A 57,671-nucleotide genomic window follows, 5' to 3' on the forward strand; every position below is an offset into this window, starting at 1 on the left:
CCGAGTGTTGCAGCCTCAGGACTTATCAGCGGAATGGCCCTTGGCACCCCATATACGGTAACGGCAGGAAATACGGATTGTACTTCTGCATCTTCGGCATCGTTCAGCAATGCGGCGAAGTTGGCAACCCCTGCGGTTCCGACAATCGCTTCAACAGCGCCTACATGTTCGGCTGACGGTTTCTCAACAATATCGAACTATGTTTCAGGATTGACCTATACATTTGATCCGACAGGACCAAGCGTGGATACTTCAGGACTTATCAGCGGAATGGCCCTTGGCACCCCATATACGGTGACGGCAGGAAATACGGATTGTACTTCGGTTGCTTCAGCTTCATTCAGCAATGCAGCGAAGTTGGCAACTCCTGCGGTTCCGACAATCGCTGCAGTAAATCAATTAACATGTAGTGTCAATACGGGAAGTTTCACAATATCAAATTTTAATAATTCATATACTTACAATATTACGCCTGCGGGTGCTACTATTGATGCATTAACTGGAATTGTGACTGCGCCAGTCGGAACTTATAATGTAACAGCAACTTTAAATAATTGTACATCTGGCATTTTGACTGTTGTTATTGATTCTAAGATCTGTGCTAATGCAGATGATTTCGGAACCAAAATTTCGGGAGCAACGCCATTAAGCTTAGGAGATGTAACTTCAAATGACAAACTGAACGGACTGGCAGTTACAACCTCAAACACGAATGTAACGCCAAAAACAACAGGTCCATTGAGTGTTGATGGAGATGGAATTTTGACTTTGGCGGCTAATACTGCTTCTGGAACATATTCTATTATCTATCAAATTTGCGAAGAAGGTTCAGCTTCAGTAAACTGTGATACAGCTACCGCAACGGTTAAAGTTGCCAATGTTTTGGTTGCCAAAAATGATGATTTCGGCACACAGCCAACAGGCTCAACAGCGGTAGTAATCGGGGATGTAACTTCGAACGACGAGCTGAACGGATCGCCGGTAACGACAACCAATACTAATGTGACCCCAAAAACAACAGGACCATTGAGTGTTGATGCAGATGGAAAAATCACCCTTGCGGGCAATACGCCTGGCGGAACCTACAGCATCACATATGAAATCTGTGAAGACGCAGCAAATCCAGCGAACTGCCAAACAGCTAAAGCAACAGTAAAAGTTGCCAATGTTTTGGTTGCCAAAAATGATGATTTCGGCACACAGCCAACAGGATCAACAGCGGTTGTTATCGGAGATGTAACTTCGAACGACGAGCTGAACGGATCGCCGGTAACGACAGCCAACACCAATGTGACTCCAAAAACAACAGGACCATTGAGTGTTGATGCAGATGGAAAAATCACCCTTGCGGGGAATACACCTGGAGGAACTTACAGTATTACGTATGATATCTGTGAAGATGCAGCTAACCCAGCAAACTGCAAAACAGCTACCGCAACGGTTAAAGTTGCCAATGTTTTGGTTGCCAAAGCAGATGACTTCGGCACACAGCCAACAGGATCAACAGCGGTTGTAATCGGGGATGTAACTTCGAACGACGAGCTGAACGGATCGCCAGTAACGACAGCCAACACCAATGTGACCCCAAAAACAACAGGACCATTGAGTGTTGATGCAGACGGAAAAATCACCCTTGCAGGGAATACACCAAGTGGAACCTACAGCATCACATATGAAATCTGTGAGGATGCAGCAAATCCTGCAAACTGCCAAACAGCAACATCAACGGTTAAGGTTGCCAATGTTTTGGTTGCCAAAGCAGATGATTTCGGCACACAGCCAACAGGATCAACAGCGGTAGTAATCGGGGATGTAACTTCGAACGACGAACTGAACGGATTGCCGGTAACGACAACCAATACCAATGTGACCCCAAAAACAACAGGACCACTAAGTGTTGATGCAGATGGAAAAATCACCCTTGCGGGTAATACGCCTGGAGGAACGTACAGCATCACATATGAAATCTGTGAGGATGCAGCTAACCCAGCAAACTGCCAAACAGCAACATCAACGGTTAAGGTTGCCAATGTTTTGGTTGCCAACGCAGATGATTTCGGCACACAGCCAACAGGCTCAACAGCGGTTGTTATCGGAGATGTAACTTCGAACGACGAGCTGAACGGATCGCCGGTAACGACAACCAATACTAATGTGACCCCAAAAACAACAGGACCATTGAGTGTTGATGCAGATGGAAAAATCACCCTTGCGGGCAATACGCCTGGCGGAACCTACAGCATCACATACGAAATCTGTGAGGATGCAGCTAGTCCTGCAAACTGCCAAACAGCAACGGCTACAGTTAAAGTTGCCAATGTTTTGGTTGCCAACGCAGATGATTTCGGCACACAGCCAACAGGATCAACAGCGGTAGTAATCGGGGATGTTACTTCGAACGACGAGCTGAACGGATCGCCGGTAACGACAACAAACACCAATGTGACCCCAAAAACAACAGGACCAATAAGTGTTGATGCAGACGGAAAAATCACCCTTGCAGGGAATACACCTGGCGGAACCTACAGCATCACATATGAAATCTGTGAAGACGCAGCTAGTCCAGCGAACTGCCAAACAGCTACAGCAACGGTAAAAGTTGCCAATGTTTTAGTGGCTAAAGCAGATGATTTCGGCACACAGCCAACAGGCTCAACAGCGGTTGTAATCGGAGATGTTACTTCGAACGACGAGCTGAACGGATCGCCGGTAACGCCAGCAAACACCAATGTGACTCCAAAAACAACAGGACCACTAAGTGTTGACGCAGACGGAAAAATCACCCTTGCGGGCAATACGCCTGGCGGAACCTACAGCATCACATATGAAATCTGTGAGGATGCAGCTAGTCCTGCAAACTGCCAAACAGCAACATCAACGGTTAAGGTTGCCAATGTTTTGGTTGCCAACGCAGATGATTTCGGCACACAGCCAACAGGATCAACAGCAGTAGTAATCGGGGATGTTACTTCGAACGACGAGCTGAACGGATCTCAGGTAACGACAGCCAACACCAATGTGACTCCAAAAACAACAGGACCACTAAGTGTTGATGCAGATGGAAAAATCACCCTTGCGGGCAATACACCTGGCGGAACTTACAGCATCACATACGAAATCTGTGAGGATGCAGCTAGTCCTGCAAACTGCCAAACAGCAACGGCTACAGTTAAAGTTGCCAATGTTTTGGTTGCCAATGATGATACAACTTATAGTGTTCAGGTACCGGATTCTTCGGTTGCAATTACTGTAGGAAACGTTACAGCAAATGATACATTAAATAATGTTGCAGTTACAGGAACCAATACGGATGTAACACCAATTACAACGGGACCTTTGAGTATTGATGCAAATGGAGTTCTAACACTAGCACCAAACACAGTTTCTGGTATTTATAAAATCACATACCAGTTATGCGAAGCGGGAGTTACTCCAACAAACTGTGATACAGCAGAAGCAATTGTTGAAGTTAAGCGACCAATAGTTGCTTTAGTAGATACAATACTTCCGGTAAATGGTAATACTGGAGGAACAACGATATCATTGACAACAAATGATACATTAAATGGAAATCCAGTAAAAATTGGAACTAATCCTGGAGAAGTTTCTATAAATATTATAGGCACTTTACCAACAGGAATAACTCTGAATGCTGATGGAACAATAACAGTAAGCCCTGGAACACCAAAAGGAGATTATAATGTAGAATATACGATTTGCGAAATAGGAAGTAATCCATTGAATTGCGACTCGGTTATTACAGTAATAAAAGTGACTGAAGGTGACCTTGTGGCTAATGAAGATATTGTTACTTCTGCTGTTGGAATAAATATTCCACAGAATGTAATTAATGTTTTCACAAATGACACTAAAAATGGACTTCCGCTGAATCCATCAGATGTAAAACTCGATGTTTTGAAAGAAGATCCTACAGGACATTTAACATTGAATCCTGATGGAAGTGTAACTCTTGCACCTAATACACCGGCAGGAGATTACGAATTAACATACACTATTTGTGAGATATTAAATCAATCAAACTGTAAATCGAATATTGTAAAAGTTACTGTAACAGCGCCAAAAATGACTGTGACAGCAAATAGTTACTGCTCGAACAATGTTCCGTATGTATCTTACAACGTAACAGCTGATAACTTTACACCGAACAACTTGTTAACTGTAAGATGGATCGATAGTGCAAACAATGTTGTAGCAACTCAAACGGATTTACCATTAAGCGGAGATCTTTTATGGCCAGGGGCTATCGTAGATAGTAATGGAGTTGGAGTTGATTGGCCAGGTTGGTTACTTGTAAATAATCAGTGGATTGAAGGTGCTGATGGATTTGAAAATACAAGAACTGGTGTTACGGTAGAATTCTCATTAAACCCAACGGTAAATTATGCAGTAAGCTATCCACCAGCAACTCCGCAGTGTAACGCAAGACCAACATTTGTTATTGAAGCAAATGATGATAGCGCAGGACCAATCGATGCGAAAAAGAATACGAGTACTTCATTGAATATCTTTAATAATGATAAATACAATGGAACAGCTATAATTCCTGCAAACATTGTTTTAAGTACAATTGTTTCTAATCCTAATTTGATCTTAAATGCGGATGGATCTGTTGACGTGAAAACGGGAACTCCATCGGGAGAATATAAGTTAACGTATCAAATTTGTGATGGTCCTGGTTCTTCAAACTGCAGTCAGGCAGTTGTAACAATTACTGTGGTAAATTCAGTTGATCCTGAACCACCAGTACCTACACCACTAATAGCCAAGGACGATGAAGAGATTTCTGTTGATGGTATTAATGGAATGATTGAGTTTATCAATGTTTTAGATAATGATTCGCTAGGTGGACTTCCTATTAACCCGGATGATATTATAATTAAAAATATCCCGCAAAGTCCATATTTCGAATTTAATTCAAACGGAACAGTGAATGTAAAACCAAATACACCTGGCGCAAGTTATACTTTGGTTTATCAGATTTGTCAAAAATCAAATCCGGACAATTGTACAACTGCGATATTAAAAGTATTTGTTGAAGTTCCGGCTATTGCAATTGTCAAAACAGCTGTCTTCAATGATGAAAACAAGAATAGAGCTGCAAATGCAGGTGAAACAATTACATACAGTTTTACAGTTACAAATACCGGAAATGTACCTTTAAAAGGAGTAACAATTAGTGATCCTTTACCAGGAGTTGTAGTTTCTGGAGCACCTATCGATTTAGAAGTAAATGAATCGAACAGTAGTAATTTTGTTGCTCATTATACGATTAAGCAAAGCGATATAAATCTTGGTCTGGTAACAAATCAGGCAAGTGTAAAAGGTAGCAGTGCTAGAGGAGTAGACGTAGAAGATATGTCCGATGATTCAGGGGTAGATGGTGATAAACCAACTGTAATAGAATTAAAAGGTTGCGAGATTAAAGTGTTTAATGCTTTCTCTCCAAACGGAGATGCAAAAAATGCAAGATTCTATATTCAGGGAATTGAATGTTACCCAAATAATACGGTCGAAATTTATAATCGTTGGGGTGTTCTTGTTTTTGATACTGAAGGTTACAACAACGAAGACAGAGTTTTTGTTGGAAGATCTGAAGGACGTGTTACTGTAAAACAAACAGACGGACTTCCAGTGGGAACTTATTTCTATATCCTAAAATATAAAGACAGCGATTCAAATCAGCATGAATCTTCAGGTTACTTATATCTTAATAAATAAAATGACAACGGTTTAGCTTCGGCTAGACCGTTTTTAAAGCTTAATAAATGAAAAAATTAACTTTAGTTTTGATGTTTTTTTCAATTGTATGTTCAGCGCAGCAGGATGCTCAATATACACAATACATGTATAATACAATTGCGATAAACCCTGCATATGCTGGTTCTCGTGGAGTATTAAGTGTGTTTGGTTTGTATCGTACACAGTGGATAGGTCTTGACGGTGCGCCAAAAACGAGTACTTTTTCGGTAAATACACCTTTAAACGATAGTAATCTGGGATTAGGGGTTTCATTGGTAAATGATAAAATCGGACCAACAAATGAGAATACATTGTCTGCAGATTTGTCTTATAGCATACAAACTTCAGCTTCAGCTAAACTTTCTTTTGGTATCAAGGCTACAGGAAATCTTTTTAATGTTGATGTTTCAAAATTAAGTTTTGAAGATCAGGAAGATCCGCAGTTTCAGGATTTAAGTAACAAGTTTACACCCAATATTGGCGCGGGAGTTTATTGGCATTCAGACAAAGCCTATTTAGGTTTCTCTATTCCAAATTTTATCGAAACAAATCGTTATGATGATAATGATACTGCTATTTTTAAAGATAAGATAAACTACTATTTAATGGCGGGTTACGTCTTTAATCTTGATAAATTAGAATATATAAAATTCAAACCGGCCTTATTGACTAAAATGGTTCAGGGAGCACCATTGCAGGTAGATGTATCCGGAAACTTTATGTTTTATGATAAACTTACTCTTGGTCTGGCTTATCGCTGGAGCGCTTCTGTGAGTGCAATGGCAGGTTTTCAGATTTCAGAAGGATTATATGTAGGTTATGGATATGATCACGAAACAACTCAATTAAGAAGATATAATTCAGGATCTCATGAAGTTTTTCTTCGCTTCGAGTTTTTTAACAATTATAACAAAATGATATCCCCAAGATTCTTCTAATTAAATGCCATCATGACAATTAAAAAATTAAGTTTTACTGTTTTATTATTTTTCTTCATTTTTAAAATAACCGCCCAAACAAAACAGATAAATCAAGCCCATAAAAAGTACGAAGATTATGCTTACGCAGATGCTATTATAGCCTACAAAAGCGTAATTAAAAAAGACACCATAAATGAAGAGATCATCCAGCGACTTGGTAATTCCTATTATTTTACGGGTGATTTAAGAAACGCTCTAAAACAATACGATCATCTTTTTGCAATAAATAAAAACCAGGAATCTGAATATTTATACAGATATGCTCAATGTTTAAAATCCTTAGGAAATTATAACAAAGCCGATCAGGTTTTAGATATATTTAATAAAAAGGAAACTTCACAAAACAGAGCTGCTTTAATTAGAAAAGAGAAAAATTATTTATCGGATATAAAATATAATTCCGGACGATTTGAAATCGCAGATGCCGGAGTCAATTCTGCTTTTTCAGATTATGGCGGTACCGTTTACGACAATAAACTTGTTTTTACTTCAGCAAGAGATACGGGAGGGATTTATAAATCACATTTTAAGTGGACCAATAAATCATTTTCTAAATTGTATACTGCAGAATTAATGCCTGACGGAAGTATTGGAAAATTAAGACTTTTTCGTAAAAATGATAATGCAAAATTCAATGAGTCCAGTCCAATTTTTACGAAAGATGGACGTACGATGTACTTTACCAGAAACAATTTTACAGATGGAAAAAGAGGTGAAAATGATAAAAAAGTAACACTTCTTAAATTATACAAGGCAGAATTAATTAATGGAGAATGGGAAAACATAAAAGAATTACCATTTAATAGTAATCAATACAGTACAGCACATCCTGCATTGAGTGTTGATGAGAAAACATTATATTTCGCATCAGATATGCCAGGTTCTTACGGGCAATCGGATTTATATAAAGTCACTATAAATACAGACGGAAGTTTTGGAACTCCGGAAAATTTAGGCTTGGATATTAATACAGAAGGCAAGGAAACATTTCCATTTGTTTCAGGAGATAACGAAATGTACTTTTCATCTGACGGACGCCCGGGATTGGGAGGTCTGGACGTATATGTGGCAAAAATAAATGAAAAAGGAGGGTTTGATGAAATTCAAAACGTCGGATACCCAATCAATAGTAAACATGATGATTTTGCCTTTACAATTGATAGCAGAAACAGAAATGGTTTTTTCTCTTCAGATCGTGAAAATGCACATGGTTTAGATGATATTTATCGATTTACTGAAACCAAAAAATTAATATGTGAGCAGGATCTAAAAGGTACAGTCAATGATTCAGAATCAAATGAAATCATAGCAAACGCTTCTTTAATTTTACTTGATGAAGACTTCAATACAATCCAGGATATAGTTTCAGATGAAAAAGGAAGTTTTTTGTTTCCGAAAGTTATTTGCGGTAAAAAATATTCGATCAGAATTTCAAAAACCGATTACAATAAAAAAGACGTTGCTGTAGTCATAAAAAGAGAGTCTGGAGATACAGCTTTAACAATTTTGTTGCAAAAGATTTTTAAGCCAATGGAAACCAAATCGGTTGCCGTGACTAAAGCAGCAGTAGTAAAACCAGTAAAAGTAGGAGCGATAAAAGTTGGAACAGATTTAGCCAAACTATTAAATATTCCGATGAACTTTTTTGATTTGGGTAAAGCCACAATCAAAAAAACATCAGAGCCGGATTTACAAAAGTTGGTAGATGCCTTAAATCAGTATCCAACATTAAAGCTGGATATTCGATCACATACTGATAGTCGTTCATCAGCGGAAAGCAATCAGATTTTATCTGATAAAAGAGCACAGTCTACAAAAGAATGGCTTGTTAGCAAAGGTATTGCCGAAAGTAGATTGACAGCCAAAGGATACGGAGAAACTAAATTGGTCAATAAATGTGCAGATGGCGTAAAATGTACAGAGAAAGAACATCAGCAAAATAGACGAAGTGAGTTTATAATTGTAAGTATGTAAAAATAAACTCAAAAATAATAGAAACCCTTTTCAAGTAATTTGAAAAGGGTTTTGTTTTTTAGAAAGTTAAAAAATCTGTTTTTTCATAAAAAAGCGTTTCAAAAGTTTTCTTTCCTTAGAGGATAGTTTTAAAAATTTAAAATTTAGTGTATTTTGTTTAAAATGAGGTATTTGTGATTTTAAAAAAGAAGATTTACTGTAAATTGTGTCTATTTTTTTTTAACTTTATAAATCTAAAATTTTTCGGATATGACTGTAAATCAAATACTAAATGCAAAAGGAAAAAATGTTTATTCCGTACTTTCGACTACAACAGTATATGAAGCGTTGAAGGTAATGGGAGAAAAAAATATTGGGGCAATTCTAATTATTGATGGAACCGATTTAAAAGGAATATTATCTGAGAGAGATTATGCTCGAAAAATTGTTTTAAAAGATAAATCGTCAAAAGAAACTTTTGTACATGAAATTATGGAAAGCAATGTTTTTTCTATAAACCTTTCAAATAATATAGAAGATTGCATGGAGCTGATGAGCACGAAAAGAATTCGACATTTGCCTGTTTTAGAAGATGGCATTGTAGTCGGGATTATTTCAATCAGCGACGTGGTAAAAGCAATTATTGAAATACAAAAAGATACTATAAATCATTTGAATTCTTATATTTCACAATAGTAGAAATGTATTAAAGACAGCAACAAAATAGTCCCAATTATTGAGGACTATTTTTTTTTAGGTCTGTCAAACCGTTATTTTAACAAAAGAAAGCAGTAAAAACGTCCCATTTTAAAGTAAGACTTATATCTTTGTAAGCTAGAATAAAAGCTAAAAAAATGAACAAAGAGAGTAAAAAAAGAGAAGCATTGCTATACCACGCAGAGCCAACTCCAGGAAAAATTCAGGTAGTTCCAACAAAAAAATATGCAACCCAAAGAGACTTGTCACTGGCTTATTCGCCGGGCGTTGCTGAGCCTTGTTTAGCAATTGCAGAAAACGTTGAAGACGTTTATAAATATACAGCAAAAGGAAATTTAGTAGCCGTAATTTCAAACGGTACAGCTGTTTTAGGACTTGGAGATATTGGTCCCGAAGCAGGTAAACCTGTAATGGAAGGAAAAGGGTTATTATTTAAAATATTCTCTGACATTGACGTTTTTGATATTGAAGTTGATACAAAAAACGTAGAAGAGTTTATTCAAACGGTTAAAAACATTGCTCCAACTTTTGGAGGTATTAACCTTGAAGATATCAAAGCACCTGAATCTTTCGAAATAGAAAGAAGACTGGTTGAAGAGTTAGATATTCCGGTAATGCACGACGATCAGCACGGAACAGCAATTATTTCTTCGGCAGCTTTAATTAATGCACTTGAATTGGCAGGAAAAAAAGCTGAAGATGTAAAAATGGTCGTTTCGGGAGCAGGATCTGCTGCAATCGCTTGTACTGATTTATATGTTTCATTAGGTGTAAAAGTTGAAAACATTTTAATGTATAACAGTAAAGGACTTTTAACAAAAGACAATCCTTCACTTTCAGAATTACAGTTAAAATATGCTATCAACGGAGCTCAGATTCCTTTAGCAGATGCGGTAAAAGGTGCTGACGTTTTCATCGGACTATCTTCAGGAGATATTTTGACACCTGAAATGTTATTGACAATGAAAGACAGCCCGATTGTTTTTGCAATGGCAAATCCAAATCCGGAGATCGATTACAATTTAGCTGTAGAAACAAGAAAAGATGTTATAATGGCTACAGGACGTTCAGATTTTCCTAATCAGGTAAATAACGTTCTTGGTTTTCCATATATTTTTAGAGGAGCACTTGATGTAAGAGCTACAAAGATTAATGAGGCGATGAAAATGGCAGCTGTTAAGGCTTTAGCTATTTTAGCAAAAGAACCGGTTCCAGAGCAAGTAAACGTTGCTTACGGAGCAATGAAATTAGGATTTGGTCAGGAATATATCATTCCAAAACCATTTGACCCTCGTTTGATTACAGTGGTAGCACCGGCAGTTGCAAAAGCAGCTATGGATTCTGGAGTTGCAAAAAATCCTATTACAGACTGGGCAGCTTACGAAGAAAAGCTTCTTGACCGTATGGGCAACGATAATAAAATGGTACGTTTAATTACAAACCGTGCGAAACTGGATCCAAAACGCGTTGTTTTTGCTGAAGCAGATCATTTGAACGTTTTAAAAGCAGCACAAATCGTTCACGAAGACGGTATTGGAGTGCCAATTTTATTAGGAAATAGAGAGATCATTTTAGAATTGAAAGCAGAATTAGGCTTTGATGCTGAACTTGAAATCATCGATCCTAAAATGAAAGAGGAAGAAGAAAGAAGAAACCGATTTGCAAATTCTTATTGGGAATCAAGAGAGCGTAGAGGTGTTTCATTACTTGATGCTCAGAAATTTATGCGCGAAAGAAATTATTTCGCAGCTATGATGGTGAATGAAGGTGAAGCAGATGCTGTTGTTACAGGACATTCAAGAAGCTATCCAAGTGTGGTAAAACCAATGTTACAGATAGTGGAAAAAGCACCAGGAGCGTCACTTGTTGCAACTGCAAACATGATGCTTACTACACGTGGTCCAATGTTTTTGTCTGATACAGCAATTAATATTAATCCGTCTGCTCAAGATTTAGTTAATATTGCATTGATGACAGCTAAAACAGCTAAAATGTTTGGTATTGAGCCAGTTATTGCAATGGTTTCGTATTCAAACTTTGGATCATCGACACATCAAAATGCATCAAAAGTAAGAGAAGCAGTTGCTTATCTACATAAAAATCATCCTGAATTAATTGTGGATGGAGAAATTCAGGCAGATTTCGCATTAAATTCAGAAATGCTTAAAGAAAAATTCCCTTTCTCTAAATTAGCAGGTAAAAAGGTAAATACACTGGTTTTCCCTAACTTAGAGTCTGCAAACATAACTTATAAGTTATTGAAGGAATTGAATAAAGCTGGTTCAATTGGTCCAATTATGATGGGACTTAACAAACCTGTACATATTTTCCAGTTAGGAGCAAGTGTAGAAGAGATGGTCAACATGGCTGCAATTGCAGTTATTGATGCTCAGGAAAAAGAAATTAAGAAAAATAAATTAGTCCAATAGCCCTTATAGTAAACAGAAATCAAAATTTTCTTATTTTTACTTATATTTGGTACTATAAATTATATTTATGATAGCACATTTGCAAGGGAAATTGGTAGAAAAAAATCCCACAGAAGTTGTAATTGATTGTGGCGGAGTGGGTTATCATGTAAATATTTCTTTGCATACCTTTTCGTTGATTCCTAATGCTGATTTTATAAAATTGTATACGCATCTTCAAATTAAAGAAGATGCGCATACTTTATTTGGTTTTGCTGAAAAATCAGAACGCGAAATATTCAGAATGTTATTGTCTGTTTCTGGTATAGGCGCCAATATTGCAAGAACAATGTTGTCTTCAATTGAGCCAAAGCAAATTATAAACGCTATTGCGTCTGGAGATGTAGGAGTTATTCAGTCAATTAAAGGAATTGGAAGTAAAACAGCGCAACGAGTTATACTTGATTTGAAGGAAAAAGTGTTAAAGTTGTACGATTTGGATGAAGTTTCAGTTGTTCAAAACAATACAAATAGAGATGAAGCGTTATCTGCTTTGGAAGTTTTAGGATTTGTTCGTAAAGCTTCAGAAAAAGTAGTAGAAAAGATCGTAAAAGAAGATCCCGAAGCTACTGCAGAAACAATCATAAAAAAAGCATTAAAAAGCTTGTAAAACCAAACTAAAATAAACCAATTGTATGCGTAAAATTTGTATTTTTTTACTGGTTTTATTTTGCGGTAATGTTTTGCATTCGCAAGTAAATCCGGCAATTCAAGATACAACTAAAACTCAGTTTTCTACAGGAAAAGTGGAGTTGGAAGATCCTCCAAGCATACTATCGGCTTACAAATATGACCCTATTACAGATCGTTATATTTACACCAATTCTGTTGATGGGCTCTCCATTAATTATCCAATTATTTTAACGCCAAAAGAATATGAAGACTTGGTTCTGAAAGAATCAAGAAGAGATTATTTTAGAAAGAAAGCAGATGCCATAGACGGCAGAAAAGCAGGCAGTGAAGCTGCAAAAAAGAATTTACTTCCCCGATATTATATCAATTCCAGTTTTTTCGAAAGTATTTTTGGAAGTAATACAATCGACGTAAAACCAACAGGTTCTGTTGAAATGGACCTTGGTTTAAGGTATACTAAACAAGACAATCCTTCTTTTTCGCCCCGAAACAGATCAAGTCTGACTTTTGATTTTGATCAGCGAATCAGTATGAGTTTAATGGGGAAAGTCGGTACCCGATTAGAGGTGAATGCTAATTATGATACGCAGTCTACATTCGCTTTCCAGAACTTATTCAAATTAGCTTACACACCTTCAGAGGACGATATTATTCAGAAAGTTGAAGTAGGTAATGTTAGTATGCCTTTAAATAGTACTTTGATTCGTGGAGCACAAAGTTTGTTTGGGGTAAAAACGCAATTGCAATTTGGAAAGACTACTGTGACGGGTGTTTTTTCTGAACAAAAATCACAAACGAAGCAAGTTGTAGCCGAAGGAGGTGGTACAGTTCAGAACTTCGATTTGTATGCGTTAGATTACGATAATGACCGACACTTTTTCTTATCCCAATATTTTAGAGACAAATACGATGGTTCCCTTGAAGGTTATCCCGTAATTAAAAGTCGTGTACAAGTAACCAGAGTAGAGGTTTGGGTTACCAATAAGCAGAATAGAGTTAGTACAACCAGTAATAATCTCCGAAATGTAGTAGCACTTCAGGATTTAGGTGAAGGGCAACTTAGCGGTGTTCCCGATAATGAAGTTGTAGTTATTAGTTCGACGACAAATTTTTTTAAAAAAGCTATTGACTCACCGTCAGATAATGAGAACAATGCTTATGATCCGGTTGCAATTGGCAAGGCAGGATCGTTTTTAAATTCGAATATTAGAGAGATTGTAACAGCAAAATCTGGATTTAATAATACAAATGTTAGTGAAGGAACGGATTATTCGATTTTAGAAAATGCCAGAAAATTAACAGCAAACGAATTTACATTTAATCCGCAGTTAGGATATATCTCTTTGCAACAACGTTTAGCAAATGACGAAATTTTGGCTGTTGCATATGAATATACTGAAGGAGGTAAAATTTATCAGGTCGGTGAATTTGGAAGTGATGGACTAGATGCTACAATCGTTACAGGAAATAATAGCTCTAATCAGGCCATTATTTCTCAAAGTTTGATTTTGAAAATGTTGAAAAGCAATTTGACAAATGTCAAAAATCCGGTTTGGAACCTGATGATGAAGAACATTTATCAAATTCCTCAGGCTTATCAAATCAAACAGGACGATTTCAGAATGAATATTCTTTATACAGATCCTTCTCCTATAAATTATATTACACCGGTTTTGGGAAGTACTTTTCCAGCAAATCCTTTGCCGGAAAACAAAGTAGATCAGACTCCATTATTAAACGTGTTTAATCTGGATCGTTTGAACTATAATAATGATCCTCAAACAGGAGGAGATGGTTTCTTCGATTATCTTCCGGGAATTACTGTTGATGTGTCAAACGGACGTATCATCTTTACAACTAAAGAGCCTTTTGGAGAACTTATATTCAGAAAGTTGAAGAATACCAATTCTACTGAGAATTATAATGATCCAACCACTTACAACGCGAATCAGCAGAAGTATGTATTTAGAAATATGTATCGAAATACACAAGCTTTTGCTTTACAGGACAGTGATAAGAATAAATTTTTACTGAGAGGAAAATACAAATCATCAGGAAGCAGTGGTATCCCAATTGGAGCTTTCAATGTACCACAAGGATCTGTTGTTGTAATGGCGGCAGGAAGAAGATTAGTTGAGGGAATTGATTATAGCGTCGATTATCAATTAGGAAGGGTGCAAATTTTAGATCCTTCACTTCAGGCTTCAAATACACCTATTGAAGTTTCTTTAGAAAACAATTCAATTTTTGGACAACAAACCAGAAGATTTATTGGTTTTAATGTAGAGCATAAAATTTCGGATAAGTTTGTCGTTGGTGGTACTTATTTAAAAATGAGTGAAAAGCCTTTTACTCAAAAGTCCAGCTACGGGCAGGAATCTGTAAATAATACCATTTTCGGTTTTAATGGGAATTATGCGACGGAGGTGCCATTCTTCACTAGATTGGTAAACAAATTGCCAAACATAGATACTGATGTACCGTCTAATCTTTCTGTTCGTGGTGAAATTGCATTCCTGAAACCGGACGCACCAAAAGCAAGTGATTTTGAAGGAGAGGCAACTATTTATATAGATGATTTCGAAGGTACTCAAACAACAATTGATATGCGATCAGCATATGCATGGAGTTTATCTTCAACTCCATTTATAACGGCAGATGGAGATCCTACTTTTAATGCAAATTATGATGATTTACGATATGGTTATAAAAGAGCAAAATTGGCTTGGTATACTATTGATCCGATTTTTTACTCCTCAAAACCTTCGGGAATTTCAAATGATGATTTGTCATTAAATACAACAAGAAGGATTTATAGTAGAGAATTATATCCTAATACAGATATTGCGCAAGGACAAATTCAGGTGGTTAATACACTTGATTTAACTTATTTTCCATCAGACAGAGGGCCGTATAATAATAACCCAGGTTTTAATTCGTCAGCACCATCTGGTAATTTCGGTGGAATTATGCGTGCTTTAAATTCAACGAATTTCGAACAGGGAAATGTAGAATATATTCAATTTTGGGTACTTGATCCTTATGTAGGAAATGCTGAAGCGTCTGCGAGTAACGTGGGGAAAATCTATTTCAACTTAGGAGAAATCTCTGAAGATGTTTTAAAGGACGGAAGAAAACAATATGAAAACGGATTAGGGCCTGATCAGGTAATGGTTAACCCGAGGCCAATTTGGGGAGATGTACCGGCGTCACAATCTTTAATATATGCTTTTGATACCAATCCGGATAATCGTAAAAACCAAGATGTTGGTTTAGATGGTTTGCCAGATGCTAAAGAAGGCTCGGTTTATAACAATTATGCAGGTGAAGAAGATCCTGCAGCGGATAATTATAAATATTTTTTAAATGTTGAAGGAGGAGTTTTAGATCGTTATAAAAGATATAATGGCACAGAAAACAACTCGGCAGTAAGTGTTGATGATCCAAACAGGGGTTCTACTACTTTACCTGATGTTGAAGATATCAACCGTGATAATACCATGAGCACAATCAATGCTTATTATGAATATAGTATTGATATTAAGCCAAACATGAAGGTAGGTGAAAATTTTGTTACTGACATACGTGAGCCTGAAGATCTAGGTGATATTGAATTACCAAATGGCGGTACTACAAAAGCAAGATGGATTCAGTTTAAGATTCCGGTTTCACAGCCTAAAAATACAATCGGAAATATTACAGATTTTAGATCTATTCGTTTTATGCGAATGTTTATGACTGGTTTTAATGATCAGATGACGGTTCGTTTTGGAGCTTTAGATTTAGTTCGTGGAGAGTGGAGAAGATATGATGGTAGTTTGGACGCGAGATATCCTGATCCGAAAAAAGACGGTGTAGAGTTTGATGTAGCCGCTGTTAATATTCAGGAAAATAGTACAAAATGTCCTGTAAATTATGTGATGCCTCCGGGAGTTCAAAGAGAACAATTATATAATAATAATACTATAATCAATCAAAATGAGCAGTCATTGGCTGTTCGAATTGGCGGTGTTGGTTTGCAATATCAGAATGCAAGAGCAGTTTTTAAAAATGTAAGCGTGGATATGCGTCAGTACAAAAAACTGAAAATGTTTTTACACGCCGAATCTTTGCCGGATGAAGCTCGTTTAGAAGATGATGAAATGGTTGGTTTTATACGTTTTGGTAATGATTTTACACAAAACTATTATCAAGTCGAAATCCCATTAAAAGTAACAGTAGCTGGCGGACCATGTAATATCAGTGCAGATCAGGTTTGGAAAGATGAGAATAATATTGATTTGGCTCTAGAATTACTGACTCGAATGAAAATTAAGGGAATGCCTTTAGATATTAACTCGCCTAAAAGAGATGTCAACGGAGTGTATTATCCTGATGATGATCCTGATTTGATATCAAGCGGAGGTGACGGTGATAGTAAATTAAGATTGGGTATTAAAGGTAACCCGAATTTTGGTTTGGTTCGAAATTTAATGGTCGGTGTAAAAAGCCGGGCCGATCATAAGGATATCAAAGGTGAAGTTTGGTTCAATGAGCTTCGTATGTCTGATATGGACAACAAAGGCGGGATGGCGGCATTATTGAATGTTGATACCAACATGGCCGATTTTGCAACTGTTTCTGCAACGGGAAGAAAAAGTACAATTGGATTTGGTTCTTTGGAGCAAGGCGCCAATGAAAGAGATCGTGAAGATATTCAGCAATATAATATTGTCACTAATTTGAATTTAGGTAAGCTATTGCCGCCTAAATGGGGAATCAATTTGCCTTTTAATTATGCTATTGGTGAAGAAGTTATTACACCGGAATATGATCCCTTTAATCAGGATATAAAATTAGATCAGTTATTAAGAGAAACAACTGATCCTAATGAGAAGGAGAACATCAGAACGCGTGCAATTGATTATACAAAAAGAAAAAGTATCAACTTTATCGGAGTTAGAAAAGATAGGGCTCCTGAACAAAAACCACATGTTTATGATGTAGAAAACTTCACTCTTTCACAATCATTCAATCAGGTTGATCGCCATGATTATGAAGTGGCAGATTATAAAGACGAACAGTCGAATACAGCAGTGAATTATGCGTATACTTTTCAACCGAAGGAAGTGGTGCCTTTCAAGCAAACTAAATTCATGAAGAAAAGTGAGTATTGGAAAATGTTAAGTGATATTAACTTTAATTACTTGCCTTCTAATATTACATTTAATACTAATATCTTAAGACAGAGCAATCGTCAGCAATATAGGCTTGTTGAGGTTGAAGGACTTGGGCTGGATCCCCTTTATAGACGAAATTTTGCGTTTAATTATCAGTATGGTTTTGGATATAATTTGACTAAATCAGTAAAAATAAATTACACTGCCGCATCAAATAATATAGTTAAAAACTATATGAATGATGATAATACACCTAAGCAGGATTTTAATATTTGGGACGATTACTGGGATATGGGAACTCCAAATCAACATGTTCAGAAGTTGGAATTAAATTGGGATATTCCTATCAATAAAATACCACTTTTAGGTTTTGTAAAGGCGACATATTCATACATAGCAGATTACAGCTGGCTTCGTGCTTCTACTGCTAATTCGCAATATGTTGAGAATGGTATTGAATATAATTTAGGTAACACAATTCAAAATGCCAATTCAAATGTAGTTACGGCAACATTAAATATGAATATGCTTTATAAATATTTAGGGTTGACGCCAGGTGCAAAAAATGCAGGAAAACCTAAAGTGACAGCACCGCCTAAGCCAGGTGAAAAAGTTGTTAATACAGCTCGACCTGTTGTAAATAGTAGTCCATTCTATGACGGAATGATTGGCATCTTAACAAGTGTGAAAGATATTAAGGTTAATTATACTAAAAATAACGGAACGGTTTTACCGGGTTATACACCTGGAGTAGGTTTCTTGGGGACATCTAAACCTACTTTAGGTTTCGTTTTTGGAAGTCAGGACGATGTGCGATATGAAGCAGCAAAGAATGGCTGGTTGACTAATTATCCTGATTTCAATCAAAATTTTACCCAAGTAACAAACGACATCTTAAAAATTACGGCCGCTATCGATTTACTTCCAGATTTGAAGATCGATTTAGCGATGGATCGTGCCTATTCTGAAAATTCATCAGAACAATATAGTGTTGATTTTACGAAAGTAGAACCCTATCAGGCTTTATCACCGTATACATATGGAATGTTTTCTATTTCAACGGTTTTAATAAAAACATCGTTTTCAACCAGCACGGCTACAGAATCGCCTGCTTTTGATGATTTCAGAAATAATCGTTTAATCATAGCAAATCGACTGGCTGAAGATCATTATGGCGCCGGAGCTGTTATTCCTAGATATGATGCATCAACACTTCCTGCAGAAGATCCTTCTGCACCTTTGGATGATTTAGCAAACCCTAATAATACGCAAAGAAATCAAATAAAGTCAAATGATGGTTATCCTATAGGTTACAGCAAAAGTAATCAGGCAGTTTTATTGCCGGCGTTTATGTCTGCATATACAGGAAGCAATGCTTCTAGTAGTTCAACTGATATTTTTAGAAGTTTTCCTATTCCAAACTGGACAGTGAAGTACAACGGGTTAATGCGATACAAATATTTCAAAGACAGATTCAGACGTTTTTCGTTACAGCACAATTATAGAGCTTCGTATACTATAAATCAATTCCGCTCTAATTTTGATTATAATGAAAACCCTGGCGGACAAGACGTGAATACAAATTTCTATAATAAGACAATCATGTCGAATGTCAATTTGGTAGAACAATTCAGCCCTTTGGTTCGTGTGGATTTTGAGTTGAAAAGTTCATTGCGTTTGCTTACGGAAATCAAAAAAGACCGCGCTTTGTCAATGAGTTTTGATAATAATTTATTGACGGAAGTTAAAGGTATCGAATACGTGGTTGGTTTAGGATATCGTTTTAAAGATGTAATATTCTCATCGAGATTGGCAGATAGTCCAACCGGAATTATAAAAAGCGACATAAATATTAAAGCTGATTTTTCATATAGAAATAATGAAACTTTGGTACGTTATTTAGATTATGATAACAATCAATTAGCTGCAGGTCAGAATATATGGACATTGAAGCTTACGGCAGATTATGCATTTAGTAAAAACCTGACTGCAATATTCTATTATGATCATTCGTTTTCTAAGGCGGTAATATCAACATCGTTTCCTCTGACTAATATTAGATCTGGATTCACACTTCGATATAATTTTGGAAATTAAATTTGAATTTGTAAACCAAATTTTATTAGAAGATTATTACATTTGCCATTAAATTATTAAATTATCAATTTCAAACACACAATTATGAGCATACCAGCAAATTTAAAGTACACAAAAGATCATGAATGGGTTAGCATCGAAGGAGACGTTGCAACTGTTGGAATTACACATTTCGCACAAAAAGAATTAGGTGATATTGTGTATGTTGAGGTAGAAACTTTAGATCAGACACTTGATAAAGATGAAGTTTTTGGAACTGTTGAGGCTGTAAAAACAGTATCAGATTTATTTTTGCCATTAACTGGAGAAATTATTGCTTTCAATGACAGTTTGGAAAGTGCACCTGAAACTGTAAACTCTGATCCTTACGGAGCAGGTTGGATGATTAAAATAAAAATTGCTGATGCATCAGAAATCGATTCTTTATTATCTGACGAAGCATACAAAAATCTTATAGGTGCCTAAACAACTGCTATTACTTTGGGCGATTATATGCTCAGGCATTATTTCCTATTTTTGTCTTACAGATTCAGGGAATATTCCTCAGGTAAATTTTCCAAGTATAGATAAGATTGTACACTTTTGTTTTCATTTTGGATTTACAATTTCATGGATTCTGTTTTTCAAAAAAGAACTTAAAGGAAAAACGGCAGATGATTTTAAAGCATATTTAATTTCATTTATATTTTCTGTTTTTTTTGGAATAACAATAGAAATTCTGCAAGGCATATTTACTAAGACACGAGCTTCGGATGTGTCAGATGTTTTAGCAAATGCACTTGGAGCGACCGTTGCAATTTTTGCAGCGATAGCCATGAGGAAACAAATCGATAAAATATAAGAATATAATTACCCACTTCGGTGGGTTTTTTATTGCTCAGAAATCAAGTTTTAAAAGAATGTTTTTTTCTGAATTTAAAATGTATTTTTGTCCTGATTTTAAACATTTTTAAAATTATGAATGTAAAGCAATATCTCGATTCTACTTATCTAAAGACGGCTTCGCAAGCGGGAATTTCCGAAGCGGATAATCGTAATATTGTTATTGCAGCAATTGACGAAGCTATTGCAGAAGGTTTTAAGCTTGTTATGATTAGACCTGAATATGTTGCAATGGCTAAGGAGATGATTTTGCAGGCTCAGTCGCAACTGCTTGTTGGAACTGTGATCGATTTTCCGGAAGGGAAATCAGACTTGGAAGAGAAAATTAAAGAGGCCAACGAGGCAATAAAAAATGGGGCAGACGATCTGGATTTTGTTTGTAATTATAATGCTTTTAAAAATGGAGATCTCGCACTCTTAAAAAAAGAAATTTTAATTTGTACAGAAATAGGATTAGCGCATAATAAAACAGTAAAATGGATTATTGAAGTGGCTGCCTTGAGCGATAAAGAAATTATTCAGCTGTCGGCATTGATAAAAAATGTCGTTATATCAAATTTTAAAGAAGAGGATTATGCGAACGTTTTTGTAAAATCATCAACAGGTTTTTTTAAGACTGAAAATGATTTGCCAAATGGCGCCACAATTCCGTCAATAATTATAATGTTAGAAAATGCATCTCCTTTGCCTGTTAAGGCTGCGGGCGGAGTTCGTTCGTATGAGGATGCAATAGAAATGATTCGTTTAGGGGTGAAACGAATTGGAACTTCGGCTGCAAAAGCGATTGCAAATGGAGAAAATACCGCAAATCAATATTAAATGAAAAGCAGAACTTACGTAATAAATAAAAGGGTTTTATCTTTTGTTTTTATTTTAATCTCATTAACTGTCTTCGCGCAGGAAAACAATACATCTTCTGTTAAGTCTGGATTTACCAGCGAGAAATTTCCGGTTTTTCCAAATTGTGAAAACCTGGATGGTAAAAAATTAGAAAATTGTTTTTATAAAGAGGTTCAGGATTTTGTTTTTCAAAATTTTCAAATTCCTACAAACCAAACTAACTACAAAGGTCAGGTGAAAGTGCTTTTTGAAGTAGATGCTGAAGGTGTTTTCAAAGTGATATATGTAAATGCTGCAAACGATGAATTGTCTACTGAAGCAAAACGTGTTTTTGGTAAATTTCCTAAAATAGTTCCATCAACTTATAACGGTAAACCAACATATTCAAAATACACAATTTCTATTGATATTCCTTTAAAAAGTTCGGAGCAGCTTGCAGCAGAAGCTTTAGCGGCAGCTGAAATTTTGAAAGAAGTTGAAAAACCAATGACAGAACTGGATAGTATTGTTTATAAAAAATACCATAATCCTGAGTTCGAAAGTCATTTAAATATTCCTTTTTCACATAGTTATTACGCTCAGTTTGATGGCGCAATGAATCAGGTCGGAAGTAATAATCACACAGCTTCAAAACCTTTTACTTATGCTGAGGTTTCAAAATATTATAATCTAAAAGCGGTTAATGAATCGCTTCAGAAAAATGTTTCAACCTGGTTGGGTAGAAAGTTGTGGAATGAAAATTTGGTTCAAATACAAGGCGAAGATTATTGGCTTGCTTTAAATCCGATATTGGATTTGCAGCTAGGTAAAGCCTCAGATCTTGATGGAACTTATACTTTCGTGAATACGCGTGCTTTGAATTTTAGAGGTGGTTTAGGAAAACAAATTAATTTTACTACTACAGTTTTTGAAAGTCAGGGTAGATTTGCTGGTTATTATAATGATTTCGCCGAAACGTTGAAGCCTTCGGGAGGGAATCCGGCAATTATTCCTGGAATTGGAATTGCGAAAGGATTTAAATCAGATGCGTACGATTTTCCGATGGCAGAAGCAAACATAACTTTTACGCCAAGCAAATTTTTTGATTTTCAGTTGGGCTATGGAAGGAATTTTATAGGAGATGGATATCGTTCCTTACTTGAAAGTGATGGAGCCAGCCCATATCCTTATTTTAAAATCAATACGACTTTTTGGAAAATTAAATATACAAATACCTATATGTGGCTGAAAGATGTGCGTCCTGAAGTTACTGCAGAGCGTACATATGCGACAAAATTCATGGCTAATCATTATTTGAGTTGGAATGTTTCGAATAGATTAAATTTAGGTTTCTTTGAATCGGTTGTCTGGACAGACTCAAACAATAGAGGATTTGATGCGAATTTTGTGAACCCTATTATATTTTATCGTGCCGTAGAATTTGGATCTTCTTCAAAAAGTGGAAATGCTTTGCTCGGTTTTACAGGAAAATATAAATGGAATAATAGTGTGAATTTATACACTCAATTTTTAATTGATGAATTTTCAATTTCGGATGTACAAGCTGGAGAAAAAAGCTGGAAGAATAAATTTGGTTTTCAAATGGGAGCGAAATATTTCAATGCTTTTGATGTGAAAAACCTTTTGCTGCAATTAGAATACAATCAAGTTCGTCCATATGTTTATGCACATAGTGAGGTAATTACAAATTATGGACATAATAATCAGAGTGTAGGGCATCAATGGGGAGGAAATTTTAAAGAGATAATTTTAATTGCCCGTTATCATAAAGGCCGTCTTTTTGCAGATGCTAAACTGACAACAGGAACAAGAGGGCTTGATTTTAATACAACTGAAGATGGTTTTAATTATGGAGGTGATATATATAAGGATTATGACTTAAAACGTCCTTATGATAAAAATGTCAGGATTGGACAAGGAAATAAAACCAGTGTTTTTATAACAGATATTCAGGGGGGCTATTTGATCAATCCAATCACAAATTTGAAGTTGTTTGGAAGTTTTATTTACAGAAATTTCGACCCGAATCAAAATACCGAGGCTACTTTTAAGCAAAGTACTTCTTGGTTTTCGATTGGATTGCGTTCGGATATTTTTAATTGGTATTTCGATTACTAGGATTTTTAATAAGATTTTTCGAAATATTGTGTTAAAGATTTGCAAGTCCTTATTTTGTAAAGGTTTTATTGAAAAAAATCTATTTTTATAGTCCTAAATTCTACAATCTAATTTGTACATTTGCAGCACTCAAAAAAAATACACAAACAATAACGGTTTGAACGCTACAAAAAATACAATTTCACCCAAATCAATATTTCTCGATTTTAAAGAGATCACTAAGGCAGGTTTAGCAATTAGTGTGTTGTTTTCTTCAATTGCGGGTTACTTATTAGGTGTAAATGATGAACATCCTTTCAAATGGAGTGTTTTGTTGGTTTTGTCTATTGGAGGTTATTGCATGGTTGGGGCTTCAAATGCATTTAATCAGGTAATAGAAAAAGATATTGATTCTTTAATGGATCGAACTAAGAATCGCCCCGTTCCATCGGGACGTATGTCTCCAAAAACAGCTTTAATAGTTGCAAGTTTACTGACTATTCTGGGAATTAGTTTGCTTTATACAATTAATCCCAAGTCGGCAATGTTTGCTGCGATTTCAATTTTTTTATATACAAGTATTTATACACCACTTAAAACAGTAACTTCTTTATCTGTTTTTGTAGGTGCTTTTCCTGGTGCAATCCCATTTATGTTGGGTTGGGTTGCCGCTACGGGAGAGTTCGGTATAGAAGCAGGAACATTGTTTCTGATTCAGTTTTTCTGGCAATTTCCTCATTTCTGGGCAATCGGCTGGTTTTTGTATGAGGATTATGAAAAGGCTGGAATCTTTATGCTTCCAACAGGAAAAAAAGATAAAGGAACAGCTTTGCAGATTATTTTATATACGGTCTGGCTTATTGTTGCGTCATTATTGCCGGCTTTAGGATATACAGGCCAACTGTTTATCTCGCCTATTGCTGCCGTTTTGGTGTTTTTATTGGGACTGTGGATGTTGTTTTATGCGGTGAAACTGTATCAGCTTCGAACTGCTAAATCAGCTAGAACCTTAATGTTGGTAAGTGTTTCGTATATATCACTGCTGCAAATTGTATTTATAGTAGATAAATTTTTAAGATAGTTATGGAAATGACAATAACAAGTGATGAACAAGTAAGAAAATCAAAATCGGCTAAGTTGATTTTGTTATTCGCAATGGTGAGTATGACCATGATGTTTGCCGGATTAACAAGCGCGTTTGTAGTTAGTAAATCAAGAGCCGACTGGTTGAGTAATTTTCAAATACCAATTGCATTTTTTTACAGTACTGCAGTTATTATAGGATGCAGTGTTGCGTTTTATTTGGCAAAAAAAGCAATTGAAAAAGGAAATAGAAGCGCAACGACATCTTTTCTTTTGGTTACATTAGGGCTTGGAATCCTGTTTGTAATTTTGCAGTTTGTAGGTTTTGGTCAGATTATAGATAGCGGTTATTATATGACCGGACAAGGTAGTTCAATTACTACAACTTTTCTTTATGTAATCGCACTTATGCACTTATTGCACGTGGCTGGCGGGCTAATTTCACTTTTAATTGTAATTTATAATCATTTTAAACAAAAATACAATCCGACTCAAACTCTTGGTATAGAACTAGGTGCGATGTATTGGCACTTTTTGGATTTATTATGGGTATTATTATTTTTATTTTTATATTTCTTTAAATAAGAAAAAAACGTAAATTTGGGAACTTTTTAACGAATATCTTTTATGGGAGCGACAGTTACTACTGCAAACAACGACGAAAAAACTTGGGGAGGCGGCGATGATATCCAGCCATTAGGAGCAAGTTATGGTAAAATGATGATGTGGTTTTTTATCGTATCAGATGCCTTGACATTCTCTGGATTTCTAGGAGCCTATGGTTTTTCTAGATTTAAATTTATTGAAACATGGCCATTGGCTGACGAAGTGTTTACTCACTTCCCTTTTATGCATGGTGTTGCGGCTCCAATGTATTATGTAGCCTTAATGACTTTTATTTTGATTTTCTCATCTGTAACTATGGTTTTGGCTGTTGATGCGGGTCATCAATTAAAAAAGACTAAAGTTGCAATTTATATGTTTTTAACTATTATTGGAGGTTTGATTTTCGTTGGTTCTCAGGCTTGGGAATGGAAAAACTTCATTAAAGGAGAATATGGTGCAATTGAAACTAAAGGTGGAAGCTTATTGCAGTTTGTTGATAAAGATGGTAAAAGAGTTGCTCTTGCTGAGTTCGCTGTAAAGTTACCAGGACAAAGAGAAGCTTTAACAAGAAGCCATTCAACTTGGTTTATGCAGGATGCTGAAACGCAGCCAACATATACAGTTGCTGAAATTCAGGCAGGTTTTGAAGCTCGTCCGGATTTATTGATCAGAACGGAGCATCTTACTAAAGAAAAAAAGAAAACAATTTTGTCAAGAGAAGAGTCTGCGGCTCGTCTTGCTGATGCAAAATATGTAGTAGAAGGTGCAAACCTTATTAGAAACGAGTACGGTAACAAATTGTTTGCTGATTTCTTTTTCTTCATTACAGGATTCCACGGATTCCACGTATTTTCTGGAGTTATCATTAATATCATTATCTTCTTTAATGTATTATTAGGAACTTACGAAAAAAGAAGAAGCTACGAAATGGTAGAGAAAGTTGGTTTATACTGGCACTTTGTAGATTTAGTTTGGGTATTTGTATTTACAGTTTTCTACTTAGTTTAATTTTAGATTTTAATTATTATGTCACACGAGCACGTATCAAATACAAAAAGAATCTGGTTTGTTTTTGCATTATTGTCTGTAGTAACTACAGTAGAGGTTATTCTTGGTATCTACAAACCGGGAGTATTAGAATTTAATCATTTTGTAGGTTTGAACTTGTTGAACTGGATTTTCTATATCCTTACAATTTTCAAAGCTTATTATATAGTATGGGCATTCATGCACATGGAAGGTGAAAAAAGCAGTCTAAGATGGTCTGTTGTATCACCAGTTATTTTCCTGGTATTATATTTATTGTTCATCCTGTTAACAGAAGGACATTATATTTATGGGGTTTTTAAAGATTCTACTATTAAATGGAATTTTTAACATGATATTAATTCGAAAAGAAGCTCCGATTAACGGAGCTTTTTTTATTTTTGTACCTCAAAACTTCCGTTAATACAATGAAAAAAAATATAGTTCTTTTTGTGCTTTTTGTTTTGCCAATTGTTGCTTATTTATTTTTTGCTTCTGGTGTAAATAGTTTTACAAAACTTCCTACGATAACTCCTAAAATTGCTGACTTTGGCAATTGGAAATCTTTAGACGGTAAGAAAGTCTCTTTAGATAAGAAGATTACGGTTCTGGGTTTTTCTGGTTCTGATATTTTGGAACATAGAGGTAACTTTTTTAATTTAAATGAGAAAATTTACAAGCGCTACAACGGATTTGAAGATCTGCAGTTTGTGGTTGTTTGTCCTTTAGGAACTGAACCTGAAGCGCAGAAACTTGTTGACGCACTTAAGCCTTTTACAGATGTTGCGGGATGGAATTTTGTTTTTGCTTCACCAGATGAAATTCAGCAATTTTATAATCAACTTCATTTAAAAGGGAAATTGGATTCAAAACTTGGGACATCAAATGTTTATATTGTTGACAAAGAAAGAAATCTTAGAGGTAGAAAAGATAAAGAAGAGTATAAGGAAGGTTACGATACTTTTCATCCATCTGAATTAAGTAATGAAATGCTTGATGATTTTAAGATTATTTTGTACGAATACAGAGCTGCTTTGAAAAAGAATCATAATGCCACTAAACAACTTTAAAATTACTTATAATGTTCAAAAATAAATCTTACATCGGTATTTCGTTTATTGTTTTGATTTTCGGAATATATGCAGTGCCAAAAATTGTAAACAGAATAAAAAATGATGAAGTTGTAAAAGGAAATCGCTTAGACAATGTAGGTCTGAAATCTTCAAAAGATACGAAATTATTGACTATTGGCCCAGCTCCTAAATTTGAATTGACCAATCAGGATAATAAGAAAGTGTCAAATGAGAGCTATAAAGGAAAAGTTTATGTGTTAGAATTTTTCTTTACTACCTGTCCTTCAATTTGCCCAAAAATGAATTTGAGCATGTTGGAAATTGAGAAAACTTTTTTTGGAAATCCTAATTTCGGAATTGTTTCTATTACAATAGATCCTGCACACGATACTGCTCAGGTTTTAAAGGATCATGCGAAATTGTTAGGTGTAAAATCTTCAAACTGGAATTTCTTAACTGGGGACAAAGCAACTATTATGGATTTGTCTAACAAAGGCTTTAATCTGTATGCAGGTGAAAATGAAAAAGTGAGCGGTGGTTTTGAACATTCCGGGCTTTTTGCTTTAGTAGATAAAGATGGCAATATTCGTTGCAGAAAAGATGATTATGGAAATCCGATTCTTTACTATGATGGTTTGGATAAAAAAGGAGTTAGAGATATTCAGCAAGACATAAAAATATTATTAGAAGAATAAAAATGGAAGATAATTCTTTAGAAAAAAAATTCAGCAAATTTATTGTTGCTGTCTCAATTGTAATTCCGGTTGTAGTGGCGATTTTATTTGGCGTAAAGTTGAAAGATTTTGGTTTTAATGTTGAACCGCTTTCATTTTTACCTCCAATTTATGCGACAACTAATGGTGTTACAGCTATTGTTTTGGTTTGGGCTGTAATAGCTGTTAAAAACGGAAAGCTTAAATTACATGAACGTTTAATGACTTTTGCGATTGCGTTATCGGTTGCGTTTTTGGTTATGTACGTTGCGTATCATATGACTTCAGATTCGACTAAATTTGGCGGTGAAGGAATTATACGTTATGTGTATTTTTTTATTTTAGTAACTCATATTTTATTGTCTATTGCAATTATTCCTTTAGTGTTGATTACTTATGTAAGAGCACTTGCAAAAAGATTTGACAGACACAAAAAAATAGCTAAAATTACTTTTCCACTTTGGTTGTATGTTGCGGTTACGGGTGTTATAGTTTATTTAATGATTTCTCCTTACTATGTACACTAAAAATAAAATACTAAAATTTCAAAACCCAAATTCCAATTTTCAAAAACTGTTTTTTGGAATTTGTATTTTTCTGATTGGAGTTTCTTCAAATGCTCAATGTGCGATGTGTCGCGCAGCGCTTGCAGGTGATTCGAATGTAAAGAAAGCTGAAGCGGTAAATGATGGAATCGTTTATCTAATGGTAATTCCGTATTTGCTTGTCGCGATAATAGGTTATCTGATTTATAGGATGTACCGATCTAAAAAGAAAAATGCAGTATAAATTTATATTGCATTTTTTTTATTTTTTTATTTCAATCCATCAACAGAAACATTTACTGTTCCGTTTATTTTGATGAAAGCTATAATCGCCTGATTGGTCAGTTGAATTTTATCAAACTGAATATCTTCCATTTTTCCGTTTACAAATACACCTGGCATTGGGGAGTAGTTTTTTAGATAAGATGCCATATTCTTTTTGCCTTCTTCTAAATTGGGTTGAATAGAATAACGACAGCTTTCTTCCATTTTTCTTAGGATATAACCTTGTCCCAACCAACTTGCAGTTCGCATTACTTTACTTTTGGTGTCTAAAACATAATCAAGTTTGTCAAAGAAAATCTCTTTGGTTTGAGGATTGTATTGCGGAAATCCATTTAAGTATAATGTTCCGTTTATAGAGCCTAAAACATCAAGAGCGATTACCATTTTGCCGTCTTTATGCCAAATAGAGACATTTTTTACTGTTACTTTTTTACTTCCTGAGCCAAATTCCTGACCGGCAAAATTCTTAGTCATAATTTTTGAAGCATCAACATAACTTGAAATTGCGGCGATATTTGCTGAAATTTGATTCGGAATTTTTGTCACAGGTTTTAATGTGATTTTACTTGCATTAAATTTAGATTCCGGTTGTTTTCCGATAATGGTTTCCATATTGCACTTCATTCCCATATCAAGTAAAAAAGAATCGTTTTTTAATTTTGCATTGGTTGAATAAATTTCAACCGGAACTATTCTCAGCCAGCTTTCATAGGTATCACTCATCTGAAATGGTGTACAGATTTTTTCAAGTGCTGACATGACATTCGGCTTGAAATCCATTGACTTTTCAATTGCTTCGTCTATTTTCTTTTCAATTTTAGATTTGAAAATAGAAATTGCCGGATTAATTAAATAGGTAATAGGCATGTTTTTTCCGAATACGGTCATCGTTGGGCTTTCGCTCCAATCCAATGATTTGAATTCTGTTTTGGTACTCAATTTCCAGTTTGTTAAAGCAATGTCGCTGGATAATGTGATAATTCCGTTAAGGTTGAATTCACGAACGTCGTACAGTTCGATGCCCAGTTTCTTGGTCCCGATGCGATATTTAATAGCAGCTTTTAAAGGTAAAATTGTTTTTATCTTTTTATCCGGATTTGATGGATCATTCTGGATTTTTATAGGAGCTTGTTTCCAGATTTTTATTTCGATATCATCATCTTCAATAGTATTGTCTTCGTAGATCAATCCATTTAAGATTGTATTGGTTTGATTTTCAATATCGTTTAACTTTACCGTAATGGGCAAATTTATAAAAGATGGATTTGCATCATACATCAATGGACTTGCGTCGTCCGGTTCAGGTTTTAAAGTTTCCAGTTTTTGAGATGTAGAACAGCTGACAAGTACTGTAAACATTGAAAGTAAAGAGAGCGTAGAAAAAAATTTCATTAGCAATGATTTTTTTAGATATTGCAAAATTAAAAAAACAATTAAATTATCTTAAAAAAGTGTAACAATTGATACTATTAACCGTCTTATTTAGATATTAGAACGAAATTATTAACGTTTTGTTATCATAATTTACTTATAAAAAGAAGTATTATTGTTTAAAAATTTAACATTACCATGATTGAAATCAAAGATTTGCATAAATCCTATAAAATGGGAAGTTCAGAATTGCATGTGTTAAAAGGTATTAATTTTAACATTGAAGAAGGAGAATTGGTGGCTATTATGGGATCTTCAGGATCTGGTAAATCTACGCTGCTTAATATCCTTGGAATTTTGGACGAGGCTGATTCTGGTAGTTATACATTAGATAAAACACCAATTAAAAAACTTAATGAAACTCTTGCTTCAAAATACAGAAATAAGTTTTTAGGTTTTGTTTTTCAATCATTTAATTTAATTAACTATAAAAGTGCGCTTGATAATGTCGCGATGCCGCTTTATTATCAAGGTATAAAAAGAAAAGAGCGCTACGAAATTGCAATGAAATATTTGGAAAAAGTTGGATTGGGGTCACACTCACATCATTTACCAAATGAACTTTCCGGAGGTCAAAAACAACGTGTTGCAATCGCGAGAGCATTAGCTTCAAATCCAAAAGTTTTGTTGGCCGATGAGCCAACAGGTGCATTGGATACCAAAACTTCATATGAAGTAATGGAACTTATTCAAGGTATTAACGATGAAGGAAAAACCATTTTGATCGTTACGCATGAACCTGATATTGCCGCAATGTGCAAAAGAAATGTTGTCCTGAAAGATGGATTAATTATCGATGATAAAAAGGTAGAACAAGTTAGAGCTTCATCTTATGTTTAATATTGAGCGTTGGCAGGAAATATTTGAGGCCATCTCCAAAAACCGTTTGCGAACATTCCTAACAGGAATTTCGGTAGCATCAGGGATTTTTATTCTGGTGATTTTACTCGGTGCTGGAAAAGGACTTCAAAATGGTATCGAAAAGCAATTCGAGCGTGATGCAGCCGGAATTATTGAGGTATGGACCGGTACAACCACAAAGGAATATAAAGGATTGAACCCAGGAAGACAGGTTCAGTTTCGAAATAGTGACTATAATCAATCTGTTCAAAAATTTGAAGATAAATTAGAATTAAGAGCTTCAACACAGAATTATTGGGGAGCACAATTTGTCTATGGTAAAGAAAATGGGAATTACCAATACAGAGGTGTTAATCCTGATTATGGTGGAATTGAAAATCTGGTAATCGTTCAGGGCCGATATGTTAATAGCAAAGATTTAGAGAATAATGAAAAAGTTGCTGTTATTGGTATGAAGATTAAAACGGATTTGTTTAAAGATCAGGATGCTCTTGGAAAAGAAATACAAATCAATAATATCAATTTTAAAGTAGTTGGTATTTTTACAGATCCGGGAGGGGAAAGAGAAGAGGCAAGAGCCTATTTGCCTTTGACTACGGTGCAAAGAGCTTTTGGAGCCGGGGATAAAATCAGTAACATGTTTTTTACACTGAAAAAGACAAATGATTATGATGAAGCCTTGGCGCAGTCTGAAAAATTTACTCAGGATTTAAAGAATTTACTGAAAAGTAAAAATATGGTTGCTCCTGAAGATGACAGCGGAATTGGAGCTTATAACTCGGTTAAAGATGCTAAACAGTTTTATGATCTGAATTTATATATAAGACTGTTCTTCTGGTGGGTTGGTATTTGTACGATTATTGCCGGAGTCGTTGGAGTTAGTAATATCATGCTAATTATAGTTAAAGAACGAACAAAAGAAATTGGGATTCGAAAAGCATTGGGAGCATCGCCTTTTTCGATTATTACAATGATTCTCCATGAGTCTATTTTTATTACAACTATTGCTGGTTTTGTTGGGTTGTTGGCAAGTCTTTTATTATTAGAGTTTGTTGGTCCGCTGGTTCAGAGCGAGTATTTTAGAAATCCCGAAGTAGATTTTTCGGTAGCATTAACAACACTTGTTTTACTTGTGTTTGCCGGAGCAATGGCAGGATTTTTTCCAGCTTACAGAGCGGCCAAAATTAAACCTATTGTAGCACTTAGAGACGAATAATTATGTTTAAGAAAGATAATTGGGAAGAAATTTTACAAGCCTTAACGGCAAATCCTTTTAGGACTATTCTGACCGCTTTTGGTGTTTTCTGGGGAATATTTATCCTGGTGATTTTGCTTGCAGCAGGAAACGGACTTGAAAACGGTATTAAAAAAGGATTTGACGGAATTGCTACCAATACGATGTTTATGTGGAGTCAGACAACATCGAAAGCCTATAAAGGATTGCCAAAAACGCGCCGCTATGATTTCAGAAATAGTGATGTTGCTGCTTTAAAGGCTGCTTTGCCTGATTTATTATATGTTTCACCAAGAAATCAGCTCGGAGATTTCAATGGTACAAACAATGTTGTCAGAGGAACAAAAACTTCAGCTTTTACCATTTATGGAGATTATCCGGAGTTGATTAAACAACAACCTATGGACATCATTAAAGGGCGTTTTGTTAACCAACAGGATATTACAGAAAAAAGAAAAGTTTGTGTAATTGGTAAAGGTGTTATCAGCGAACTTTACGGAAAAGAGGAAGAAGCTGTAGGAACTTATATTAAAATAAATAGCATAAACTTTATGGTTGTTGGGGTTTATAAATCAAAACAACAAGGAGGAAATGCAGAGCAGGAGCAAAAGAATATCTTTATTCCGTTTACGACTTTTCAGCAAGCATTCAATTATGGAGATAAAGTTGGCTGGATGGCACTTACCGCAAAGGATGAAACATCAATAACCGATTTAAAACCAAAAATTCTGGAAATAATCAAAGCTTTGCATTCGATAAATCCAACAGATGATAGAGCGGTAGGTAATTTTGATTTGTATGAACAATTCAATAAAGTTCAAAGTTTGTTTAATATCTTGAAAATCATCGCTTATTTTGTAGGGACGTTGGTTTTGATTTCGGGGGTAATCGGGATTTCAAATATTATGCTTATTGTAGTTAAAGAACGTACAAAAGAAATCGGAATTCGCAGAGCATTAGGTGCTACACCAAGTGCAATACGAGGCCAAATTTTATCTGAATCCATATTTTTAACAATCATTTCGGGAATGTTAGGAATTGCAGTTGCTACGGGTATCATCGCCATTTTGAATATGGCATTAGATTCGATGCCGCCGGACAGCAATACAATGTTTGCAAATCCAAGCGTCGATTTAGGAGTTGTATTTGTGGCTTTATTAATATTAGTAGGATCTGGTTTGCTTGCAGGGTTCATACCGGCACAGACCGCAATAAATGTAAAGCCTGTTGATGCTTTGCGAACAGAATAAATTATCAATCAAAAAATATAATCGTATTAAACCAAAAACAAAATGAAAAAAGGAGTAACCGTAACCATTTTAATCTTTATTGCTATAGTTTTCTTTGGAGCACTTTACTATTTGTATGCTAAGAATCAAGAGTCGCCGATTGTTTTTCAAACCGAGAAAGCTGAGATTAAAACGATCGTAAAAAACACTATTGCAACGGGTAATATTCAGCCTGATGAAGAGGTACTAATCAAACCGAACATCTCAGGAATTATCGAAGAAGTATATATCAAAGCCGGCGAGAAAATTAAAGCGGGAGATATGATCGCTAAAATTAGAGTTGTTGCCAACGTTTCTAATGTTAGTAGTACTCAAAATCAGGTTCAAACAGCAAAAATTGCTTTAGATAACCAAGAGAAAATTTATCAGAGACAAAAAACATTATTTGATAAAGATGTAATTTCTGCAAATGATTTTGATGCTGCCCAAGTAGCTTACAAACAGGCAAAACAGAATTATTTGGCAGCCAAACAAAGTTTGGATATTGTAAAAACAGGAACAACTACTTCACTAGGGAATTATGCAAATACTTTAATACGTTCTACGGTAAACGGAATGGTGTTGGCAGTGCCTGTGAAAGTTGGTAATCAGGTTATTGAAAGTAATAATTTTAACGAAGGAACTACTATTGCCAGCGTTGCAGATGTTGGAAGAATGATTTTTATTGGAAAAATTGATGAATCTGAAGTAGGTAAAATCAAGGAAAAAATGCCTATTGAGATTACTGTTGGAGCAATAGAAAATAAAAAATTTGATGCTTCATTAACAGATATTGCACCAAAAGGAGTTACAGAAAATGGTGCAATTCAGTTTGAGATAAAAGCTTCTTTGGAAAACAGAGACGCAACTTTTATTAGAGCGGGCTTAAGTGCAAATGCCTCAATTATTTTGGAGAAAGCCGATAAAGTTTTGGCTATTAAGGAATCGTTGGTTCAATTTGACAAAAAAACTCAAAAACCATATGTTGAAGTAGAAACTTCTCCTCAAAAATTTCAAAGAAGAGATCTTGTGTTAGGAGTTAGTGACGGAATCTATGTTCAGGTTAAAAGCGGTATCAAAGATTCAGATAAAATTAAAATCTGGAATCAAGGTTTGATAAACGAAGGAGACAAGGAAAAAAAATAATTTGATTATTTAAAGGAGTTTTTGGGTTTTTAAAAATGTTAAATTTGCACAGTCTTTTTCTGTGCCTTCATTCAAAATATATGAAAATAAATAAATATAATAGTCTTGTTTTTGCCATGCTTTTTGGATTTGCATTATCTGGGCAGGCGCAGACAAAACAATGGACATTAGAAGAATGTGTGAGATATGCACTTGATCATAATATTACCATAAAACTATCAGAGTTAGACGTAAATAATGCTGAGATTGATAAAAAAGGAGCATTAGGTAATTTTCTTCCTTCAGTAAATGGAAATGCTTCACATTCCTGGAATATTGGTTTGAACCAGGATGTTACAACGGGTATTTTGCGTAACTCAACTACACAATATTCATCAGTTGGTATAGGTGCGGGAGTTGATATTTATAAAGGTCTTCAAAATCAAAATGCGTATAGAAAAGCAAAGCTGTCTATCATTGCATCTGAATACCAATTGTTGAAAATGCAGGAAGATATCTCATTGAATGTTGCGAATGCTTTTCTTCAGATTTTGGGTTACAAAGAAGATTTGAAAGTAAAAATAGAACAATTGGCTATTGACGAAAAACGTTTAAAACGTTCTGAAGAAATGGTTAATGCTGGTACAATTCCGCGTGGCGATTTATTCGATTTAAAAGCTACTATTGCTACGGATAAGCAAAATATTACGGTTTCAGAGAATAATTTACTGATCTCTAAATTGAGTTTAGCTCAACTTTTACAATTAAAAGAATTTGCCGATTTTGATGTAATTGATGACACAAATGCAAAAGATGAGAACAATATCATGGCTCAAAGTCCAATTGATATTTACAATAAGGCAAAAGAAACGAGAACTGAATTGAAATTGGCACAAGCCAATCTTGAAATTGCAGAAAAAAATGTTGCTATTGCCAAAGGAGCCTATCAGCCAACTTTGAGTGCATTCTATAATTTTAATACAAGAGCAAGTTATTCAGATGTTATTACAGGTTCAACTCCAAATACTGCAAATCCAACATCTCAGATTGGTTTTGTAGAAGGAACGAATCAGGCAGTATTAACTAATAATTTTGTTCCTGTTTTAGGAGGTGCACCGCCAATTTTGGATCAGTTTAATGATAATAAAGGGCAATCTTTTGGGTTACAATTAAACGTTCCGATTTTTAACGGGTTCTCAGCAAGAAATAATGTAGAGCGTAATAAAGTAAGTTTAGAAAAATCTAAAATAGATTTAGAACAAAAAAGTTTAGATTTGCAACGTAACGTTTATACAGCTTTTACAAATGCGAAAGGTGCACTAAATACATTCGAATCTGCAACAGTAACTTTAGAAGCAAGACAGCAGGCTTACAATTATGCAAAAGAAAAGTATGATGTTGGCTTAATGAATTCTTTCGATTTTTCGCAGGCACAAACATTATTGACGAATGCACAAACTGAAGTTATTAGAACAAAATATGATTATATATTCAAAATAAAAATACTTGAATTCTATTTCGGAATTCCAATTGTTCCAATTCCTGCAAAATAATTTACTATGTCAAAAAAAACAATTTATTTCTTAGTTGGTGGTGCAATTATAATTATTGCCGCTTTAATAGGTTTGTCGAAATCAGGAGTTATAGGAAATAAAGATGAAGGAAAAGAAGTAGAGATTTCAAAAGTTACTGCTTCAACTATTGTCGAAACCGTTTCGGCAACTGGAAAAATTCAGCCTGAAATTGAAGTTAAAATTGCTTCAATGGTTTCCGGTGAAATTATTGCATTAAATGTAAAAGAAGGTCAGGTGGTTAAAAAAGGTGATTTATTAGTGAAAATAAATCCGGATTTATATACCTCAGGTTTAGAGCGTTCTGTGGCAAATTTAGCAGGAACTAAAGCGGGTCTGACACAATCTGATGCAAGTTTTAAGGAAGCAAAAGCTAATTACGATCGTAATAAAACATTGTATGACAAAGGTGTAATCTCAAAATCAGATTGGGACAAAGCTGTTTCTAGTTATGAAGTGGCCAAAGCGACAAAACAAAGTTCATATTATAATGTTCAAAGTGCGACAGCTTCAGTTACCGAAGCTAGAGATAACTTAGGGCGAACTACTATTTATTCTCCTGCAGACGGTACAATTTCTGTATTAAATGTGGAGTTGGGAGAACGTGTTTTAGGAACGCAGCAAATGGCAGGGACAGAACTTTTGAGAGTTGCCAACCTTAACAATATGGAAGTTGAAGTTGATGTTAATGAAAATGATATTGTAAAAATTAAAATTGGCGACGAAGCAAATGTTGAAGTTGATGCCTATCTCAAAAAGAAATTCAGAGGCGTTGTAACCAGTATTTCAAATTCTGCAAGTACAACATTAACCTCGGATCAGGTTACGAATTTTAAAGTAAAAGTTCGAATTCTGAAAGATTCTTATAAAGAGTTGTTGGAGGGAAAACCGGCGGCATATTCGCCTTTCAGACCCGGAATGACAGCAACGGTTGATATTATCACAACAACCAAAACAAATGTATTGGGAGTGCCAATTAGTTCTGTTGTTGTAAAATCTGACACTACAGCCGTAAAAGAGTTTAAAGTTGATGATCCTAACGAAGATAAAAAAGCAGCCCCGAAAAGTGATAAAAAATTCGAATGTGTTTTTGTGAAAGTTGGCGATAAAGCCAAAATTAGAATCATTAAAACCGGAATTCAGGATGATACTAATATTGAGGTAATGTCTGGTTTGAAAGCAGGCGATGTAGTAATTACTGGACCTTATACAACGGTTTCAAAAGAATTAAATTCGGGTGATAAAGTGAAGCTTAAAAAAGCAGAAGCGCCTAAAAAATAAATATTAATAATATTAAAATTAAATACCTTGTCTTTTATTCTCAATATCGAAACAGCGACGAAAAATTGTTCAGTATCAATAGCAAAAAATGGAGAAACTATTTTATGCAAAGAAATTGCTGAAGAAGGATATTCGCATGCTGAAAAACTTCATGTTTTTATAGAAGAAGCAATTGCAGAATCCGGTGTTTCTGTTCAGGATTTAGATGCAATAGCAGTAAGTCAGGGACCAGGTTCTTATACAGGCTTGAGAATTGGAGTTTCTGCAGCTAAAGGCTTATGTTTTGCATTAAATATTCCTTTGATCGCAGTTGATACGTTAAAAACTTTAGCATCACAGGCAAAGGTTTCTGATGGAAAAATTATCCCGATGCTTGATGCAAGAAGAATGGAAGTGTATAGCGAAATTTTTAATGCTGATTTAGAAGTTGAAAGAGCTATTCAGGCAGAAATTATTACTGAAGATTCTTTTAAAGATTTTAGCGAAAAACTTTATTTTGTTGGCGATTGTGCCGAAAAGTGCAAGCCGGTTTTAACAAAGTCAAATTTTGTGTTTTTAGAAGAAATAAAATATCCATCGGCAAAAGATATGAGTAAAATCAGTTATGATAAGTATCAAAAAAGCGACACCGTAGATGTCGCTTATTTTGAACCTTATTATTTGAAAGATTTTATGATGACCTTGCCATCAAAAAAATAAAATCATCTTATTTTTGAAGTGTAAACGGCTGAACAGAAATTCCTGCTTCGTCTAATGCTGTTTTGCAGTTCTCTAAAGTTTCAGAAAAAACGGCTCCGTAATTCGCGTTTTTTGCCCACGGACGCACTGCAAAATCTACAGAACTTGCTGATAAATTCTTTACAAAAACCTCAGGTGCAGGATTTTTAAGCACTTTTGGGTTTTTATTTAAAACATCCAAAAGTACGTCTTTCGCTTTTTTGATGTCAGAATCATAAGAGACCGAAAAGGTTAAATCTGCTCTTCTTTCTCCCTGCATTGAATAATTAATAATTGTTCCGTTTGACAAAGCACCATTTGGAACAAAAACGGTCTGATTATTTCCGGTAAGCATTTTGGTAACAAAAATCTGAATTTCTAAAACAGTAGCAATAACACCTTGTGCTTCAATAGTATCTCCAACTTTAAATGGTTTGAAAACAATAATCAGCATTCCGCCTGCAAAATTCGATAGCGAACCTTGTAATGACAAACCAATTGCAAGTCCCATCGCTCCTAAAATCGTGACAAATGAGGTAGTCGGAATTCCGAGGTTTGAAATAAAGGTTACAAACAATAAAATTCGGAGCGCCCATAATAAAATATCGGCAAGAAATTTAGTCAGTGTTGGATCTAAATTTCGTTTTACCATTATTCTTCTGATTGATCTGTTTATTAATCTGATGGCATATAAACCAACAAATAAAACAAGAAATGCTGAGATTAATTTTGGAGAATAACCAATTAATATATCAATGAATTTAGTTGCATAAGTGCTTAACTGTTCTGGGCTCATATTTGTGTTTTAAGGATAAAAAAACCTTCTCTGATGAGAAGGTGAATAACTTTTGCAAATATAAAAATATTTACTTTTATAAGAAAAGAATGTCGTTTATTCCTTGTGTGCTACATCATCAGCTGCTTCAATAGCTGGTTCACTCTCATCAACAACAGTTTCAGTTACAATTTTTTTGGTATCATCAACAGTATTAGAAGTTTTTTCTTTTATAGTTTCGATAACATCACTTATTGCGTCAGAAGCTTTTTCGGCATATTCGCTTACAACTTCCTGAGCCTGATGCGCATATTCAGTTGCAGTTTCAATTATTGGTTCTGAAGCAACTTTTGCTTTAGCGATGGTCTCTTCTGCAAAAGTTTCTGCCTGCTCAATATAAGGAGCTGCTGCTTCTTTAGCTTGTTCAAAAGTGGTTTCGGCATTGTTTGCCAATTCAGTTACCGATTCTTTGGTTGAACCGAATAGATTTTTAAAAAAAGATGATAATCCCATAGTTTTATTTTGATTGGTTTAGCTTACAATATTAAACTATTTTAGATAATTACAATGTTTTTTAAGGAATAATTTACTGAAAATAAGCGCGATAGATATTGTATAAAAAAAAGTCCGCAATTTGCGGACTTTTTTTTGATTGTATATTTTAATATTAAGCATTCAAAGCTTCAACCGTAATTGCTTCATCATTCAGCATACTTTTAAGCATGTTTTCGATACCGCTTTTTAAAGTAAAAGTCGATGACGGACAACCGCTGCAAGCACCTTGTAAAATTACTTTTACTGTTTTGTTGTCTTCATTATAAGAATCAAAAGCAATATTTCCACCATCGGCAGCAACTGCAGGTTTTACATATTCTTCCAGGATATTGATGATTTGCTGAGAAGTAACATCTAGTTTATCAAATGCCTCATCTTTGGCAACATCGTTTTTAGCTTTTGTTTCAATTAAACTTTCGTCTAAAACAGTTCCTCCGTTTTCGATAAATTGTTTAATGAAAGTTCTTAATTCAAGAGTGATTTCGTCCCAGTTATTGATTTCATATTTTGTTACCGAAATATAATTTTCATCAATAAAAATTTCTTTCACGTAAGGGAATTTAAATAATTCCTGAGCAAGTGGAGAAGATGCAGTCTGGTCTATGTTTTTGTATTCTACAGCATTTCGGGTCAACATTCTGCTAACTACAAATTTTAAAGCTGAAGGATTTGGCGTTGTTTCTCCGTAAACCGTAATTGGTTGTTTTTTAGGCTGGTTTTCATCAATTTTAATGATAACTCCGCCTTTGTCAACAAAAGCAGCAATTTGCTCGGAAACCGCATCTTTTACATCGTGCCAGTCAACAATGCTGTATCTTTCGATTGCAATAAAATTTCCGGAAATATAAACCGTTTTTACAAATGGAAGGTAAAACAATTGTTGTGCTAAAGGTGAAGATTGTGCCTCATCAATATTTTTAAATTCAAAGTTTTGATTCTGTGTAATAAAATCTTCGAATTCAAATTTTAATATAGTGGGATTTTGCGTTTCTCTTATAGTGATTTTTGTCATGGTATGTAATTTTTTGCAAATTTACTAAAGTTATTTTCTACTAATACCTATATTTGATTTTTTAATAAAATAATTAAGACTCTTTTCAAATAAATCGTACGAAATTAGAAGAGTCAAAAATATATTTAAACAATTTTGTTTATATGGGATTTAGAATCAGGATTTTAATTGTTTTTTGTTTAGCGTCAATTTACACTTATTCACAGGAAGGAATTCCTGTTTATTCTGATTATTTGTCAGATAATTATTATTTGATTCATCCTTCTATGGCTGGTGCGGCAAATTGTGCAAAAATTAGGCTGACTGCCAGAAAGCAATGGTTCGGACAGGAAGATGCGCCTTCACTTCAGACACTTAGTTTCAATGGAAGAGTGGGAGAGCGTTCTGGTGCCGGAATTATATTATTTAATGATAAAAATGGTTATCATTCGCAAAAAGGATTAAAGCTTACTTATGCACATCATATTATGTTTTCAAGAGATGAAATTGATTTGAATCAGCTTTCATTTGGTATTAGCGGAGGCGTAATTCAGAATCAGTTGGACGAGACAAAATTTGGTCCGACCAATAATGACCCTTTAATTTTTGGAGGAGTTCAAAATGACACTTATTTCAATCTTGATGTTGGTGCTTCTTATAATTATCTGGACTTCTATGCGCACGCTACAGTTCAGGGATTAATTGAAACAAGAAGAGATTTATATTCCGATTATGAAAGTGATAATCTGAGAAAATTTTTACTGAGTGCTGGTTATGTTTTTGGAAAAAGAGAAAGTTTCACCTGGGAACCTTCTATTTTGTTTCAGATTTTTGATCAGACTAAAGAAAAATCAATCGATTTGAATATGAAAGGCTACAAAAACATGGACTTTGGAAGTTTGTGGGCAGCACTTTCTTATAGAAGAAGTTTTGATGGAGCACAATACATTACGTCAAGCGGAGTTCAATCTCAAAAATTGCAATACTTTACTCCGATTGTTGGAATAAACTTTAATAATTTCATGTTTGCTTATACTTACACTCAAGTAACTGGAGATGTGAAATTTGATACAGGTGGTTATCATCAAATTACTTTGGGAGTTAACCTATTTTGTAAAAAGGAGCGTTACGATTGTAATTGTCCTGCTATTAATTAAAATGATATGTTGATTAAATCTGTAAACGGAAAATCTCCTTCGATCCCAGAGGATTGTTATGTTGCTGAAAACGCCACAATTGTGGGTGATGTTTCTTTTGGAGAATTGTGCAGCGTTTGGTTTAATGCTGTAATTCGCGGTGATGTACATTTTATTAAAATTGGAAATAAAGTGAATATTCAGGATGGAGCTATTATTCATTGCACCTACCAAAAACATCCAACAATTATTGGAAATAATGTTTCAATTGGCCACAATGCAATTGTGCACGGCTGTACGGTTCATGATAATGTTTTAATAGGAATGGGTGCAATCGTTATGGATAACTGCGTAATAGAAAGCAATTCAATTATTGCTGCAGGAGCAGTTATAACACAAAATACGGTAGTTGAATCTGGAAGTATTTATGCGGGCGTACCAGCAAAAAAAGTGAAAGATATTGATCAATCAGACTTTGCGGGAGAAATAGAACGTATTTCAAACAATTATGTAATGTATTCTGGCTGGTTTAAAGAATAGTTTTAATAAATTTCAAATAAAAAATTCCAAATTCCAATGATGTAGATTCAATTGGAATTTGGAATTTTTTATTTGGAATTTTAATTTATAGGTTGATCTTTTCAAAAAATGCTGCCTTGTAGCTTTCGCTAATTGGAATTCGTTTATCGCTAATTAAAACCTTATTTTTTTGTATCGATTTTACGTGTTTAATATTGATAATGTAAGATCTGTGAATTCTCGAAAACCCTTTGCTTGAAAGTAAATTTTCTAATTTAATCAGGCTAATTAATGTCAATGTAAATTTATTATCGGTCGTATAAATTTTGACATAATCTTTAAGGCCTTCAATGAATAGAATATCAGAAAAATTCATTTTTATGTTTTCATATTCAGCTCTCACAAACATAAAATCTTGTTCTATTTCTGGAGCCGTCGTGTTTTCAGAAACAGACTGAATTGCTGTTGCCGGATTTAAAACCTGTTGCGCTCTTACAACCGATTTTAAAAAACGATGGAACGGAATAGGTTTGACCAAATAATCTACCGCGCCAAGATTAAAACCTTCAACTGCATAATCAGAATATGCTGTTGTAAAAATAACCAAAGGCTTTTTTTCGATAGTATTTAAGAAATCAATTCCCGAGAAATGCGGCATTTGAATGTCCAAAAAAATTAAATCAACATTGTTTTGATTGATAAACGAAACAGCATCGATGGCATTATTGAACGTATTGATTAATTCAAGCGAATCTACTTTTTTTACAAAATCTTCTAATAATTCGACCGCTAAAGGCTCATCGTCTATAATGACACATTTCATCTGTTGTGAATTAGATATTTAAAATTTGTTTGGTGCTCAAAAGTAGTTTGAAATCAATCAATTAAGTTCTAAAGTTTTCATAAAATAAGCTTTTATTTTATAATTATCTCTTAACGTTTTATCAAAACTAAATCAATTTACGGCGGTTTGAATCTGATCTAAACTCAAGTTTAAATGAACTCGGTAATATTTACTATCCTGAGTAATAGTTAGCCGATGTGCATTTGGATAAAGCAAATCAAGTCGGTTTTGAATGTTTACCAAACCGATTCCCGAGTTTTCTGGATCTTTCACGTAATTTTCGATCGTGTTCTCAATCCAGAAATCGAGACTGTTTTCAAGAATGAAAATTTTGATTTTTACATGCGCTGCGCCTTTATAATCAGTGCCATATTTAAACGCATTTTCGACAAAAGAAATCAAAAGTAAAGGTTCTATAAACTTGTTTTTAGTATCGCCGTGAACATTGATAACAATGTCTTCGATATTGTTTAATCGAAGTTTTTGAAGTTCAATGTAATTCTGGATATAATTGATTTCTTTTTCTAAAGCCACCGTTTTGTTATCTGTCTCATACAGCATGTACCGCATAAGTTCAGATAAGGTTACGATGGCATCAGGGACCAAATCAGATTTCTTGTGTGCCAGTGAATAAATACTGTTTAAGGAATTGAATAAAAAATGCGGATTTGTTTGTTTACGCAAATAAATCAATTCAGTATTTGTTCTATGAGTTTCGGCAATTAGTTTGTTTTGTTGGTTGTTATAAAACTCAGACAATGTTCTAATAATTGCACTAATTGTAATAATTAAAATGTAAAAAAATGACGGAGCAATTTTAAAAAAAAGTGGCTGACGAATTTCTCTCCTAAAATGAGGCAACTGTCCGTTGAACTTCGGATAATGCGGAAATTTGTTTAAAGGAGGCATGTTTTCGGGTCTTAAATGTCTGAATTCAGGAATAAAATAATGAAGCCTGATAATCATAAAAAGAGCAATAAGTGTGAAAACGAAAATAAAGTAAAGCCAGTATTTTTTTTCTAAAAGTAAAGCAGGAACCAAATAAAAATAGTTCAGATAAAACAAAACAATTCCGGTTATCCATTGCGCATAAAAATCATCGTTTATTCTGAAAGGGCTTTCGTAAAATTGAATCAGGGAAGTTAATATGAAGAAAATCCATATAATGCCATGAAATAAAATCTTATTTGAACTTGTATTTTTAATGGTATCGAGCTTCATTTAGAATTTTATTTTTAATAAAATTAAATCATTTTTTGTTACCGTGGGCGAAGAATGTTCGTTAAGCTTCTGAATAACGAGATTACCAACTTTTAATGCATCTTCTTTACTTTCAAAGCTTTTGTTGTCTGTGATAACAGGTATTACAGACTGTTTTATTAAAATTTTGTCTTTGTATGCAATCGTATAACCCCAACCGGATGTAGTACGGAAAGAGTCCATTTGCAAAGTTTCTTTTTTTGTGCATCCAATAAATAGAGAAACAAGTACAAAAAACAATAAATTCTTCTGGATTTTACTCCAGAAGAATTTGCTATTATTAATTATCATCATCACTTTGTTCATCTAATGGTTTGAATTCCCAGGCATCATCAAAGTAACTTGAACCTATACGTCCTAACATATAAAAACCACGATTATTAATTGAAAAACCTACAGCATCAGTTCTTGTTGCGCCTTCCATTGCTGTTCTTTCTGTCCAAAGATCAGTAGAAGGATTATATTCCCAAACGGTTTTTGTGCTTTCTCCTCCAACAACATAACCCAATCCGTTCATGCTGAAACTTGATGCATTTGCACGAACAATTGCATAATCGTCGTTGTATGAGTAGTCATCGTCTGTGTCTTTGTCAATATCACGTTTTCTAGTCCAGACATCAGTTGCAGGATCAAATTCCCAGAAGTCTTCCTGATAAACGGCATTGTTTATTCCGGTTCCAAAATAGGCTTTGTCACCAATTACAAAAACAGTCGCATTACGTCTTTTATTTCCGCTGAAGCCGTTTACTTGCGTCCAGGTATTGGTCTGGTCGTTGTATTGATAAAAATCTTTTAGATAATTTCCATCATAACCAGTTCCAAAATAAGCCTTTCCACCAACCTGAAATCCTACAGCGGCATAACGCGCTGTTCCTGCAAAATCTGTTTTTTGGGTCCAGCTGTTGGCAACAGGATCGTATTGATAAAAATCTTTTAATCGATTCGTTCCGTCATAACCAAGACCAACGTAACCTTTATCATTAAGTGTAAAGCTCGAAGCAGAACTTCTTCCAACTCCGGTAAAATCTGCTTTTTGTTCCCAGTAATCACCTGTAGAATTATAGGCCCATAAATCTTTTAAATATTCGTCACCGGTATAACCCGCTACGACATAAGCATTATCACCAATTACAAAACTAGTTGCGCTGGATCTTGCAGGTCCGTCAAAAGCCGATTTTTTAACCCAGTTTCCAATTAAATCATCATCGTCATCATCGTTACTGCAGCTTACAAAAAAGAGTGCCGAAAATAGTGTTGCGAATAATATTCCCTTTTTTAAATTATTCATAGTGTATTAAATTTATTTATTGTTTGTATTTGATGCCTACTCCAAGAATGTATCCGTTGCTTATATTGAAATCATGTATTTTATGATTTTCAGAATCTAGTAATTCGTATTTTTTATAAAAGTCATAACCCCCCTTAAAATTGATGAACCAGTTTGTGTCTATATTTCTTTCATATTCTAAAGTTGAAGTCATCTGAGATAAACTTGCCTTAGCTGAATTATCTAAATTGTTTTTTTGATCCAGATTGTAAAAATTACCATTGAAATTATTATTGATGCTGAATTTGTTACGAATATTATTTGAGTAGGAAAGCTTAGAGTCAGGGAAACCTAACAAGAGGTCGCTTTCAGTACTGATTTTATAGTTTAGGGCAAAAACGGGCATAAATTTAGGAGAACCAAAAACAGTTGTTCTTGCAGCTCCAATCGTGATATTTGTCTTGGAGTTTATTTGTTGAATGAGTTCAAGACTTCCTAAAATTGTAAAATCGGAGAAATCCAGATTTTGCTGATAATTTACTGTCGGTGTTACAGTATAATTCAGTTTTGTTGTGCTTGAAATCTGTTGCAGAAATTCCATCTTGTTTTTAAATTGATTAAAGCTTTCCAGATTATCATAAGCTAAAAAACGGCCTACTTCATAATTTACTTTCAGGTTAGAATACTCAAATGTGTTTTTAAACTGATTTTTTGTGTTTAAACTTTTGCTGTACGATACGACGGCCGAAGTTTTATTAAAATCAATTTGATCTGTTGGTTCTGCTTTTGCATTTATTTCGGCTGAAATTGTTTCCTGAGCTTTCACATTAAAAAAAGAAACAGTAAAAACAGAACATATTATAATCTTTATTTTCATTACATATTTATAGGCTCAAAAGTAGGTTTACGACGTTTTAAAAAAAAAGAATATATATGTATGCGCCTTTTTGATAGACTAAATCGTCTTTTTATCGGCTGAATTAGAGATTTGTTTCAATTGATCTGTTATAGATGTTTTATAGCTCTTTGTAGGGTAAAAATGCGTGGTTGTATATGTTATAGTGTAGTGCAGAAGTCCTCATTTTATATTTGCCCAAAAAATGAATTATGAGCAAGTTTTTATTGATGTTCTTTTTCGCTGTCACGATGCTGTCGTGCGGTACGGATACAGATGCTGGTGAGTTTGTTGTTGGATCAGATTATCTGGCGGTAAACAATAAAGTGATATTAATTGATACGGTTACAGTCGATATGTCTACTATAAATTTTGACTCCTTAGTAACTTCGAGTCAAAGCCGAATTCTGGTAGGAAATTACGATGACCCAATCTTCGGAAAGGTGAAGTCGAATAGTTATTTTCATCTTGCGGGATCCTATACTTTAGCATCAAGCGGATCTGATACAGAATACACAAATTTTGTTTTTGACTCCATTTCAATGATTTTAAAATATGACAATTACTATTATGGTGACACAACGAAGGTGCAGACATTCGATATTCATAGACTTACTCAAAAAGTAAAACCAAATACAGACGATGATAGTTTTTATAATAATTCGGCTTTAGCTTATAGTAGCGAAAGTCTCGGAACTATTTCATATAAACCCAGACCGATAGAAAAGGATTCCATCAATATTAAAATGGACAAAACTTTTGGGAATGAACTTTTTCAAAAGATAAAAAAGAGAGAAATTACAAGCTTTGATAGTTTTACAGAATATCTAAAAGGACTTGTTTTAGTGCCATCAAGCTCTAATTCGTCGAGTATGATTGGGTTTAATGCAACAACAAGTAAAGTAAGATTGTACTATTCAAAATATCAGGCCGATACTGAAGACGAGGCGTATCACCTTGATTTTACAATTGCAGATGTTTCGAAGCAGTTCAATTCTATATCGCTTGACAAAACAGGAACGCTTATTCAAAACTTACCGGTTTCCAGTAAAACACTTTCTAGTTCACTTACGAATCAACAAGGATTTATTCAGTCGGGAACAGGTGTGGCTTGCCGAATTGATTTTCCAAACATTAAACAGCTAAAATACATTGCAGACAACGGTGCAATAGTTAGTGCCGAATTACTTGTGAAACCTGTTAATAATACCTATTCACAACAATTCGTACTTGGTGATTCCTTAAAGGTATATGTGGGTGATAACTTAAACAGGATTAGTGGTTCATTAGTTAATTCTGCTGGCTCGGCAGTTTATGGAATCTTAAATAAAAAGAGTGATGAGTTCAATGAAAATATCGCCTATACTATACCTGTTGGTAGTTTTTTGCAGAAGGAAATGCTAAAGAAAAGCGATTCACGGTCTAATCTTATCTTAACGCTGCCTGGGATTTCAAAAACAGTAAACCGACTTGTTTTGGGCGATCAGAAGCATCCAAATAATAAGATTCAATTGAAAATTTATTACATCTCCTATTAATGAAAAAGAATATAATTTATTTGAGTTGCTTCATTTTATTGTCGCTGACTTCATTTGCCCAAAGTATTTCCAGTTCTCCCTATTCACTTTACGGTGTAGGAAGTCTGTATGATTCAGAATTTGGTGTTCTACCTTCGATTGGATCATCGGGTTTGGCTTTGCCTTCCAGTACTTTTATCAATAATCTTAATCCAGCATCGCTTGGATTTATTCCTTTAAATCATTTTATGTTTGATGTAGGAGGGAAGGCGATTGCGACCACTTATCAAAGTAGTTCGAGAAGTGAAAACCGAAATAATTTTCAGTTTTCGCATATTGCTTTTGCATTTCCAGTTACTAAAAATTCTGGTTTCAGTGCCTCATTACGACCTTATTCGAGTGCAACGTTTAAAATTTCTAATCTTAAGTTGCCAATATCTGATAGCCAGGAATATTATTATTTGACAGCAGAAGGTTCAGGTGGATTAAACAATTTTGATTTTTCATACGGATATCGATTTGGAAAGAAATTTTCAGCAGGTGTTTCTGCATCTTTATTGTTCGGTAATACAACCGATCAGAGAAGTTACCTAATAACGAGTACCATAACAGGTATTACGAAACGGACAGATTATAATGGTTTTAGAGGAACACTTGGTGTACAATACAAAATAGATTCAACTTTTACGATTGCTTCTACAATAAAATTGCCGACACAAATAAAGGCATCAAAAGTGCAATCTGTACAAATGGTTGCAAATGAAGTGGTAACAAATGTTGAAACGAATGTTGCTTCAGATATTGACGATTACTATTTGCCTTCTGAAATAGGATTCGGAATAAGTAAACGTTTTAAAAATAATCTGAATATGACATTGGATTATGAAAAAAGCTTTTGGGATGACACCAACCAGTCGGAGTTATACGGAGATTTTGTAAATCGTGACAGATTTGCATTGGGCTTCACTTATAGTGCGACGAAAAATATTCGAAAATATTGGGATAGGGTACAATATGCAATGGGAGCAAATTTTGACAATGGCTATCTCGAAATCGACGGAAAAAGAATCAATAATGCTGCAATCTCAATTGGACTTTCGTTGCCTATTGAAAATACTTTCTCAACTTTGAACATTTCCTATTCGTACGGACAAAAAGGAAGAATTTCGGATAATCTTATAAAAGAGAATTATCATAAATTATCACTCAATCTTTCTTTAGATGGAATTTGGTTCGTCAAGCGAAAGATTGAATAGTACTTTAGAAATCCTTTTGGATGACATCATATTTATGATCTAATATCGATTTCAAAACTGTCGGATTTGAATTGACATAAAATTCAGGTATGCTATTTTTAGCATCTGAAAAACCAACCTTTTCGCGAAGAATATTTTGCGTCTGACGGGCCACTGCTTCTCCAGAGTCTATAATCTGAATGTGGTCCGGCAGAATTTTTTTTATTTGAGGAATCAAATAAGGGTAATGACTACAGCCCAAAACAAGATAATCAATATTGGCATCAATCATTGGTTTTAAATAAGATTCCAACAATTGTGTCATTTCTGGCGAGTTAAGATTTCCATCTTCTATAAGCTGTACTAAACCATATCCAACTTGTTCAATTATAGTTGTGTTCTGAAACATCTCGGCAGTTTTATTAAAAAGTTCACTATTTAGAGTTCCTTTTGTTGCCAAAATACCTATAACCTGCGTTTTCGAATTGTTCGCAGCTGGCTTAATTGCAGGTTCAATACCAATAAACGGAATGTCATAATCTGCACGAAGTTCTCTAATTGCGTTTGTTGTTGCTGTGTTGCATGCCACAACAATCGTTTTGCAATTCATTTCAAGTAAAAAATCTACATTCTTTTTACTTAAGGCAACAATTTCCTCTTTGCTTTTTTGACCGTACGGCGCATTTTTGCTATCGGCCAGGTAAATTGTTTTTTCGTTTGGAAGTAAATCATGAATGGCTTTCCAGATGGATGTTCCTCCAATTCCAGAATCGAAAACGCCTATAGGATTATTGTTTGTCATATAACAAAGTTACATACTTTTTGTTTTTTCTACAATTTACATTTACAATAAAATGCCATTTTATTGTAAATAAATTACTATATTTACCTATAACCCAAAAAATTATAACCTATGAAAATTATTAAAAATTTAGTTGGCGAAAGATTATCTAAGGATGAACTTAAGCAAGTTAAAGGTGGTACCGCACCTCATTGTAATACTGGTAAAATTTGTTATCGTGGAGAAAATGATAAAGGCGAACTACTTTGGGATTGTGTGCCATTAACAACAGAATGCAAAGATTTTCCATAAAAAAGAGGAGTGTTTACACTCCTTTTTTTATACAATGAATTCTATTGACAATATGGTTTTAAAAAAAAAACGGCTCAACTTTTAAAGTCTGAGCCGTTTTTTTTAACAGGAATCTTTTTTTAGAATCCTAAATCTTTTTTTACATCAGCAGTAATGTTTGGACCATCAGCTAAGATAAGAGAAGAACCATCTAATACATATTGGAAACCTTTAGCTTTTCCAACTTTTTGAATAGAAGCTTTTACTTTTTCCATTAATGGTTTTACGATATCGCTTTCTTTTTGTTGTAATTCTTTTTGAGCATTGTCTCTGTAATCAACAATTCTTTTTTGCATGTCCTGAACTTCTTTAGAACGATCTGTGTTTACAGCTTCAGTAACTGTAGTAGATTCAGTTTCGTACTTTTTGATTTTTGTTTGATATTCATCAACCATTTTTTTGTATTCAGCATCGTATGTTCCACTTAGTTTTTGTAGTTGATTTTGAGCATCTAACATAGCAGGCATTTTCGACATAATCTCGCTAACATCAACATGGGCAACCTTCGCCTGTGCATTCATTGTGTTACTTGCTCCTAGGATTAATAAGGCAGCAATTAGTAAAGTTTTGATTTGTTTCATCATTTTTAAAATATTAATTAATTATTGGTCGTATTTGTTTTTTGTGTTTCGGCTTCTTTTGCTTTTTTAGCCGCTTCTCGTTCTTCGAGTATCTTTTTTCTTCTTTCTTCTAATTCTTTTTTACGAGCTTCATACAGTTTTTGTCTTTCAGCTGCTTTGTCAACAACAGGTTCAGTTGTTGCAGGAGCGGTTTCAGTTCCTGTAGTAGGATTTGCTGTTGCTGGTTTTGCTGTCGCTGATGCTGGATCCGTTTTTGCAGCTTCACCTGTTTTTGCAGTTTCAGAAACCGTGCCATTTTTTTTAGCTTCCCTTTCAGCTTGTATTGCTTTTCGTCTGTCGTCGTATTCTTTTTTCTTTGCTTCCTGCTCTAATCTTCTATCTTCAATCAGTTTTTCGCGGGCTGCTTTTTTCTCGTCTAATGCTTTCTGACGATCAGCCATTGCAGGATTCTCATCTATTTCATTTTCCTTGCTCTCTTTAACTTCCTGCTCTTTTAATTGCTTTTTAGTTAATTGTTCTCTTTTGTCTGTTCTGTTTAAAACACGAAGAACCTGATCACTGATGTCAAACTTTTTATTACTAAAAAGCATTGTTAGATCTGATGATTTATCAAAAACAAAATCATAATTTTTCGCTTCAGCTATATCTTGAACTGCCGTGAAAACCTGATCTTGAATTGGTTTTGCTAAAGCTGCTTTTTGTCTTATTAAATTCCCGTCGGCGCCAAATTGTTTTTGCTGATAGTCTAACATTTCTTCTTCAAGAAATTTGATTTCAGTTTCCCTTTCGTCTATGAGTTCTTTTGTTAATAAGGCTTTTTCAGCTTTAAGACCCTCTTTTAATTTATTTATATCTAACTTTTTAGTCTCTATTTCCTGTTTCCATTTCTGAGCTTTGAGCTCTAATTGGGCTTTGGCTTCTTTATAATCAGAAACGTTTTCCAATATGTATTCCATGTCAATGTAGCCTATTCTTGTCGTTCTTGTCTGAGCCTGACTTGTATGTGCTACAATCAAGGCTAAAAATATAAATAAATATTGTTTTCTCATAACATAACTTTATTTGATGATTTTTAACCAAACGTTATTTTTCTAAAATTGTTGCCCAATGATAAAGTGGGTTTCCCAACCATTCGGCTTATTAGACGGCATACCAGGGGCAGCATCAAATCCATATCCGAAATCAATACCTAATAAACCAAATGCAGGCATGAATACTCTTAAACCTACACCGGCAGAACGATATAAATCAAACGGATTATAGTCCTTAAATGTTGGGTATGATGACCCTGCCTCTAAGAATGTTAATGCAAAAATAGATGCCGATGATTTCAAAGTAATTGGATAACGTAATTCCATAGAGAACTTGTTATAAATTGTAGCTCCAATTGGATCTCCAACACTGTTTACCGGCGTCAAGCTGTTATTTTTGTATCCTCTTAATGCAATAGTTTCTCTACCATCCATTGAGTACTGTGCCATTCCATCTCCTCCTAAGTAGAAACGCTCAAACGGTACAACACCTCTTGCCTGATTGTATGCTCCTAAGAAACCAAATTCAGTTAATGTTCTTAATACCAGTTTACCGTAAACTTTAGTATACCAGTCTGCTTTGAATTTAATTTTATAATATTCTAACCAATTGTATTTCTTTTGATCTACTAAAGCCGGATCTGCAGCAGCTTCCTGATAAGTTGCTACTTTATTGTTGTTTGCATCAAGATAATCACCTTGTTTAATCATCTGTCCGTTTGCATCCGGCGCAGTTGCATCTGCAGCAGCTCTTAATTTATATTCTTCCTGATTACCCAAATCCGCATAATCAATACCATTGAATAATGAATATGGAGGTGTTACTTTTGCGGTAAGACTAAATTCCGAACCATATGTTGGGAATATTGGGTTAATACCTTTATTACTTCTCGATATTCCAATAGTGTAAGCTAAGTTTCTAGATGCTCCATTACCAAATGTAAATAAACCAGTGTTATAATTGTTCAAATCATAATGTTGGTAACTTACAGATTGTGATAATACAAAGAAGTCATCCGGAACTGTCAACCTTTTTGCGAGACCAACTTGTACTGTAAAAATATTAAAACTTTTGCTTTTGTCTACATCTCTTGTAATATAATTGTTTAAGAATTGTGTACTGTAAGAGATAGAAGAGCTAAATTGTACTGGTTTTTTTCCTCCAAACCATGGTTCTGAAAAGGATAAACTGTACGTTTGGAAATAAGTACTTCCTTGTAAACGAAGTGCTACTTTTTGTCCATCTCCCATAGGAAGAGGCTTATAAGCATCTTTGTCGAACATTTTTCTCGCAGAGAAGTTGTTAAACGAAAGTCCTAAGGTTCCAATGAAACCTCCACCACCGTAACCTCCCTGAAGTTCAATCTGGCTCGATCCTTTTTCAACAACCTGATATTCGATATCAACTGTTCCTGCCGCTGCATCAACATTTCTAAATTCAGGTTTGATTGCTTCAGGATCAAAGAATCCTAATTGTCCAATCTCACGAATTGTTCTTACCAATTCATCTTTACTGTATTTGTTTCCTGGTTTCGTTCTTAACTCACGGTAAATTACGTGGTCATTTGTTTTGTCATTACCAGTAACATAAATTTTATTGAAATATGCAATCGGACCTTCTGTAACTCTAATTTCAAAATCAATTGTATCGTTTACTGTTTTAACCTCTACGGCGTTAATATTAGAGAATAAATAACCGTTATTTTGGTAAAGGTTTGTGATATCTTCACCATCTGGTTTAGATTTATCAGCGATACGTTTTTCAAGTAAAACACCGTTATAAGTTTCTCCTTTTTTAATTCCTAAATAGCGGTTTAATGTCTGGTCTGAGTAAACAGTGTTACCTAAGAATTTAATGTTTCCGAAGTAATATTTGTTTCCTTCTTCAAGATTAATTTTGATGGCAAGCATATTTTTATCCTTGTTGTAAGTAACAGAATCAGAAATAATACGAGCATCACGATATCCTTTTTCTTTATAAGCAGCAATAACTTTTTCTAAGTCAGTCTTGTATTTTTCAGGGATAAATTTAGAGGCTTTTAAAACACGAAGGACATTTTTTTGCTTAGTGTCTTTCATGGCACCTCTTAATTGGGTGTCAGTAAGTTGCTTGTTTCCAGTAAAATCAATACTGCTGATTTTTACTTTATCTCCTTTGTCAATACGAACAAGCATATTTACCTGATTTCCGGCTAGCGTATCAGGAGTATTGGTTATTGTAACTTTAGTATTATAATAACCTTCTTTTTTGTATTTGTTTTCGATGTAATTTTTTGTGGTAGTTATTAAGTTTTCATTGACAATTTTGTTTTTTGTCAAGTTATTATCCTTAATAAGTCCTTCGACTTTACTTTTCTTAACACCAACAATTTTAACTTCGTTTAGTTTAGGAAGTTCTACGATGTTTAAATCCAGATAAATACTATCATTTTCTACCTTATTAATATAGAAAGCGATTTCATCAAATAAACCAAGTTTACCTAATTTTTTAATAGCGCCACTAATTTCTTCACCTGGTACAGTTATTTCCTGACCTTTTTGAAGACCAGAAAATGTAACAACAGTTTGTTCATTGAAGCTTATTTTACCAACAACCGAAACTTTAGCAAGGATATATTTTTTTCCCTGATCAAAAGGTACTCTATCTTGTGCTTTAATTTGTGAAAAACTACCCAAAAGTAGTAGGGTAAGGACTATTTGTACTCTTTTTTGTAACACTAAAAAATTATTTAATTTGTTCACTGGTTTTTCCAAATCTACGTTCTCTTTTTTGATAACTAATGATAGCCTCATATAAATCTTGATCTTTAAAGTCTGGCCATAAGACATTCGTAAAATACAATTCTGCATAGGCGATCTGCCATAGCAAAAAGTTACTTATTCTATGTTCTCCACTTGTTCGTATTAATAAATCTACGTCAGGTAAATTTTGCGTGTAAAGATGCTCATTTATAATTGAATCGTCAATAGTGTCTATTGAAATTATATTATTTTTAACTTTATCACTGATGATTCTCACAGCATTTACCAATTCTTCTCGTGATCCGTAACTTAAAGCCAGTGTTAGTGTAAGACGAGTATTGTTTTTTGTTTTTTCAATAACGTCTAAAAGCTCTTTTTGGGCTGTTTTTGGTAATTTATCAAGATTTCCAATTGCATTAAGTCTGATATTATTTTCCTGCAGTGTAACCAGTTCTTTTTTTAATGAATTGATTAATATTTTCATTAATGCTTCAACTTCAAGTTTTGGACGATTCCAGTTTTCTGTAGAGAATGCATAAAGTGTTAAATATTCAATGCCAAGTTTGGCGCAGGTTGTAATTGTTTTTTTTACTGATTTTGTTCCGTTTTCATGACCAAAAGCACGTAAAAAACCCTGTTGTTTTGCCCAACGTCCATTTCCGTCCATAATAATGGCCAGATGTTTAGGTAAATTTGTGTGGTCTATATTGTCTAGTAAATTCATTTTATTATTCTGCGCAATAGCAAGGTTTTTGTCCAAAGGTATAAGTTAAAGTCACACCTGTAAACACATACCAGTCATTATTATTTAAGTTTCCGAATTTTATAATATTTGTATTGCTGGTGTCTGGATTACTCCCGTCGATATTGTCTGTAAAAGTATATCGTGCACCAACTTCTGCTCCAATTACAAAATGAGGAGTTACATTCGACTTTATCCCCAATGTCATCGGGATCGCGAATGTACTTGAGTTTGCTCCATCGATTGCATTTTTTGGATCTTGTTTATCTCGATACAAACCATCATAAAGAAAAAAACTTAAGCCTGTATATATATAAGGTGTAATTTTTGTATGATAATCGTGAAGGTTGAAATCGAAAAAATTAAATTCTAAACCAGCAGAGAGTTCCTTTACATTGTTTTCGAATCTGTATTGTCTTTTATTTCTTCCTGTTTCGTCTGAATCAATATCATTTCCCGCAATTGTTGATTGTGTATAAGAGAAACGGTAAGCGTGGCGTGGGCTCTTGTTCCATTTATATAATACTCCAAAAGCAGGTTTGTTTGGATTAATATATGTTGTACTTCCGACATCACCAATAAAGTTACTTCCACCAAGAAAAACACCAATCTCATTGATTTGAGCATTTAGTGTAATAAAGGGGAAAAAACATAACAATAAATTAAAAATTTTCTTCATTTAATTCAGAATTGCGTGCAAATATAATAATTATCATTTCGAATCAACGTTGCTTTAGTTAAATGTGCTTTTTTTTCAATTTACATTATGATTTTGAGACATTTAATGAAGATTCGGTACATGCAGAACGAGAAAAAGTACTGATATCGTATAGTTGGTCGTCAGAAAAAGGCTTAATTTCTTTTGTCTTCGCCCCAAAGTAATTTGTTTCTTAGAGTTTTAAGAAAGGTTTCTCCAGGAATCTCAACCATTTTTATTTTATAATCTGTTTTTTTTATTTTCAGAATAGATTCATTTTTTACGGATGAAATCCTGGAATCTAAAGAAACTAAATATTGGTCTTCTCTGCCAGAAACACGTAATGTAATTTCGGTATCGTCAGGAATAACCAATGGTCGTGTAGTTAAATTATGTGGTGCGATAGGGGTAATAACCAAACTTTTTACATCAGGCGTTAGTAGCGGGCCACCGCAACTTAAAGAATATCCTGTAGATCCTGTAGGTGTAGAGATGATTAAGCCATCTGCCCAATAAGAATTAAGGTATTCATTGTTCAGATAAGTTTCAACAGTAATCATCGACGTAGTGTCTTTTCTACTAACCGTTACTTCATTCATTGCAAAATTGAGTTCGGCTATAGCTTCATTTCTCGGTTCGCAATGTAAGCCTAATAAAGTTCTTTCTGAAGTTGTGTAATTTTGGTCGATTACATATTGTAAAAGACTGTCAATGTTCTCTTTTTGAACCTTAGCTAAAAATCCTAAACGGCCAGCGTTAATACCTAAAAGTGGAACTCCTGAATTACGGACTAAAGTAGCTGCTCTTAACATTGTTCCGTCTCCTCCAATACTGATTAGCATTTCAAAACTATTGTCTAAAATGGTGTTGGAAGAAAATGTTTTATAGTCTTTTTTGACAAGTTGCTTTTCATAAAGCATTTGAAGAAAGTTTTCTTCTATAACCATTTCAACTTTGTTGGAAGTAAAAAATTGGAAAATGTCTTTTATAATAGGCTCAGTACTATTTTGGTAATATTGTCCGTAAATGGCTATTTTCATTATTTTTAAATTAGATAATTTGTCAATGTGTCAATTAGATAATTTGCAAATGTGAAAATTGTCTAATTAACTAATTTTCTCATTGGCACATTTATAATTTATATATTAAGGTATTTGTCCAAATAATCAGAACGTTCCTTAAGACTATTAATGTAAGCGTCTTCCTGATGCTCAGAGATGATTTCGTAATTGTATCGTCTAAAAGTCTGGATAATTTCGTTCATTGGCCCAACGCTAATTTTAACCGTTATCTGAACATTTTCCAAATCGGTTTCAGAGATAAAACAACCTAATATTTTTCCGTTAT

Annotated in this window: 48 protein-coding genes (1 of these 48 running past the window's edge); 31 read left to right on the forward strand and 17 right to left on the reverse strand. The window is 34.4% G+C overall.

Features of this window, described 5'->3' with window-relative positions; genetic code table 11:
* The 19 genes from BD847_RS16520 to BD847_RS16610 form a co-directional block, all read left to right on the forward strand.
* The coding region (locus BD847_RS16520; RefSeq protein WP_115889390.1) for a T9SS type B sorting domain-containing protein at window positions 1-5,739 on the forward strand (5,739 nt) is incomplete at its 5' end.
* A gap of 47 nt (window positions 5,740-5,786) precedes the next feature.
* Window positions 5,787-6,698 carry a PorP/SprF family type IX secretion system membrane protein gene (locus tag BD847_RS16525; RefSeq protein ID WP_115889391.1) on the forward strand — a complete coding sequence of 304 codons (912 nt, stop codon included), beginning with the start codon at window positions 5,787-5,789 and terminating at the stop codon, window positions 6,696-6,698.
* 12 nt (window positions 6,699-6,710) lie between these two features.
* Window positions 6,711-8,714 carry an OmpA family protein gene (locus tag BD847_RS16530; protein ID WP_115889392.1) on the forward strand — a complete coding sequence of 668 codons (2,004 nt, stop codon included), beginning with the start codon at window positions 6,711-6,713 and terminating at the stop codon, window positions 8,712-8,714.
* A 249-nt stretch (window positions 8,715-8,963) separates the two neighbouring features.
* Window positions 8,964-9,389 carry a CBS domain-containing protein gene (locus BD847_RS16535; protein ID WP_115889393.1) on the forward strand — a complete coding sequence of 142 codons (426 nt, stop codon included), beginning with the start codon at window positions 8,964-8,966 and terminating at the stop codon, window positions 9,387-9,389.
* 158 nt (window positions 9,390-9,547) lie between these two features.
* Complete coding sequence (locus BD847_RS16540; protein ID WP_115889394.1) at window positions 9,548-11,839, forward strand: NADP-dependent malic enzyme; 2,292 nt, start codon at window positions 9,548-9,550, stop codon at window positions 11,837-11,839.
* A gap of 67 nt (window positions 11,840-11,906) precedes the next feature.
* Window positions 11,907-12,488, forward strand: a complete 582-nt coding sequence (gene ruvA / locus BD847_RS16545) for a Holliday junction branch migration protein RuvA (protein ID WP_115889395.1) — start codon at window positions 11,907-11,909, stop codon at window positions 12,486-12,488.
* Window positions 12,489-12,513: 25 nt separating this feature from the next.
* Window positions 12,514-19,767, forward strand: coding sequence for a T9SS outer membrane translocon Sov/SprA (sov, locus tag BD847_RS16550; RefSeq protein WP_115889396.1), 7,254 nt, complete (start codon window positions 12,514-12,516; stop codon window positions 19,765-19,767).
* Window positions 19,768-19,851: 84 nt separating this feature from the next.
* A complete protein-coding gene (gcvH, locus tag BD847_RS16555) occupies window positions 19,852-20,232 on the forward strand; it encodes a glycine cleavage system protein GcvH (protein ID WP_115889397.1) in 381 nt (126 codons plus the stop codon).
* Entirely contained in the window at window positions 20,225-20,608 is a 384-nt protein-coding gene (locus BD847_RS16560) for a VanZ family protein (protein ID WP_115889398.1), read from the forward strand. The genes gcvH and BD847_RS16560 overlap by 8 nt, the downstream gene beginning before the upstream one ends.
* 116 nt (window positions 20,609-20,724) lie before the next feature.
* Window positions 20,725-21,468 (forward strand): deoxyribose-phosphate aldolase, encoded by a 744-nt coding sequence (deoC, locus tag BD847_RS16565; protein ID WP_115889399.1) that lies wholly within the window; start codon window positions 20,725-20,727, stop codon window positions 21,466-21,468.
* A complete protein-coding gene (locus BD847_RS16570) occupies window positions 21,469-23,607 on the forward strand; it encodes a gliding motility protein RemB (protein ID WP_244201628.1) in 2,139 nt (712 codons plus the stop codon).
* 157 nt (window positions 23,608-23,764) lie between these two features.
* Window positions 23,765-24,667 (forward strand): heme o synthase, encoded by a 903-nt coding sequence (gene cyoE, locus BD847_RS16575; protein WP_115889659.1) that lies wholly within the window; start codon window positions 23,765-23,767, stop codon window positions 24,665-24,667.
* Window positions 24,668-24,669: 2 nt separating this feature from the next.
* A complete protein-coding gene (locus BD847_RS16580; RefSeq protein ID WP_115889400.1) occupies window positions 24,670-25,254 on the forward strand; it encodes a cytochrome c oxidase subunit 3 in 585 nt (194 codons plus the stop codon).
* A gap of 42 nt (window positions 25,255-25,296) precedes the next feature.
* Complete coding sequence (locus tag BD847_RS16585; RefSeq protein WP_115889401.1) at window positions 25,297-26,283, forward strand: cytochrome c oxidase subunit 3; 987 nt, start codon at window positions 25,297-25,299, stop codon at window positions 26,281-26,283.
* Window positions 26,284-26,301: 18 nt separating this feature from the next.
* A complete protein-coding gene (locus tag BD847_RS16590) occupies window positions 26,302-26,652 on the forward strand; it encodes a cytochrome C oxidase subunit IV family protein (protein ID WP_053471657.1) in 351 nt (116 codons plus the stop codon).
* Window positions 26,653-26,729: 77 nt separating this feature from the next.
* The gene (locus BD847_RS16595) at window positions 26,730-27,371 is read left to right on the forward strand and encodes a hypothetical protein (protein ID WP_115889402.1); all 642 of its coding nucleotides are present in this window, start codon (window positions 26,730-26,732) and stop codon (window positions 27,369-27,371) included.
* An 11-nt stretch (window positions 27,372-27,382) separates the two neighbouring features.
* Window positions 27,383-28,069, forward strand: coding sequence for an SCO family protein (locus tag BD847_RS16600; RefSeq protein WP_115889403.1), 687 nt, complete (start codon window positions 27,383-27,385; stop codon window positions 28,067-28,069).
* Window positions 28,070-28,071: 2 nt separating this feature from the next.
* Window positions 28,072-28,614, forward strand: a complete 543-nt coding sequence (locus tag BD847_RS16605; RefSeq protein ID WP_115889404.1) for a DUF420 domain-containing protein — start codon at window positions 28,072-28,074, stop codon at window positions 28,612-28,614.
* The gene (locus tag BD847_RS16610; RefSeq protein ID WP_115889405.1) at window positions 28,604-28,876 is read left to right on the forward strand and encodes a hypothetical protein; all 273 of its coding nucleotides are present in this window, start codon (window positions 28,604-28,606) and stop codon (window positions 28,874-28,876) included. The genes BD847_RS16605 and BD847_RS16610 overlap by 11 nt, the downstream gene beginning before the upstream one ends.
* Before the next feature lie 26 nt (window positions 28,877-28,902).
* On the opposite strand, the gene BD847_RS16615 is transcribed toward BD847_RS16610, so the two are convergent.
* Window positions 28,903-30,309 carry a DUF4403 family protein gene (locus BD847_RS16615; RefSeq protein WP_115889406.1) on the reverse strand — a complete coding sequence of 469 codons (1,407 nt, stop codon included), beginning with the start codon at window positions 30,307-30,309 and terminating at the stop codon, window positions 28,903-28,905.
* A 177-nt stretch (window positions 30,310-30,486) separates the two neighbouring features.
* Between BD847_RS16615 and BD847_RS16620 the strand changes: the two genes are divergently transcribed.
* From BD847_RS16620 to tsaB, 7 genes are all read left to right on the forward strand, one after another.
* Window positions 30,487-31,188, forward strand: a complete 702-nt coding sequence (locus BD847_RS16620; protein ID WP_115889407.1) for an ABC transporter ATP-binding protein — start codon at window positions 30,487-30,489, stop codon at window positions 31,186-31,188.
* Window positions 31,181-32,425 (forward strand): ABC transporter permease, encoded by a 1,245-nt coding sequence (locus BD847_RS16625; RefSeq protein ID WP_115889408.1) that lies wholly within the window; start codon window positions 31,181-31,183, stop codon window positions 32,423-32,425. Before BD847_RS16620 ends, BD847_RS16625 begins: the two co-directional genes overlap by 8 nt.
* 2 nt (window positions 32,426-32,427) lie before the next feature.
* Window positions 32,428-33,693, forward strand: a complete 1,266-nt coding sequence (locus tag BD847_RS16630) for an ABC transporter permease (protein WP_115889409.1) — start codon at window positions 32,428-32,430, stop codon at window positions 33,691-33,693.
* 42 nt (window positions 33,694-33,735) lie between these two features.
* Window positions 33,736-34,857, forward strand: a complete 1,122-nt coding sequence (locus BD847_RS16635) for an efflux RND transporter periplasmic adaptor subunit (protein ID WP_115889410.1) — start codon at window positions 33,736-33,738, stop codon at window positions 34,855-34,857.
* Window positions 34,858-34,937: 80 nt separating this feature from the next.
* Complete coding sequence (locus BD847_RS16640; RefSeq protein ID WP_115889411.1) at window positions 34,938-36,389, forward strand: TolC family protein; 1,452 nt, start codon at window positions 34,938-34,940, stop codon at window positions 36,387-36,389.
* Between the two features lie 6 nt (window positions 36,390-36,395).
* The gene (locus BD847_RS16645) at window positions 36,396-37,688 is read left to right on the forward strand and encodes an efflux RND transporter periplasmic adaptor subunit (RefSeq protein WP_115889412.1); all 1,293 of its coding nucleotides are present in this window, start codon (window positions 36,396-36,398) and stop codon (window positions 37,686-37,688) included.
* Between the two features lie 27 nt (window positions 37,689-37,715).
* Entirely contained in the window at window positions 37,716-38,387 is a 672-nt protein-coding gene (gene tsaB, locus BD847_RS16650) for a tRNA (adenosine(37)-N6)-threonylcarbamoyltransferase complex dimerization subunit type 1 TsaB (RefSeq protein ID WP_115889413.1), read from the forward strand.
* Between the two features lie 7 nt (window positions 38,388-38,394).
* On the opposite strand, the gene BD847_RS16655 is transcribed toward tsaB, so the two are convergent.
* From BD847_RS16655 to BD847_RS16665, 3 genes are all read right to left on the reverse strand, one after another.
* Window positions 38,395-39,201 (reverse strand): mechanosensitive ion channel family protein, encoded by an 807-nt coding sequence (locus tag BD847_RS16655; RefSeq protein WP_115889414.1) that lies wholly within the window; start codon window positions 39,199-39,201, stop codon window positions 38,395-38,397.
* A gap of 96 nt (window positions 39,202-39,297) precedes the next feature.
* Window positions 39,298-39,693 (reverse strand): YtxH domain-containing protein, encoded by a 396-nt coding sequence (locus tag BD847_RS16660; protein ID WP_115889415.1) that lies wholly within the window; start codon window positions 39,691-39,693, stop codon window positions 39,298-39,300.
* 154 nt (window positions 39,694-39,847) lie between these two features.
* Window positions 39,848-40,747: a NifU family protein gene (locus BD847_RS16665; RefSeq protein WP_115889416.1), complete on the reverse strand. Its 900-nt coding sequence runs from the start codon at window positions 40,745-40,747 to the stop codon at window positions 39,848-39,850.
* Between the two features lie 143 nt (window positions 40,748-40,890).
* Here BD847_RS16665 and BD847_RS16670 point away from each other — a divergent pair, with 143 nt between their 5' ends.
* Together BD847_RS16670 and BD847_RS16675 are read left to right on the forward strand one after the other, a co-directional pair.
* Window positions 40,891-41,883, forward strand: coding sequence for a PorP/SprF family type IX secretion system membrane protein (locus BD847_RS16670; protein ID WP_115889417.1), 993 nt, complete (start codon window positions 40,891-40,893; stop codon window positions 41,881-41,883).
* Window positions 41,884-41,889: 6 nt separating this feature from the next.
* Entirely contained in the window at window positions 41,890-42,402 is a 513-nt protein-coding gene (locus BD847_RS16675; RefSeq protein WP_115889418.1) for a gamma carbonic anhydrase family protein, read from the forward strand.
* An 85-nt stretch (window positions 42,403-42,487) separates the two neighbouring features.
* On the opposite strand, the gene BD847_RS16680 is transcribed toward BD847_RS16675, so the two are convergent.
* From BD847_RS16680 to BD847_RS16700, 5 genes are all read right to left on the reverse strand, one after another.
* The gene (locus BD847_RS16680) at window positions 42,488-43,204 is read right to left on the reverse strand and encodes a LytR/AlgR family response regulator transcription factor (RefSeq protein WP_115889419.1); all 717 of its coding nucleotides are present in this window, start codon (window positions 43,202-43,204) and stop codon (window positions 42,488-42,490) included.
* Between the two features lie 132 nt (window positions 43,205-43,336).
* Window positions 43,337-44,446: a sensor histidine kinase gene (locus tag BD847_RS16685; RefSeq protein WP_115889420.1), complete on the reverse strand. Its 1,110-nt coding sequence runs from the start codon at window positions 44,444-44,446 to the stop codon at window positions 43,337-43,339.
* A complete protein-coding gene (locus BD847_RS16690) occupies window positions 44,447-44,779 on the reverse strand; it encodes a DUF4907 domain-containing protein (RefSeq protein ID WP_115889660.1) in 333 nt (110 codons plus the stop codon).
* Window positions 44,766-45,773: a Kelch repeat-containing protein gene (locus BD847_RS16695; RefSeq protein ID WP_115889421.1), complete on the reverse strand. Its 1,008-nt coding sequence runs from the start codon at window positions 45,771-45,773 to the stop codon at window positions 44,766-44,768. Before BD847_RS16695 ends, BD847_RS16690 begins: the two co-directional genes overlap by 14 nt.
* Window positions 45,774-45,789: 16 nt before the next feature.
* Window positions 45,790-46,629, reverse strand: a complete 840-nt coding sequence (locus tag BD847_RS16700) for a DUF6268 family outer membrane beta-barrel protein (protein ID WP_115889422.1) — start codon at window positions 46,627-46,629, stop codon at window positions 45,790-45,792.
* Between the two features lie 230 nt (window positions 46,630-46,859).
* Between BD847_RS16700 and BD847_RS16705 the strand changes: the two genes are divergently transcribed.
* Both BD847_RS16705 and BD847_RS16710 read left to right on the forward strand, forming a co-directional pair.
* Window positions 46,860-48,185, forward strand: a complete 1,326-nt coding sequence (locus tag BD847_RS16705; protein WP_115889423.1) for a DUF4270 family protein — start codon at window positions 46,860-46,862, stop codon at window positions 48,183-48,185.
* Window positions 48,185-49,420, forward strand: coding sequence for an aromatic hydrocarbon degradation protein (locus tag BD847_RS16710; RefSeq protein WP_115889424.1), 1,236 nt, complete (start codon window positions 48,185-48,187; stop codon window positions 49,418-49,420). Before BD847_RS16705 ends, BD847_RS16710 begins: the two co-directional genes overlap by 1 nt.
* 4 nt (window positions 49,421-49,424) lie before the next feature.
* Here the strand turns inward: BD847_RS16710 and murI are convergent, their stop codons facing one another.
* A complete protein-coding gene (gene murI / locus BD847_RS16715; protein WP_115889425.1) occupies window positions 49,425-50,201 on the reverse strand; it encodes a glutamate racemase in 777 nt (258 codons plus the stop codon).
* 111 nt (window positions 50,202-50,312) lie between these two features.
* Here murI and BD847_RS16720 point away from each other — a divergent pair, with 111 nt between their 5' ends.
* Window positions 50,313-50,492 carry a hypothetical protein gene (locus BD847_RS16720; protein ID WP_115889426.1) on the forward strand — a complete coding sequence of 60 codons (180 nt, stop codon included), beginning with the start codon at window positions 50,313-50,315 and terminating at the stop codon, window positions 50,490-50,492.
* Between the two features lie 119 nt (window positions 50,493-50,611).
* Here BD847_RS16720 and BD847_RS16725 read toward each other — a convergent pair whose 3' ends face one another.
* The 7 genes from BD847_RS16725 to BD847_RS16755 form a co-directional block, all read right to left on the reverse strand.
* The gene (locus BD847_RS16725; protein ID WP_208641810.1) at window positions 50,612-51,115 is read right to left on the reverse strand and encodes an OmpH family outer membrane protein; all 504 of its coding nucleotides are present in this window, start codon (window positions 51,113-51,115) and stop codon (window positions 50,612-50,614) included.
* 14 nt (window positions 51,116-51,129) lie between these two features.
* Window positions 51,130-52,161: an OmpH family outer membrane protein gene (locus BD847_RS16730; protein ID WP_115889427.1), complete on the reverse strand. Its 1,032-nt coding sequence runs from the start codon at window positions 52,159-52,161 to the stop codon at window positions 51,130-51,132.
* 42 nt (window positions 52,162-52,203) lie between these two features.
* Window positions 52,204-54,936, reverse strand: coding sequence for an outer membrane protein assembly factor BamA (gene bamA / locus BD847_RS16735; protein ID WP_115889428.1), 2,733 nt, complete (start codon window positions 54,934-54,936; stop codon window positions 52,204-52,206).
* Window positions 54,869-55,609: an isoprenyl transferase gene (locus BD847_RS16740; RefSeq protein ID WP_115889662.1), complete on the reverse strand. Its 741-nt coding sequence runs from the start codon at window positions 55,607-55,609 to the stop codon at window positions 54,869-54,871. Before BD847_RS16740 ends, bamA begins: the two co-directional genes overlap by 68 nt.
* A 4-nt stretch (window positions 55,610-55,613) precedes the next feature.
* Complete coding sequence (gene porG / locus BD847_RS16745; protein ID WP_115889429.1) at window positions 55,614-56,306, reverse strand: type IX secretion system protein PorG; 693 nt, start codon at window positions 56,304-56,306, stop codon at window positions 55,614-55,616.
* 173 nt (window positions 56,307-56,479) lie between these two features.
* The gene (locus BD847_RS16750; protein WP_115889430.1) at window positions 56,480-57,364 is read right to left on the reverse strand and encodes an NAD kinase; all 885 of its coding nucleotides are present in this window, start codon (window positions 57,362-57,364) and stop codon (window positions 56,480-56,482) included.
* A gap of 98 nt (window positions 57,365-57,462) precedes the next feature.
* On the reverse strand, window positions 57,463-57,671 hold the 3' end of the coding sequence (locus tag BD847_RS16755) for a CBS domain-containing protein (protein WP_115889431.1). Its footprint extends 451 nt past the window's final position; the window shows 209 of its 660 coding nt (coding positions 452-660); its start codon lies beyond the right edge, outside the window — the gene reads right to left on this strand; it ends in the stop codon at window positions 57,463-57,465.

It is taken from the genome of Flavobacterium cutihirudinis, from assembly GCF_003385895.1.
In the GTDB taxonomy this organism is placed as follows: domain Bacteria; phylum Bacteroidota; class Bacteroidia; order Flavobacteriales; family Flavobacteriaceae; genus Flavobacterium; species Flavobacterium cutihirudinis.

Excerpts from the sequence above, each read along its gene's own strand:
- BD847_RS16660 (WP_115889415.1), bottom strand. The coding sequence starts at position 39,693 with ATGGGATTATCATCTTTTTTTAAAAATCTATTCGGTTCAACCAAAGAA.
- BD847_RS16605 (WP_115889404.1), top strand. The coding sequence starts at position 28,072 with ATGGAAGATAATTCTTTAGAAAAAAAATTCAGCAAATTTATTGTTGCT.
- BD847_RS16570 (WP_244201628.1), top strand. The coding sequence starts at position 21,469 with ATGAAAAGCAGAACTTACGTAATAAATAAAAGGGTTTTATCTTTTGTT.
- BD847_RS16620 (WP_115889407.1), top strand. The coding sequence starts at position 30,487 with ATGATTGAAATCAAAGATTTGCATAAATCCTATAAAATGGGAAGTTCA.
- BD847_RS16585 (WP_115889401.1), top strand. The coding sequence starts at position 25,297 with ATGGGAGCGACAGTTACTACTGCAAACAACGACGAAAAAACTTGGGGA.
- BD847_RS16615 (WP_115889406.1), bottom strand. The coding sequence starts at position 30,309 with ATGAAATTTTTTTCTACGCTCTCTTTACTTTCAATGTTTACAGTACTT.
- BD847_RS16685 (WP_115889420.1), bottom strand. The coding sequence starts at position 44,446 with ATGAAGCTCGATACCATTAAAAATACAAGTTCAAATAAGATTTTATTT.
- BD847_RS16655 (WP_115889414.1), bottom strand. The coding sequence starts at position 39,201 with ATGAGCCCAGAACAGTTAAGCACTTATGCAACTAAATTCATTGATATA.
- BD847_RS16580 (WP_115889400.1), top strand. The coding sequence starts at position 24,670 with ATGGAAATGACAATAACAAGTGATGAACAAGTAAGAAAATCAAAATCG.
- murI (WP_115889425.1), bottom strand. The coding sequence starts at position 50,201 with ATGACAAACAATAATCCTATAGGCGTTTTCGATTCTGGAATTGGAGGA.
- BD847_RS16675 (WP_115889418.1), top strand. The coding sequence starts at position 41,890 with ATGTTGATTAAATCTGTAAACGGAAAATCTCCTTCGATCCCAGAGGAT.
- BD847_RS16670 (WP_115889417.1), top strand. The coding sequence starts at position 40,891 with ATGGGATTTAGAATCAGGATTTTAATTGTTTTTTGTTTAGCGTCAATT.
- BD847_RS16635 (WP_115889410.1), top strand. The coding sequence starts at position 33,736 with ATGAAAAAAGGAGTAACCGTAACCATTTTAATCTTTATTGCTATAGTT.
- BD847_RS16720 (WP_115889426.1), top strand. The coding sequence starts at position 50,313 with ATGAAAATTATTAAAAATTTAGTTGGCGAAAGATTATCTAAGGATGAA.
- BD847_RS16530 (WP_115889392.1), top strand. The coding sequence starts at position 6,711 with ATGACAATTAAAAAATTAAGTTTTACTGTTTTATTATTTTTCTTCATT.
- BD847_RS16700 (WP_115889422.1), bottom strand. The coding sequence starts at position 46,629 with ATGAAAATAAAGATTATAATATGTTCTGTTTTTACTGTTTCTTTTTTT.
- BD847_RS16630 (WP_115889409.1), top strand. The coding sequence starts at position 32,428 with ATGTTTAAGAAAGATAATTGGGAAGAAATTTTACAAGCCTTAACGGCA.
- BD847_RS16645 (WP_115889412.1), top strand. The coding sequence starts at position 36,396 with ATGTCAAAAAAAACAATTTATTTCTTAGTTGGTGGTGCAATTATAATT.
- BD847_RS16710 (WP_115889424.1), top strand. The coding sequence starts at position 48,185 with ATGAAAAAGAATATAATTTATTTGAGTTGCTTCATTTTATTGTCGCTG.
- porG (WP_115889429.1), bottom strand. The coding sequence starts at position 56,306 with ATGAAGAAAATTTTTAATTTATTGTTATGTTTTTTCCCCTTTATTACA.
- BD847_RS16535 (WP_115889393.1), top strand. The coding sequence starts at position 8,964 with ATGACTGTAAATCAAATACTAAATGCAAAAGGAAAAAATGTTTATTCC.
- BD847_RS16690 (WP_115889660.1), bottom strand. The coding sequence starts at position 44,779 with ATGATGATAATTAATAATAGCAAATTCTTCTGGAGTAAAATCCAGAAG.
- BD847_RS16595 (WP_115889402.1), top strand. The coding sequence starts at position 26,730 with ATGAAAAAAAATATAGTTCTTTTTGTGCTTTTTGTTTTGCCAATTGTT.
- BD847_RS16590 (WP_053471657.1), top strand. The coding sequence starts at position 26,302 with ATGTCACACGAGCACGTATCAAATACAAAAAGAATCTGGTTTGTTTTT.
- sov (WP_115889396.1), top strand. The coding sequence starts at position 12,514 with ATGCGTAAAATTTGTATTTTTTTACTGGTTTTATTTTGCGGTAATGTT.
- BD847_RS16680 (WP_115889419.1), bottom strand. The coding sequence starts at position 43,204 with ATGAAATGTGTCATTATAGACGATGAGCCTTTAGCGGTCGAATTATTA.
- BD847_RS16725 (WP_208641810.1), bottom strand. The coding sequence starts at position 51,115 with ATGATGAAACAAATCAAAACTTTACTAATTGCTGCCTTATTAATCCTA.
- BD847_RS16600 (WP_115889403.1), top strand. The coding sequence starts at position 27,383 with ATGTTCAAAAATAAATCTTACATCGGTATTTCGTTTATTGTTTTGATT.
- BD847_RS16525 (WP_115889391.1), top strand. The coding sequence starts at position 5,787 with ATGAAAAAATTAACTTTAGTTTTGATGTTTTTTTCAATTGTATGTTCA.
- BD847_RS16610 (WP_115889405.1), top strand. The coding sequence starts at position 28,604 with ATGTACACTAAAAATAAAATACTAAAATTTCAAAACCCAAATTCCAAT.
- bamA (WP_115889428.1), bottom strand. The coding sequence starts at position 54,936 with ATGAGGCTATCATTAGTTATCAAAAAAGAGAACGTAGATTTGGAAAAA.
- BD847_RS16705 (WP_115889423.1), top strand. The coding sequence starts at position 46,860 with ATGAGCAAGTTTTTATTGATGTTCTTTTTCGCTGTCACGATGCTGTCG.
- BD847_RS16625 (WP_115889408.1), top strand. The coding sequence starts at position 31,181 with ATGTTTAATATTGAGCGTTGGCAGGAAATATTTGAGGCCATCTCCAAA.
- BD847_RS16695 (WP_115889421.1), bottom strand. The coding sequence starts at position 45,773 with ATGAATAATTTAAAAAAGGGAATATTATTCGCAACACTATTTTCGGCA.
- deoC (WP_115889399.1), top strand. The coding sequence starts at position 20,725 with ATGAATGTAAAGCAATATCTCGATTCTACTTATCTAAAGACGGCTTCG.
- BD847_RS16640 (WP_115889411.1), top strand. The coding sequence starts at position 34,938 with ATGAAAATAAATAAATATAATAGTCTTGTTTTTGCCATGCTTTTTGGA.
- BD847_RS16540 (WP_115889394.1), top strand. The coding sequence starts at position 9,548 with ATGAACAAAGAGAGTAAAAAAAGAGAAGCATTGCTATACCACGCAGAG.
- BD847_RS16740 (WP_115889662.1), bottom strand. The coding sequence starts at position 55,609 with ATGAATTTACTAGACAATATAGACCACACAAATTTACCTAAACATCTG.
- BD847_RS16750 (WP_115889430.1), bottom strand. The coding sequence starts at position 57,364 with ATGAAAATAGCCATTTACGGACAATATTACCAAAATAGTACTGAGCCT.
- BD847_RS16665 (WP_115889416.1), bottom strand. The coding sequence starts at position 40,747 with ATGACAAAAATCACTATAAGAGAAACGCAAAATCCCACTATATTAAAA.
- BD847_RS16730 (WP_115889427.1), bottom strand. The coding sequence starts at position 52,161 with ATGAGAAAACAATATTTATTTATATTTTTAGCCTTGATTGTAGCACAT.
- ruvA (WP_115889395.1), top strand. The coding sequence starts at position 11,907 with ATGATAGCACATTTGCAAGGGAAATTGGTAGAAAAAAATCCCACAGAA.
- gcvH (WP_115889397.1), top strand. The coding sequence starts at position 19,852 with ATGAGCATACCAGCAAATTTAAAGTACACAAAAGATCATGAATGGGTT.